This is a genomic window from Methylobacterium sp. 1973 (assembly GCF_040545035.1).
Classification (GTDB): Bacteria; Pseudomonadota; Alphaproteobacteria; order Rhizobiales; family Beijerinckiaceae; genus Methylobacterium; species Methylobacterium fujisawaense.
In genome coordinates this window covers 56043-111431 of sequence record NZ_JBEPLA010000008.1, presented here as the reverse complement: position 1 = coordinate 111431, position 55389 = coordinate 56043, and the positions used below count along the sequence as shown (strand labels likewise).

The following is a 55389-nucleotide window of genomic DNA, read 5'->3' as shown; positions in this document are numbered from 1 at the left end:
GACCCTGGCCTCCGGGGCGCTCTACGGGTCGTTTGGGGCTTCCGCCTTCTGGGCGATGGCGGCCCTGAGTCTCGCGGCCCTGCCGCTGGTGCCGGGGCTGCGGGATCGCTGAAGCGGCGGGTTCTTTTCCCGGGCCTGTGGTACGGACCCGGAACGGACCCGCCCGAAAAGCCCAGCATGCCCGTCGTCGCCGAGATCCTGATCCCGCTGGCCCTCGATACACCCTACAGCTACGTGGCGCCGGCCGGGCTCGACCTCGCCGCCGGCGACGTGGTGCAGGTGCCTCTCGGACCGCGCGAGATCGTCGGGGTCGTCTGGGGCGTGGCCGAGAGCCCCGGCGGCTCGAACCTGCGGCCTGTGACCGACCGCCTGCCCTTCCCGCCCCTGTCGGATCCGCTGCGCAGCCTCGTCGACTGGATCGCCCGCTACACGCTGGCGCCGAAAGGCTCGGCGCTGGCCATGGTGTTGCGCCTGCCCGACGAGGCGGCGGCCGGCGAGACCGCCCGGGTCGCCGTGCGCATCACCGACAAGCCCCCGGCCCGGCCGACCCCGGCCCGCACCAAGGTCCTCGCCGCGGCCGCCGACGGCGGTCTGCGGGGCAAGAGCGCCCTGGCCAAGGAGGCCGGGGTCTCGCTCTCGGTGGTCGACGGGCTCATCGACGACGGTGCCCTGGAGACCGTGGCGGTCGCGCCCGAGCCGGTCGCGCCGCGGCCCGATCCGGACTTCCCGCGCTCGCCGCTCTCGCCCGCCCAGGCCGAGGCCGTGGCGGCTCTGGTCGCGCCCTTTCCGTGGGACCGGCCGCCGGCGGAGGATCCGGCCGATCTCAGGCCCGTCCTGCTGGAGGGGGTCACCGGCTCGGGCAAGACCGAGGTCTATTTCGAGGCCGTGGCCGCCTGCATCCGGGCGGGCCGCCAAGCGCTGATCCTGATGCCGGAAATCGCGCTGACGGCCCAGTTCCTGGACCGCTTCGCCGCCCGGTTCGGGGTTCGGCCGGCGGCGTGGCATTCCGGAATCGGCGGCAGGCGTCGCGAGCGCCTGCGGGCCGCGGTGGCCGAGGGCGAGGCGCTGGTGGTGGTCGGCGCGCGCTCGGCCCTGTTCCTGCCCTTCGCGCGGCTGGGGCTAATCGTGGTCGATGAGGAGCACGAGACCGCCTACAAGCAGGAGGACGGCGTCCATTACCATGCCCGCGACATGGCGGTGGTGCGCGGGCGTCTCGAGTCCTGCCCGGTGGTGCTGACCTCGGCGACGCCCGCCATCGAGACCCGCGTCAACGCCGCAAGGGGGCGCTACCGGCACATCCTGCTCCCCGAGCGCTTCGGCGGGCGGCGCCTGCCCGACATCGCGGCGATCGACATGCGCCTCGACCAGCCCGAGCGCGGCCGCTTCCTGAGCCCGCCGCTGGTCAACGCCGTGAAGAGCACCCTGGAGCGCGGCGAGCAGGCGCTGCTGTTCCTCAACCGCCGGGGCTACGCGCCCCTGACCCTCTGCCGGGCCTGCGGCCACCGCTACCAGTGCAAGAACTGCTCGACCTGGCTGGTGGAGCATCGGTTCCGCCGGGCGCTGGTCTGCCATCAATGCGGCTATGCCGAGCGCCGGCCGGAGGCCTGCACCGAGTGCGGCACATTCGACAATCTCACCGCCTGCGGCCCCGGCGTCGAACGGATCGCCGAGGAGGCCACGGCCTTGTTTCCGGACCGGCGCGTCGTCGTCCTGTCGAGCGACTTCCCCGGCGGCGCGGAGCGCCTGCGGCAGGAACTCGATGCCGTGGCAGCCGGCGAATGCGATATTGTGATCGGGACGCAACTCGTGGCGAAGGGCCACAATTTCCCGTTCCTGACCCTGGTCGGCGTGCTCGACGCCGATATCGGCCTGACCTCGGGCGATCCGCGGGCCGCGGAACGGACGTTCCAGCTGCTGCAGCAGGTCACCGGCCGTGCCGGCCGCGGTGAGAAGCCCGGCCGCGCCCTCGTCCAGACCTACCAGCCGGACCATCCCGTGATCGCGGCCCTCCTGTCGGGGGATGCCGAGCGCTTCTACGCGGAGGAGATCCAGGCCCGCGAGGCGGCGGGCCTTCCGCCGTTCGGGCGGCTCGCCGCGCTGATCGTCTCGGCGACCGAGCGCGAGGTGGCGGAGGCCCACGGCCAGGCGCTGGCCCGCGCGGCCGAGCCGCCGGAGGGCGTGATGGTGCTGGGTCCCGCCGAGGCGCCGCTGGCCCTGGTGCGCGGCCGATACCGCTTCCGCCTGCTCGTGAAGACCGAGCGCAACGTCGATCTGCAGGCCTACCTGCGCGCCTGGATCGCCCGGGGTCCGAAGGTGCGCGGCAACGTCCGGGTCGCCATCGATGTCGACCCGCAGAGCTTTTTGTAGGACACTCGGGCGACGGGCGGCGGATCCCGGCCGGAGATTGGCCGGGACGCATGCGGTTCCCGGAGGAGCGATCAGTGCTGACTTATACCAAGACGCCGGATTCCAACGTCGCCGAGATCGTGGTCGACGGGAAGATCACCGACGAAGAGATGAACGCCATGATGACGGCGATGAAGGCCGACCTCGACAAGGGCGGCAAGATCAAGCTGCTCGAGGACATCCGCGCCTTCGAGGGCATGGAGCCGGCCGCCTTCTTCAAGGATCCGCGCTTCGGCTTCTCGATGATGAAGAGCGTCAGCCACGTCGCCCTGGTGACGGACGCACCCTGGCTCAAGGCGCTGGCCGAAACCTTCAATTTCGTCTCGCCGACCCAGATCAAGGTGTTCGAGCGGGCCCGCATCGACGAGGCGCGCACCTGGCTCGCAGCCGCCGTCTGAGCGGTCTCAGTCGGCCTGCGCGGTGCGGGTATCGCTGCGCCGCGCGGTCCAGTGACCAGAGCAGAGGGACGAGACCTTCCAGGTCCCCGCGCCGCTCCCGGCCCGGAGCCGCCCCGTTCCCGTGCCGCTCGCGGTGCCGTTGTTGACAGTGAGCCCGACGCTGCCATCGGCCCCGACATGCCCGTTCACCTGCGCGCCGGCGGCGCCGGAGATCAGCTGCACGTGACCCTCGCGGATGGCGAGCGCGTAGGTGTAGCGGGCGCTGCACAGACCGGTTTCCGTGACCAGTTCCACCGACCACCGTCCGTTATGCGTGCCGGGCTCCGCGCTGGCGGGCGCGCAAAGGGGAAGGAACAGGCCGGCGGCGAGGGCCGCGACGGCGGTCAGCTTGATCATGCGGGGCGATCTCTCAGCGAAGTGGATGCCGCCTGAGGCGGGATGCACGGTCAGAATCATCGATCGGGGATGACTCGACGCTGAACGATCGAAGCGGCAAGAGTATGGCCGCCACGCGTTAGCTCAAGATAGATCAGGGTCGGCGAAGGGCGGAGTAATAGTCAAGCTCGATAGGGTCGAATCTGCTCTCCGATCGGAAGACCTGATGCCAAATCTCGCCGACATCCTGAGGTTTGGCAGGGGGCGGCCGGCACGGGGCGCGCCAAGCCCGACCGGAGGGGGCGGGTCCCGTAAGCACGGGGCGCTCGGGATGCGAAGCGACGCGGGCTGCCCCGCGCGCAAACGAACGGCCCGGGCGATCAGTCCGTCAGCGGCCGGGCTTCTTCCGGCAGCATGATCGGGATCCCGTCGCGGATCGGATAAGCGAGCTTGGCGGAACGGCTGATCAGTTCCTGGCGGACGGAATCGTATTCCAGTGTCCCTTTGGTCAGCGGGCAGACCAGGATCTCCAAAAGCTTCGGGTCCACGCGGGTCGCTTCGACGGGGGCGGTGAGGTCGTTGGTCATCGTTCGTGCAGCCTATTGCATCGTCGACTCGGGGCCCGAGCCGCGAACCAGTTCCATCTGCGTGACCGCGATCAGGATCTCGGCCCGCGTCTTCAGGTCGGGGGCCTCGAGCATCGCCTGTTTCTCGCGCACACCGAACGGACTCATCATGCAGAGGGCGTTGACCAGCGCCTCGTCGGGCGCCTCGTCGATTCCGGCCCAGTCCACCTTGAGGTCGTTCGACTCTACGAAGTCGCGCAACGCCTTGAGCACGCCCGCGCGGTCGACCTGCTCCTCGCCCGCCCGGGGCTCGAAGTCCACAGCGAAGTCGTCATAGGAGACGTGGCAGCGGCGATAGGGGCCGATCGAGGCCAATTCACTCTCGACCCGGAAGCGCGTGATGCCGGTGAGCGAGATCAGGTATCGTCCGTCGCCGGTCTCCGCGTACTGGGTCACCCGCCCCGCGCAGCCGACGCGGTAGAGTTTCGGATTGGCCCCGCCCGATCCTTCCGGATCCGGCTGGATCATGCCGATGATCCGGTCCGTGCGCATGGCATCGTCGACCATGGCGAGATAGCGCGGCTCGAAGATGTTCAGCGGCATCTGCCCGCGGGGCAGCAGCAGCGCCCCGGAGAGGGGGAAGACCGGGATGACCGCGGGACAATCCGCCGGGCCCTTGTAGCTCGCATGGGTGCTCATGGCGCCTCCCGGGGGGGCCGATTGGTGGTCCGAAGCGCGAGCCGGAACCTCACGAGAACAAAAGCGCCGAGAGCTTGCGCCGTCCGCGGATCGTATCCGGATCCATCACGCCCCAGGCCTCGAAGAACTGCAGCAGCTGCTTGCGCGCCCCGTCGTCGTTCCAGTCCTTGTCGCGCCGGCGCAGTTCGATCAGGTGGTCGACCGCCTGGCCGCGTTCGCCACGGGCGGCGAGGCCCAGCGCGAGGTCGAACCGCGCCTGATGGGCGTCCGGGTTGGCCTCCACTTCCCGCTGCACGCCCGCGAGATCGCCGAGCGAGGCGGCCTGCTCGGCGAGTTCGAGGGCGGCGCGGATGCCGGCGAGCGCCGGATCGCCAGCCTTTGCCTCCGGCACCATGGCCAGAACCCGCTTGGCGTTCTCGATCTCGCCCGCGTCGAGCTGCATCTTGGCGAGGCCGGCCAGCGCCGTGACGTTGTCGGGCTGCTGCTCCAGGACCGCCGCGTAGATTTCCGCAGCACCGGCGAGGTCGCCCTCCTCGATTAGGGCGGCGGCGTCCGCGAGCGCGGCCTCGAGCGGATCCTGCTGAGGACCGGCCACGCGCCCGATCAGCTCCTTGATCTGGCTCTCGGGGACGGCGCCCATGAAGCCGTCGACCGGCTGGCCCTTCTGGAAGACGATGACCGCCGGAATCGACTGGATGCCGAGCTGGCCCGCGATCGAGGGATGCTCGTCGATGTTCATCTTCACCAGGGCGACCGCGCCGGCAGCCTCCCGGACCACCTTCTCCAGCACCGGCGTGAGCTGCTTGCAGGGTCCGCACCAGGGCGCCCAGAAATCGACCAGCACAGGCCGGTGCATCGACTCGGCGAGCACGTCCTGCCGGAAGCTCGCAGTGGTCGTGTCCTTGATGAGGGTGCCGGTGTCGCCGGCCGGGGCACCGCCCCCGGCGAGGGTGTCGTTGAGCATCGGTCTGGCTTCGGAACCTTTTTCGTGGAGTTCCCTAAATGGGGCTTCCGCCATGATCTGACCAGCCCAAAGACAGGGACGCTCAGCGGGCCGGTGCGGCGGCCGGCGCACCGGCGGGCGCCTTGGCCGCAGTCACGAACGTTCCGGCAAACGGGCGTCCGTCGGCCGTACTGGCCTCGCAGGTGATCGCGGTGCGGCCCGGTTCCGGTGTGGAGAAGCGGCAGGCGCCGATCGCCAGGATCGGGGCGCCATCCTTTCCGGTGGTGACCACGTTGATCGGCTGCAGCGGATCGGTCTCCTCGGTGGCTTCCTGCTGGGCGCCGTTACCGCTGAAGCTGAGCGCCTGACCGTCGGAGGTGGTGAAGTCGAAGCTGGTGCGATTGCGGCTCACCGCGTTCGTCAGGACGTTGCTGCAGGAGCTGCTCAGATCCTGCGTGCCGATCACGAGCTTCTCGCAGGTGCCGTCCAGCCGCAACGCGGCCTGGGCGCGTGCCGCGGAGGGAAGACTGACGAGAGCGCAGAGCAGCGCGAGGCGCAGGCGATTGGTCATGGCGGGTCGGGCATCCTCCGGTTGAGAGCCGAACTAGGCGCACGGCGCCCGCCGTCGAGGGGGCGGCATCGGGACGGGGCCGGCGTCGGGCTCACCACGGGCCGAACCCCCACCGCAGCCGGCTAGGCCGCAAACCGCAGGGCACGGTCGTTCGGGGCGGCGAAATCCAGCTCCGGTCCGAGGGGCACGATCCCCGTCGGATTGATGGTCGGATGGCTCTCGTAATAATGCCGCTTGATATGCGTCAGATCGACGGTCGGCGCGATGCCGGGCATGGCATAGAGATCGCGGAGATAGTTCGACAGGTTCGGATAGTCGGCGATCCGGCGCCTGTTGCACTTGAAGTGCCCGACATAGACCGCGTCGAACCGCACCAGGGTGGTGAACAGGCGGATATCCGCCTCGGTCACGCGGTCGCCGCAGAGGTAACGGCTCCGGTCGAGCCGCGCTTCGAGCGCATCGAGCTCGGCGAACAGGGCCTCGAAGGCTTGAGCATAGGCGCCCTGGGTGGTGGCGAAGCCCGCCTTGTAGACACCGTTGTTCACCCGGTCGTAGACCCGAGCGTTCACCGCGTCGATCTCGGGACGCAGGTCTGCCGGGTAAAGATCCGGACCCGTACCCCCGAAGGCGTCGTTCAGCATCCGCAGGATCTCGGCGGATTCGTTCGACACGATGGTGCCGCGCTCCCGGTCCCACAGCACCGGCACGGTGACGCGGCCGCTGTAGGACGGGTCGGCCGCCAGGTAGACCTCGTAGAGGCGCCGTGCGCCGTGGATCAGGTCCGGCGTCGCGCCCGGCGTGTCACCGAACACCCAGCCCTCGGCGCCCATATGCGGATCGACCACCGAGACGGAGATCGCGTCTTCCAGCCCTTTGAGCGCGCGCCCGATCAGCGTGCGGTGCGCCCAGGGACAGGCCAGGGAGACGTAGAGATGGTAGCGGCCCGGCTCGGCCCGGAAGCCGCCCGATCCGGACGGGCCCGGTGATCCGTCGGCGGTCACCCAGTTGCGGAAGGCGGAGGCCTTGCGCTCGAAGCGGCCGCCCGTCGCGGCGGTGTCGTACCACTGGTCGCGCCAGATGCCGTCCACGAGGAGGCCCATCGTCGTCTCCGGTCCCATAAGCGATCCGACCCAGATGGGCCTCGCGCGGCGTCTGTGAAGACGGATGCCGGTCTGCATCCGAGGAGCGCCGACCGCGCGACCGGCGCGCCCGTTCCCGCCGGCCCGCGAGTTCTGCGCAAGGCAGGGCTGCGCCGATCCTTCTGTTGCGGTGCAGCAAACTGAGCCATCTCTCGGGCTCCCACCCGTCGCCGCGCACGTGCCGCAGCGGCCCGATCGCGTGGGGAGATCGATGGAGGTGAAGTGATGTCGTTCGCGCTGGTGCCCGTCGCCGAGGCGGCCCTGTTCACGTTCGGATGCTTGGTGATCCATGCTCTGCGGCGCCATGCCGACGTGGTCACGGCAACGCTCGCGTGCCTCGCGACACTCCTCGTCCTGATGATCGGGATCGCCTGCGCGCCGGAATCCGTCGCCAAGTATCAGGCCGCCAGCGTCACCGACTTCGCCCGCCTGGATCCGGCGATCTACTGAGGCGCCACGGCACGTCCCAGGCCGTCGCTCCGGAGCCGCGCGAGGCGACCGCCCGTCCCGCGCTGACCGGCGACGGCCACGTCGAAATCGTCCTTCGGCAGCTTGGCCAGGAAGCGCTCGGCGATCTCGAACAGCAGGATGTCCGGACGCACGCGCTCGATGTAGGGCCAGTCGAGGCTCGAAGACCAGATGAAGTGAACCTCGCTGAAACTCTCGGCGAGCAGCCCGGTCAGCAGGAACGGGTCGAAATGGGCGCAGGAATCGCCGAACAGGACGAGCCGTCGCGGATCGGCCCCCGGGGACGGGTTTCGATAGACGACATGCGCGCCGACATGCACCTCGCGGTCGCGTCCCTGCGCCTCGTAGGCGGCCAGTAGCGGCCCGGTCTCCACCCGAATCGCATCGCGCTGCAGCATGAACCGCTCCAGCCGCTCGCGCGGCCGCTCGGGCAGCTTCTCGCCGAGATCCATGATCTGTTCCGAGACGGTACCGGGACGCCCGCCGATATCGGCGGGCGGAACCGCCCCGAGTGCCCGCATGATCTCGCGATAGGCCAGCAGGCACCCCTGCGCGGTCCAGTGGGTGTCGGTGCGCAGGTAGAGTGGCGTCGCTCCGTTGCGGGCAGCGCGAAGCGGCGCGAGAAGGTCGAGATAGGCCGGGTGTCGCGCGAGGCGTCGGGCCAGTCGCCGGGTCGAAGCCTTGCCCGGCGCGTAGCGCAGGCCGTCGGTCTTGTCGTCGTAGACCGACAGCTTCTCCGGCACGATCACGTGGAGGCAGCGAATGCCGAGGTCCTCGGCCCGCCGCGCACGGGCCTTGATCAGCCGCGTCCAGCCGCGCAGCAGCAGCCAGTGCCGCAGACCGCCGCGATACCGGTCCATGACCCGGTTGGTTCCTCCGGTGAGAAATAACCAGCCGTCGCGGCCGACATGGACGCTCTCCCTGCCTGAAGACATGACGGTGCTTTAGCCGCACCGTGAGCGGGCGACTAGGCCGGACCCGGTGCCGGGACGAGGCGTTCCTCAGGCATGCCGCCTTCGTCCCTCCCGGCCGTTCAGACCCCCGATGGCCCGGAGCCCGTCCGCCCGGGGCGCCCGTGGCGCCCGCGCCGGGTGCTGGTGATGCCGTCCGCTCTGGAGCATCCCCATGGCCGGGCCATGCTGGCCCGCGCCGAGGCCCTGGGCCTGCCGGTGGAGCGCCTGCCGTCCAACCGCCTGCCGAGCCCGCGCGAGGCGGATCCCCGCCGGGCCTACGCGGCCGCGAAGGCGACCCTCGTCCTGACGAGCGCCCCGCCGACCAAGCTGCGGCTGCAGCCGATCCCGCCCTCGGCCGACTGGCGCTTCGACCTTGCCGAGGGCTGCCCCGCCCATTGCCAGTACTGCTACCTCGCCGGCTCGCTCGCGGGGCCGCCGGTGACGCGCGCCTATGCCAATCTCGAGGCGATCCTCGGCAACCTCACGGCCTATGCCGGGCGCGGGGCAGTGACCTCGGCGTCCCGGGAGCGGGCGCACGAGGGAACCACCTTCGAGGCGTCCTGCTACACCGATCCCCTCGGCGTCGAGCACCTGACCGGCTCGCTCTCGGCGGCGATCCGGCATTTCGGCGCCTGGGACGCGCCGGTTCAGTTGCGCTTCACCACCAAGTTCGCCGCGGTGGCACCGCTCCTCGACCTGCCGCACAACCGGCGCACGCGGATCCGCTTCTCGGTCAACCCGCGGGCCGCCGCGCGTTACGAGGGCGGCACCGATCCCCTCCCCGCCCGGCTCGCCGCCATGGCCGAGGTGGCCCGGGCCGGTTATCCGGTCGGCCTGACCGTCGCGCCGATCCTGCCGGTCCCGGAGTGGGAGGCGGCCTATGCCGGGCTGATCCGCGCCGCCGCCGACGCCCTCGCCGATGTGCCGGATCTCGACCTCACCGCCGAACTCATCACCCATCGCTTCACCCCCGGCTCGAAGGCGGTGCTGCGCGGCTGGTATCCCGGCTCGGACCTGCCCCTCGACGAGGCCGAGCGCGTCGAGAAGCGCACCAAGTTCGGCTCCGTGAAGTATGTCTTCCCGAAGCTCCTGATGCAGGCGATGCGCAGCCACCTCACCGCGTGCCTCGCCCGAGACCTGCCGACGGCGCGGATTCTGTACTGGACCTGAGCGGCTTCGGGCGCCATCTGGCCCGCATGATGGACGCGGACCCCCTGATCCTGACGCTCGCCTTCGATGAGCCGACCTTCGCCCGGTTCGACGGCGAGCGGCGTCGCTACTTCCCCGAAGCGCTGAATCGGATTCCCGCCCATGCGACCCTGTTCCACCACCTGCCGGGCGACCGGGAGCGGGGCGTGATCGAGGCCATCACCGCCCTCGCCCGCACCGTTCCGACGCCGGAGGTCGCCGTGACGGGCCTGCGCTTCACCGGCCGCGGCGTCGCCTACGTGCTCGAATCCGATGCGCTGTCGAACTTCCGGGCCCGCCTTGCGCAGGGCTTCGCGCCTCATCTCACCGCCCAGGATCGGCAGGGCTGGCGCCCCCACGTTACGGTCCAGAACAAGGTGGCTCCGGACAAGGCCCGGGCGCTCCACGCCGACCTGTCGGCCGGTTTCGCGCCGTTCCGCTTCGCCGCGCCGGCGACGCTGCTCTGGCGCTACCGTGGCGGTCCCTGGGATGCGGTGGCCCGCCTGCCCTTCGGAGAGAACGACTGATGACGCACGTCCCCGACCCGGATCCCGTCGCATGAAGGCCCCGAGCCAGATCCGCAACAATCGCCTGATCGAGCCCGCCCTGGCGGTGTGGCTGCGGTTGCGCCTGAACGAAGTCGGTCCCCTCGTCGCCCTGCTCTGCCTGAGCACCCTCGGCTATGGGTTCTTCTACCTCGCCCACGAGGTCGGCGAGGGCTCCACCGCGGCCCTCGACCGCCGGATCCTGCTCGCCCTGCGCAACCCCGCCGATCTCGCCGATCCGATCGGGCCGCCCTGGCTCGAGGAGACGATGCGCGACATCACCGGGCTCGGCAGCGTCTTCACGGTGCTGTTCCTCACCTGCGCGGTGGCGGGCTATCTCGCCGTGTCCGGGCGGCGGCGCATCGGCCTCTACGTCCTGGTCGCGGTGGGCAGCGGCGAGCTGGTCTCGACCTTGCTGAAGATGCTCTACCACCGGCCGCGACCGGACCTCGTCCCTCACGGCATGGAGGTGTTCACGGCGAGTTTTCCGAGCGGCCACGCCACCATGTCGGCCATCGCCTATCTGACCCTGGCGACCCTCATCGCCCGGGTCGAGCGCAACCGCCGCGCGAAGGCACTGGTCCTGGCCCTCGGAGTCAGCGTGACGCTGCTGGTGGGCATCAGTCGGATCTATCTCGGCGTGCACTGGCCGAGCGACGTGCTGGCCGGCTGGTGCATCGGCGCGGCCTGGGCATCCCTGTGCTGGTTCGTCGCCCTACAGCTGCAGCGTCGCGGCGAGGTCGAGGCGCCCGATCCGCCGCCGCCCGCCTGAGGCCAACGTTAAGGTAAACTGACGGTTAAAGGAGACGGGCCGGTCCGCTTCAGGCTCAATGGCGGTTGTCCCGACATCCGCACCCATCAGGATGAAGCGTTCGTGGTCGACCGACGCCGTACTGCCCGACGCCGCGTCTGCCTGGGCGGCCGACTCCGCGTCGCGGCCTTTCTGCCGGATCTCGACTGCACGGTCCGCGACGTGTCCCTGGACGGGGCACGGATCCGGGTCCCTGCCGACGCCACGCTGCCCGATTGCATCGAGCTGTTCATCCCCTGCCGCGGCGAGACCCGGCGGGCCTTCATAGCTTGGCGGGCGGGCGAGAGCGTCGGTCTCGGTTTCGCCGAGACGGGGGCCGCGACGCAGCCGGCGGCGATCGCGCGCCGGCTCGCCGCCAGCGAGGCGGAGGTGGCGCGTCTGCGCGCCGCGCTTCTCGACGGAAACGGCACGCCGCCGGGTCGCGTTCACTGAGAGCGCGGTTCCGCCCTCGGCGGCTTCCACACCACGCGGCGCCCAAGGCGCCTCCATTCCGTCCCGGCGACACGGCAAGGCCCATGGCAGACGACACCCGGCTCTCACGACGCAATCTTCTCGCAGCCGGGGGCGCCCTGGCCGGCGCCGCGATGGGCGGCGGCGCCCAGGCCGCCCCGGCGGGCACTCCACCGGCCCCCTCGGTTCCGGCCGATACCGGTGCCGTGCAGGGCGGACGGGTGATGTTCCCGAACTGGCGCGGTGCCGGCGACAGGCCGCCCGCCCCGAGCCCGGCGCCTCAGCCGCCGGGCCAGCGGGTCGGCTACTGCGTCGTCGGTCTGGGTCGCCTGAGCCTCGACGAGATTCTCCCGGCTTTCGGCGAGGCCAGGCGCGCCCGCCTGGCGGCGGTGATGTCGGGCTCCCCCGACAAGGCGAAGCTCGTGGCCCGGCAATACGGGCTGCCGGACGATGCCGTGTACGGCTACGACGGGTGGGATCGGCTGAAGGCCAATCCGAACGTCCAGGCGGTCTACATCGTCACGCCGAACGGCGTGCACCGGGACAACGTCGTGGCGGCCGCGGCGGCGGGCAAGCAGGTGCTCTGCGAGAAGCCGATGGCGGTCTCCTCGGACGAGTGCCGCGAGATGATCGCGGCCTGCGCCAAGGCCGGCGTCAAGCTGATGATCGCCTATCGGTGCCAGTACGAGCCGCACAACCGGGCCGTGATCAAGCTCGCCCGTTCGGGCGAGTTCGGCCGGCCCCGGCTGATCCAGGCCTTCAACGGCCAGACCACGGGACTGCCGGAGCAGTGGCGCCTGCGGAAGGCGCTGGCAGGGGGCGGGTCGCTGCCGGATATCGGGCTCTACTGCCTGAACACCACCCGCGCGGTCCTCGGCGAGGAGCCGATCCTGATCCAGGCCCAGATCCACTCGCCGCCGGACGATCCCAAGTACCGCGAGGTCGAGGAGACGGCGAGCTTCACCCTGCACTTCCCGTCCGGCGTGATCGCGCAGTGCCTGTCGAGCTACGGGGTCTACGAGGCGCGAAGCCTGACCCTGCACACCGGAACCGCCGCCATCGACCTCCAGAACGCCTTCGCCTACCAGGGCCAGCGGCTCATCATCGGCCACCGCGACGGCAAGAACGCCGCGCGGGACGAGAAGGTCCTGAGCCCCAAGAACCAGTTCGCCCTGGAACTCGACCACTTCGCGCGCTGCATCCAGGAGGATCTGCGCCCCCGCACCCCCGGAGAGGAGGGGCTGCAGGATCAGGTGCTGATGGAGGCGATCTATGAGGCCGCGCGGACCGGCGCTCCGGTCAAGGTCGGGCCGCCCCCCGGCGCCGGGTCCGGCCTCGACGTCACCCGTGGGCCGGAGCCGGAGGAGCCGAGCTGAAGGGCCTCAGAACGGCAGCAAGATGTCGACGATCTGCTGGCCGTAGCGCGGCTGCTGCACGTCGGTGATCTGGCCCCGCCCGCCATAGGCGATCCGGGCCTGGGCGATCTTGGTCGAGTCGATGGTGTTGTCCGACTCGATATCCTCCGGTCGGACGACGCCCGCGACCACCATCTCGCGCACTTCGAAGTTGACGCGGATCTCCTGCTTGCCCTCGACCACGAGGTTGCCGTTGGGCAGAACCTGGGTGACCACCGCGGCGACGTTCGTCGTCACGGTCTCGGCGCGCTGGACCGAGCCGGCACCGTCATTGGCGGTGGCCGAGGTGGCGGACAGCAGCGCGGTGCTGCCGACGCCGAAGGACTTGCCGACCGCGTTGTTCTCCAGTCCCAGGGCGTTCGGCAAGCCGAAGCTCTCGGTGTTGGCCCGGGAACGCTTGGTCTCGTTGCTGATGTTGGCCTGATCGGTGACGTTGACCTTCACGGTCAGGAGGTCGCCGAGCCGGGCGGCGCGCTGATCCTTGAAGAAGGCGCGGGAGCCCGTCCGCCACAGCGAGTTCGGGGCGTACGAGACCGGCTGGACGTCGGGCATCGGCATCCGCACCGGCTTGTAGCCCGGCTGGGTGGTGGGATCCTCGATCGCCGACAAGGCCGGGGTCGCGCCCACCTGCGAGAGGCGGTCGGCGGTGTTGCAGGCACCGAGCGCGCCGGCGATCAGAGCGGCGGCGAGCGGGTTCAGGACGATGCGGCGGGCCATCGGGCAATCACTCTTCGACGCGTGCAGGACGGGCGGTCAGCGCAGGGAGGCGGTCGCCTGGACGGGGGCGGCGCCGGCGGCCTGCTGAGCCGCGGGGCTGGGGCTCACCGAGACCCGGCCGGGGCCGATCACGGTGGCCTGCAGGATCTTCTTGGAGGCGACGTTGACGACGTTGACGACGGCGCCCATGCGGCCGGAATCGTTCGACAGGCCGCGCATCGACAGGCTGACGTTCGGCGTCTCGTACACGATGGTCACGTTCTCGCCGCGCGCGACCAGTTCGGGCGGGGCGGTGTCGGTCATCCGCAGCACGGTCCCGGCGGTGAGCGTGTTCTGGGCGACCTCGCCTATGACCGCCGTGGCGCTTCCCTGCGCGTCGGAGGCGACGGTCTCGCGCGGACGCCGCTCCGCCACGACGTCGCCCTCCTTCACCGGTTCGCCGCGGTTGAGCGTCCGGGTGAGCACCGCCACTTCGCGCAGTTCGACGACCACGCCGGATACCCGCAGGGAGGCCTGCCGCTCGCCGAGGCTGACCAGCCCCGCGACGCGGCGGGAGCGCAGGTCGTAGGTGACGTCGAGGGCCGCGGCCTGCCCTTCGAGGTCCACCGGAGCGAGCAGGGTCGGGCCGTCGCCGTCGAAGCGGATCGTGACGCTGCGGGGGTCGAGCCCGTAGCTGGTCTCGAGGCCGCGCTTGAGCGCGGCTTCGATCTCCGGCGGCCCGAGGCGGCGTGCGGCGCGCTGCACGGCGATCTGCAGCCGGCCCCCGGTCTCCAGGTTGGCGAGACCCAGGGCGGCGGCCGCGTCGAGGATGCGGCGGGTCTGGATCGTCCCGGTGGCACCCAGGGTGGGTGCGCGGAACAGCGGACGCGCGGCCAGGCGCTCCGGCACGCCCTCGACCAGGTCGGCCAGCGTCAGGATGTCTCCGCGGGCTGTGACGTCGCCGCGCAGCCGCAGACCTTCTGCCTGGGCCATGGCGGGGATCGCCAGGGCGCCGAGGACCGCGAAGGTCAGGAAGGCCAGCACCGCGCGCAGGATCACGGCAGAGCCGAGGGGGGAGACCCGCGGCCGGGGACGGCGGATGATCGGGCTGATGTCACTTCCGTCCGCCATGCCGATACGGGGCAGATCGAGGGTCTCGAAGTCGGGATCGGGATGAGCGGGATGGGCGGGATGCATGCCGGCATACATGTTCAGGGACCTGAAGCGGGTGCGGGTCGCGCGGTTAGCTGCGGAACATCTGCGTGGTGGTGGAGAGCATCTGGTCGGCCGCGGTGACGACCTTCGAGTTCATCTCGTAGGCGCGCTGCGCGGCGATCAGGGACGAGATCTCGGTGACAGCGTTCACGTTCGCCTCTTCCAGGTAGCTCTGCTGGAGGTTGCCGAAGCCGTCGGCGCCCGGCAGGCCGCTGATCGCCTGCCCGGAGGCCGCGGTCTCGACGAACAGGTTGTCGCCGATCGATTCGAGGCCGACCTTGTTGACGAAGCGCGAGAGCTGGAACTGGCCGAGCGCCTGCGGCGCCGTCTGGCCCGGAATGCTCGCCTGCACGACGCCCGTCGCGCTGATCGTCACCGACGTCGCGTTCTGCGGCACGGTGATCGCCGGATCGAGCAGGTAGCCGTCGCGGGTGACGAGCTGGCCCGAGGCCGAGAGGTCGAAGGAGCCGTCCCGGGAATAGGCGGTGCGGCCGTCCGGGAGCGTCACCCGGAAGAACCCCTCGCCGCGGATCGCGACGTCGTAATCCTTCTCGGTGGACGAGAGCGTGCCCTGGGACATCACGCGGGCTGTCGAGGTCGTCTTCACGCCCGAGCCGAGGGCGAGGCCGGCCGGAAGCTGGGTGTTCTGCTGCGAGGTCGAGGCGCCGGCCCGTCGCAGGTTCTGGTAGAGCAGATCCTGGAAGTGCACCTGCTGGCGCTTGTAGCCGGTGGTGCGCAGGTTCGCGATGTTGTTCGAGATGACCTGGACGTTGAGTTCCTGGGCCGCCATGCCGGTGGCGGCGGAGTAGAGGGCGCGCATCGGCCGAGCTCCCCTTAGGCGACGTCGGCGAGGCGGCGGATCGCCGTGCCCCGCAGGTCGTCGAGGCGCGAGATCATGCTCGACACCATGGCGTAGGACCGGTTCACGTCCATCAGCCGGGTCATCTCGATCACCGGGCGGACGTTCGAGCGTTCCAGCGCTTCGGATTCCAGGCGTCCGTCGATGCCGGCGGGGCGTGCCGGCTCCGGCGAGGCGTAGAGGTTGCCCCCCTCGTTGGTCAGCCGCTGCGGGTTGGCGAAGGTGACGAGCTTGATGCGCCCGCGGATGCCGAGATTGGTCGACACGGTACCGTCGGGGCCGATGGCGAGGCCGGTCTCCTGCGGGTTGATGGTGATCGGTCCGCCCTCGCCCGCCACCTTGTAGCCGTCGCTGGTGACGAGGGCGCCCTGCGGGTCGATCTCGAAGGCGCCGTTTCGGGTGTAGCGCTCGCCCTGGGGGGACTGCACGGCGATGAAGGCCGCGCCCTTGATCGCCACGTTGAGCGGGTTGCCGGTCCGCTCGACCGGGCCCTGCCCGAGATCGAGGGTGGTGCCCTGGTCGATGACGTAGGAGAGACGCCGGTCGGGCCGGGCGAACGAATCCGCGCTGGCCACCGGCATCAGGTATTCCTGGAAGCGGGTGTTGCGAGCCTTGAACCCGGTGGTCGAGACGTTCGCCATGTTGTTGGCGATCACGTCCAGCTCGCGCTGGAGCGCCATCTGGCTCGACACGCCGACGAAGAGGGCATTCTGCATCGTGGACTCTGGGACTCGCGGGCCGCGGAGGCGGCAACGATCCATTCAGCATCCGCTGTGCCAAACCCAACGGAAGAAAATTCCATCGTTCTGACAAAGGCTTGACGGGAATTGCGCGGTCGTCGCGTCGGCGCCGGGTCTGCGTTGCGGCAAACCTGGCCCGGCAGGAATTGCCTGCTTAACGGCACGTTAACCGTGATGCTCCGATATCCGGGTGTACCTGGCGCGCAGTCTCCCGCGAGAGAGCATTATTCCATGGCCAAGAAGCCGAAGAAGGCCTCCGCCGAGGAAGGCGGGGCCGGAGCCGAAAGCGCCCCGAAGGGCAAGAAGAAGCTCATGATCATGGTGGCCGTCGCGGTCCTGCTCGTGGGCGGCGGCGCGGGCGCCTTCCTGATGATGGGCGGCGGCGGCAAGGAGGCCGCACAGGACGGCGGCCACGGCGGAGGGCACGGCGCAGACGGCAAGGGTGTCGGCCCGGACGGCAAGAAGCCCGTGGTCTTCGTGGACGTGCGCGAGATGCTCCTCAACCTCAGTCCGGACCAGCCGCAGGACAAGGCCCGGTACGCGAAGGTCCGGATCGCCCTGGAGCTGAAGGACGCGAAGGCCGAGGAGGAGGTCAAGCCGCTGATGCCGCGGGTGGAGGACGCGCTGCAGGTCTACATGCGCGAGCTGCGCGCCAGCGACATCACGAACTCGGTGGGCCTGTTCCGGCTGCGCGAGGAATTGCTGCGGCGGGTCAACATCGCCCTGTATCCCGCCAAGGTCGATGCCGTGCTCTTCAAGGACGTGATCGTCCAATGAGCGCGCCTGCGACCACCCCCATCGCCTCCAACCCCGCGCCGGGCCGGCCCCCGATCGAGCACGCCTGATGGAACCCGAGGACGAACTCCCCGAGGACGATTGGTCGGCAGCCCTTCTGGAGCAGGGCGCCGAGGGCGGCGACTCGTCCCTCGCCGAGGAATGGGGCGCGGCCCTCGCCGAGCAGGGCACCACGCGCAACGCGAGCGACGTCGCCGCCGAATGGGCGACGATGATCGAGGACGGGGAGAGCGACAACCTCCCCGAACTCGCCGGCAACGACCGGGTGCTGAACCAGGACGAGATCGACGGCGTCCTCGGCTTCTCCATGCGCGAGCTCTCGGCCTCGGGGGCCGGGGGCGTTCAGGCCATCGTCGATTCGGGCGTCGTCCAGTACGAACGCCTGCCGATGCTGGAGATCGTCTTCGACCGGATGATCCGGTTGCTGTCGACCTCCCTGCGCAACCTGTTCCAGGACAACGTCGAGGTGACGCTGGACAACATCACCTCGGTGCGCTTCGGCGACTATCTCAACGCGATCCCGCTGCCGACCCTGCTCGGCGTGTTCCGGGCCGAGCAATGGGAGAATTCCGGCCTCGTCACGGTCGATTCGAACCTCGCCTACGCGACCTTCGACCTGCTGCTCGGCGGCAAGCGCGGCGGCTTGTCGAGCCGTCTGGACGGTCGCCCGTTCACCGCCATCGAGATGACGCTGGTGCGCCGCCTCGTGGAGATCGTGCTGGGCGATCTCGAGCTGTCGTTCCAGCCGCTGTCGCCCGTGACCTTCGGCATCGACCGGATCGAGACCAACCCGCGCTTCGCCACGATCACGCGGCCGGGCAACGCCGCGATCCTGATCAGCCTGCGCCTGGACGTCGACGGGCGCGGCGGCATGCTGCAGATCCTGTTCCCCTACGCGACGATCGAGCCGATCCGGGAGCTCCTGACCCAGAGCTTCATGGGTGAGAAGCTCGGCCGCGATCACGTCTGGGAAGGCCACCTCGCCACCGAGATCTGGCAGGCCGACGTGACCATGGAGGCGGTGCTGCACGAGATGATGCTGCCGCTCAAACAGGTCATGAGCCTGAAGGTCGGCGAGACGCTGATGTTCGACGCCAAGCCGTCGGATCTCATCACCGTGCGCTGCGGCGACTGGGCGCTCACCCAGGGGCGGATGGGCCGCGTCGACGGGCACATCGCCGTCCAGGTCACGCGGCCCCTGCGCCGCTCGCGCACGACGATCCAGGCCTACGAGGCCTCGATGAACAACCGGTCGGACAATTAGGGCCGATGAGGGTCCCAACATGAGTCTCTTCGTCACCCTCGCCGCCGACATCCTGGTTGCCGTCCTCCTGGCGGCGACCATCGTCACGTCCCTCCGTCTCTCGCGCCGCATCGGCCAGATGAAGGGCGACGAGGCCGCCCTGCGCCAGACCATCGGCGACCTGATGGTGGCGACCGGCACGGCCGAGCGGGCCATCGCCGGTCTGCGGGCGACGATCGACGAGGGCGACCGCACGCTGAACGCCAGCCTGGAAACCGCCACCATCCGCGCCGCCGAGCTGAAGCTGCAGGTCGAGGCCGGCGAGGGCGTGATCACGCGCATCGGCGCCATCGTGGCGCAGATGCGCGCCGTCCCGATCCGTCCCGAGCCGTCCCCTGAGCCGAGGCCCGCGCCGGAGATCCCGCCCGAGCGCAGGCCGGAGCAGGCCGGTCCGAACGGGGAGCGCCTCGGGGTGGCGGCCGCGGCGGCCCTCGCCATGAGCGAGCGCGCCCTCGCCCGCGTCCGGGCGCGCGCCGCGTGACCGGCGTAAAGGCCCCGAAGATCCCGCCGCCGAAGCCGGATCCCGAGGAGCGGATACGCCGCGCCGCGACGCCGCAGCGGCGCGCGCGCCGGAAGCCCGTCCGGCAGTTCCGACTGCGCCTCATCGACGCCGTGGCGCTCGCGGCGGGCGGGCTGCTCGTGCTCAAGCTGCTCAGCCTGCTGCAGGCCGGCCTGCCGGAGAGCGCCGAGCTTCCGGAATACGGGCGCGCGGTCGCCCGGGCGCGCACCGGCTACGAGCCCTACGACCCGGTGACGACCGGATCGGTGGGCGCCAAGGAGGCGCCGGCCGCTGCGACCGAGAAGCCGCCGGAACCGCCCCCGGCGCGGCCCGCACCGCCCGCGGCCGGGAACCCGGCCTCGCCCACCGAGCGCCTGCTCCTGGAGAAGCTCGGCGCCCGGCGCGACGCCCTGCGCCAGAAGAGCGAGGAGCTGGAGCTGCGCGAGAAGATGCTGGGGGAGGCCGAGCGCAAGCTCGAGACCGGCCTCGGCGACCTCAAGAAGGCCGAGGACAAGGTCGACGCCGTCGCGAAGGCGAAGGAGGACGCCGAGAAGCAGGGACTGAAGAACATCGTCACGATGTACGAGGCGATGAAGCCCAAGGACGCCGCCCGGGTGTTCGACCGGCTCGGGCTCGACGTGCTGGTCCCGATCGTGCTGGCCATGAATCCCCGCAAGATGTCCGAGGTCCTGGCGGTGATGCAGCCCGAGACCGCCGAGCGCCTGACCGTGGCCCTCGCCAACCGCGCCCGCGGCGCCGGAGGGCCGCAGGCCCAGGCCGGGATGGGGCTGCCCGCCAACGAGTTGCCGGCGATCGATCCCGGGGCGCCGGCGCGGTAGGAACGCGGCGCAGCGCGGGCGGCCGCGCGACTTCCCGGAGCGCGCCGTCGCACATGTCGGGTCGGCGTCATGCGGCACCCGTACGGGCTAGGGTCCGGGGCCGGGCGCGCTATAAGGGGCTCATGTCAGAGGCCGATCCCCAGCCGCTCCTCGCCGTCGAGGACCTGTCCGTGGCGTTCCGCGCGCGGGAGGGCGAGACCGTGGCGGTCGACGGCGTCTCCTTCGCCATCCGCCGGGGCGAGACCCTCGCCCTCGTGGGCGAATCGGGATCGGGCAAGTCGGTGACGGCGCTGGCGATCCTGCGCCTCCTCGATGGATCGGCCCGGCAGGACGGCCGGATCCTGTTCAAGGACCGCGACCTCGCGCAGCTGCCCGAGCGGGCGATGCGCGACGTCCGCGGCGCCGACATCACCATGGTGTTCCAGGAGCCGATGACCTCGCTGAACCCGCTCCACACGATCGAGCGGCAGATCGGCGAGGTACTCGACCTGCATCGCGGCCTCTCCGGCAAGGCGGCCCGCCGGCGGATCCTGGAGCTTCTGGACCTCGTGGGCCTGCGCGACGCGGAGCGGCGCATGGGCGCCTACCCGCACGAACTCTCCGGCGGCCAGCGCCAGCGCGTGATGATCGCCATGGCGCTCGCCTGCGAGCCGGACCTTCTGGTCGCCGACGAGCCGACCACGGCCCTGGACGTCACCGTGCAGGCGCAGATCCTGGCGCTGCTCGCCGACCTGCAGAAGCGCCTCGGCATGGCGATGCTGTTCATCACCCACGATCTCGGCATCGTCGAGCGGATCGCCGACCGCGTCTGCGTGATGCTCAAGGGCCGCATCGTGGAGGCCGGTGCGACCAAGGCCGTCTTCGCGGATCCGCAGCACGAGTACACGCGCCGCCTGATCGCCTCCGAGCCGAAGGGCCGGGCCAACCCCGTCCCGGCCGATGCCGCGCCGCTGCTGGAGGCCGGGCCCCTGAAGGTCTGGTTCCCGCTGAAATCGGGTCTGCTCCGGCGCGTCACCGGCCATGTCAGGGCCGTGGACGGCGTGTCCCTGCGGGTCCGGACCGGCGAGACCGTCGGCGTCGTCGGCGAGTCCGGCTCAGGCAAGACGACCCTCGGCCTCGCCCTTCTGCGGCTCACGCGCTCGGAAGGGCCGATCGTCTTCCTCGGACAGGCGATCGACGGCTTCGGCGTGGCGCAGATGCGCCCGCTGCGGAAGGACATGCAGGTGGTCTTCCAGGATCCCTACGGCTCTCTCTCGCCGCGCATGTCGGTGGCCGACATCGTCGCCGAGGGGCTGGTGGTGCAGGGCGCGGCGCGTTCCCGGGCGGAGCGCCGCGCCGTGGTCGCCAAGGCCCTGACCGATGTCGGGCTCGATCCGGCCGCCATGGACCGCTACCCGCACGAGTTCTCCGGCGGCCAGCGCCAGCGCATCGCCATCGCGCGGGCCATGGTCCTCAATCCCCGCTTCGTCGTCCTGGACGAGCCGACCTCGGCCCTCGACCGCTCGGTCCAGGCGCAGATCGTGACCCTGCTTCGCGACCTCCAGCGCGAGCGCGGCCTCGCCTACCTGTTCATCAGCCACGACCTGAAGGTGGTGCGCGCCCTCGCCAACTACGTGATCGTCATGCAGAACGGCCACGTGGTCGAGGAAGGCCCTGCGGAGTCGATCTTCGCGAATCCTCAGACCCCCTACACCCGCGCCCTGTTCAAGGCCGCCTTCGCCCTCGAGAGCGACGCGCCCGCCGAGCTGGAATCCGCCTGACCATGGCGCGCGCCCTCATCATCGTCCTCGATTCCGTGGGCGTGGGCGGGGCCCCGGATGCGGAGAGCTACGGCGATGCCGGCTCCGACACGCTGGGGCATATCGCCGAGCGCTGCGCGGAGGGAAGCGGCGATCGGGCGGGGCTGCGCGCGGGTCCGCTGCGTCTGCCCCATCTCGCCGAACTCGGGCTCGGACTGGCGGCCGGTGGCGCCTCGGGCCGCATCCCGCCGAACCTCGCGCCGGCCGGGCCGCCGCGGGGCGCCTACGGCCACGCGGTGGAGAAGGCCGCCGGCAAGGACACGCCCTCCGGTCACTGGGAGATCGCCGGGCTTCCCCTGACCGAGCCCTGGGGGCATTTCCCCGACACCCGGCCGGCCTTCCCGCCGGAGCTGACCCGCGCGCTGATCACGGAAGGCGGCATCCCGGGCATCTTGGGCGATTGCCACGCGCCGGGCGTCGCGATCATCGACGCGCTGGGCGCCGCGCATGTCCGGACCGGCCAGCCGATCTGCTACACCTCGGCCGACAGCGTGTTCCAGATCGCCGCCCACGAGGAGGCGTTCGGGCTGGAGCGGCTCTACGACCTGTGCCGCGTGGCGCGCCGGCTGTGCGACCCCTACCGCGTCTGCCGGGTGATCGCCCGGCCCTTCGTGGGCTCGGCGGAAACGGGCTTCCGCCGGACCGGCAACCGCAAGGATTTCGCGGTCGCGCCGCCTGGGCGCACCCTGCTCGACCGGGCCGAGTCGGCTGGCCGCGCGGTGGTGAGCGTCGGCAAGATCGGCGACATCTTCGCCCACCGCGCCACCGGCCGCGAGATCAAGCCGGGCCCGAATGCGGCCTGCGTGACGGCGGGACTCGCCGCGCTGGCGACCCTGCCGGCGGGCGGCCTGATCTTCGTCAACCTGGTGGATTTCGACACGGAGCACGGCCACCGCCGCGACGTGCCGGGCTATGCCGCGGAGCTGGAGGCCTTCGACGCCCGGATCCCCGAGATCCTGGCGGCGCTGGCGCCGGGCGACCTCGCCGTGATCACCGCCGATCACGGCAACGATCCGACCTGGACCGGGACCGACCACACTCGCGAGCAGGTCCCGGTCCTGGCCTTCGGCCCCGGCGTGGCCGCCCGGTCGATCGGCCGGCGGGAGACCTTCGCGGATATCGGCGCCACCGTGGCGGCCCATCTCGGGCTGGCCTGGGACGGGGCCGGAACTTCGTTCCTGGATTAGGGAGGACACGACGTGCGGGACGACGACGACCGGCCGCGCAAGGCCGTTGCCCACGAGATCGGGCAGCCCCTCGACACGCTCTCCCTCGGGGATCTCGACGCGCGCGTTGCGCTCCTGCGCGCCGAGATCGCCCGTCTCGAGGCGGCGCGGGCCGCCAAGCAGGCGGCGCAGGGCGCGGCCGACGCTTTCTTCAAGCGGAGCTGAAGCTTGGACCGGAGCGAAACCCTCGCCGCCCTGCGGCGCGGCGATCTCGGCGGCGCGCGGGAGCTGCGGCTGCCCGACGGGCTGACGGCGGTGCCGCGCGAGGTTTTCGCCCTCGCCGACACGCTGGAGGTGCTGGATCTCGGCCGGGGCGACCTCGCCGACCTGCCGGACGATTTCGGCCGCCTCCACCGCCTGCGCGTGCTGTTCTGCTCCGGCAATCCGTTCCCACGCCTGCCGCCGGTGCTCGGCGCCTGCCCCGCGCTCAGCCAGTTGGGCTTCCGCGGCTGCGGCATCCGCGAAGTCCCGGCGGAGTCGCTGCCGCGCGACCTGCGCTGGCTGACGCTGACCGACAACGCGATCGCGGAGCTGCCCGCCGCCCTCGGCGAGCGGCCGTTGCTCCAGAAGCTGATGCTGTCGGGGAACCGGATCGCGGCGCTGCCGGACAGCTTCGCGGGCGCGGCGCGTGTCGAGCTGATCCGGCTCTCCTGCAACCGGCTCGAAGCGCTGCCGCCCTGGCTCGGCACCCTTCCGCGCCTCGCCTGGGTCGCCTACGCGGGCAATCCCGCCGAGCCGGCCTCCGAGCCCGCGGACGCGCCGCGCGTGCCGTGGGCGGACCTGGACGTCGGCGATCAACTCGGTGAGGGCGCGTCGGGCCGCGTCTTCCGCGCGGCTTGGCGCGGTCCGATCGCCGCGCAGGATGTCGCCCTGAAGCTGTTCAAGGGCGCCATGACCAGCGACGGCCTGCCCGAGCGGGAGATGGAGGCCTGTCTCGCTGCCGGCACGCATCCGGCGCTTACCGGTGCGCTGGGCCGGCTCCACGATCACCCTGCCGGCGTCCAGGGGCTGCTGCTCCGGCTTCTCCCGTCGCACTGGCGGGTGCTCGCCGGCCCGCCGAGCCTCGCGAGTTGCAGCCGCGACGTCTACGATCCGAGCCTACGGCTGGAGCCGGCTAAGGCCCTGCGGATCGCCCGCTCGGTCGCGGAGGCGGTGACCCATCTGCACGGGCGCGGGCTGCTCCACGGCGACGTGTATGCCCACAACACCCTGTGGGATGCCGCAACCGGCGCCGCCGTGCTCAGCGATTTCGGTGCCGCCTCGGCGCTCCCGGACGGACAGGGCGGCGCGGTGCTGGCGCGGGTCGAGGTGCGCGCCGTCGGCATCCTGATCGATGAGCTGCTCGATCGTTGCGCGACGCCGCCGGAGACTCTGCGGGCTCTGGCGCAGGCCTGTATGCAGCCGGATCCCGACGGGCGGCCGGCGCTCGACGCGGTGATCGACGAGATCGACCGGCTCCAGTCCTGATCCCGGCGGATTCGGCCGTGCCGCCGCTTCAGGCGGATACCGCGCGGGCTCTGCGGAGCGGGAGCCTTGTTCGCACGGCGTCAGTCCGGGATGTCGCCCTGCCCGCGCGCGATCACGGCGAACAGATCGCCGAGTGCGGCGAGGCTCGCGGCCTGGAGCTGGGCTGCCGGCACCACGTGTCCGTCCGGCCCGGGAAGATCCCGCGTCGCCGTGGCGGCGGCCACGACGGTGGGACGGAACCCGAGGTTGAAGGCGCTCCGGGCGGTGGAATTGACGCACATATGCGTCATGAATCCCGCCAGGATGACGTCCTGCACGCCGGCTTCCTGGAGGCGTGCCTGCAGGTCCGTGCCCACGAAGGAACTCGGATAGGCCTTGGTGATCACCGGCTCGTCGCCCTGCGGCGCCACCTCCGGGCTGATCTGGCCGATCGGCGCGGTCACATCGTAGGGCGTTCCCGGCCCGGCATTGTGGCGGACATGGATCACCGGGATCCCCGCGTCGCGCGCCCGCTTCAGCAGGCCCGCGGCCTCGCGGAGCGCAGGCTCGACGCCCTCGAGCCGCATGACGCCCTCGCGATAGGTCTGCTGCAGGTCGATCATCACCAGAGCGGAACCCGTGAGCGGGGCCGGCGCGGGGCTCAGGCCGGACAGGCCGCGCAGGGTTGCCAGATCGGACATCGGCGCATCTCCCATGGCGCCGCCTTGGTGGGGCGCTCGAATGTCGGGACGCTACGACGGACCGGCCCGGAAGCGCCATAGCGCAAAGGTGCACCGTCCGAACCGCACGGGAAGGTTGACGGTCTGGATTGATCCGCACCCGCAGGTCGCTACATGCGCGGCGTGATTGCCCCGCCCCTGCGCCTCGGCGCCCTGCTCCTCGCCCTCGCCTGCGCGCATCCGGCCGCGGCCGCCCCGTCCGAAGGGGCGACCGAGACCGTCGAGCAGGCCCTGTGCCGCCTGATCGACGAATCCGCCAAGGCCCGTGGCCTGCCGGTGCCGTTCCTGACGCGCCTGATCTGGCGCGAGAGCAGCTTTCGCGTGGGGGTCGTGAGCCCGGCCGGGGCGCAGGGCATCGCGCAATTCATGCCGGGAACGGCACGGGAGCGCGGCCTCCTCGACCCGTTCGATCCCGAGCAGGCGATCCCGCACGCAGCCCATCTGCTGTCCGATCTGAAGTCCCAGTTCGGCAATCTCGGTCTCGCGGCCGCGGCCTATAACGGTGGCGCCGCGCGGGTCAGCAAATGGCTCGCCGGCGATGGCGGCCTGCCCGCCGAGACCCGGACCTACGTGGCGGTCATCACGGGCCGGCCGGTGGACGATTGGCGGACCGGACCCGCCAAGGCGATCGAGTACCCGGAGGGCGGCGCACCCGCCAAGCCCGAGGGCAAGGACGTGAAGGACGCGAAGGACGCCCATCCGGAGGCGCCGCAGACCTGCCTGCAGGTGACCGCCAGCCTACGCGTCCCGTCCCGCGGCGACCGCTTCGCCCTCGGCCTCAACGAGGGACCGGCCGCTCCCTGGGGGATCCAGCTCGCGGGCAACTTCTCCAAGGCGCTGGCGCTCCAGAGCTTCAACCGGGCGCGGAGCGCCTATGCGGGGGTGATCGGCGAGGTGCGGCCGATGATCATCGGTACCCGCCTGCGCAACCGCGGCACCCGCGCCTTCTACCGGATCCGCATCCCGGCGCAGAGCCGGCAGGCGGCCGACGACCTGTGCGGCCGCATCCGCAAGGTCGGGGGTGCCTGCATCGTCCTGCGGACCTGATTTTTCACGATCCGCCGCGGGACCGTCATCAATCCGCCCCGAGGGCGGTGCGGTATGAGCCGGTCGGGATAACCGGATGGGATATGACACGCCTCCTCACCGCGTTTGCTAGCCTCCTCTGTCTCGGGCTCGCCGCGTTCGGCTTCACCGCTGCCTCGCCGCTCGCCCTGTTCGACGCGATCGGCCCGCGCGATCCGGGGGGGCGCCTCGCCGCGAAGGACCAGCCCTTCGGCGAAGGGCCGCGGCGGCACCTCGATGTCTACGTCCCGACGGCGGCCGCCGAGAATGCGCCGGTCCTCGTGTTCTTCTACGGCGGCTCCTGGCAGAGCGGCTCCAAGGACGACTACGCCTTCGTCGGGCACGCGCTCGCCGCGCAGGGCTTCGTCACGGTGCTGCCCGACTATCGGCTCTACCCGGAGGCGCCGTTTCCCGGCTTCCTGGAGGATGGCGCGGCGGCCATCGCCTGGGTGCGCGACAACATCGCGGGCTATGGCGGCGATCCGCGCCGGATCGTGCTCGCCGGCCACTCGGCCGGGGCCTACAACGCGGTGATGCTCGGCCTGGACCCGCGCTACGTGATCGCCGCCGGAATCGATCCCAAGGTCATCAAGGCGGTCGCGGGCCTGTCCGGACCCTACGATTTCCTGCCGTTCGATCAGGACACCACCGTGAAGGTGTTCGGGAAGGCTCCCGATCCGGAGGCAACGCAGCCGGTGGCCTTCGCGGGCCCGCTCTCGCCCCCCGCCTTCCTGGCGACCGGCGACGCCGACACGGTGGTGAAGCCGCGGCACACGGTCAGCCTCGCCGCCAAGCTGCGGGCCGAGCACGTCCCGGTCCAGGAGCGGATCTATCCGGGGCTCGATCACAAGGACACGTTGCTGGCGCTGTCCGTCACCTTCCGCTCCAAGGCCCCGGAACTCGCCGAGATGGCCTCGTTCCTGATGCGGCAATCCGCCGGCCGCTCGCAGTACACGATGCGGCGCTGATCGCTTCGGGCTTACGTCAAGGTTATCGCGCGATCGTCGGCCGGAACGTCTGATTTTCCATCGCCCCGGACCCGCGGGCCGCTAGAATGGTCTCGGCCGCACGGCGCGGCCTCGCGGTGGGACGGCATGGCTTCTGCGAACGCGGCGATCGGGATCCCGGCCGACGGGCGGCAGCGCGGCGTCGCGGGCCGGGACATGCCCGACGTGCTGCGCGTGCTTCTGAACGGGTTCGTCTTCGTCCTGCTCTGGAACCACGTCTGGCTGAAGGATCTGTCGGATCGGTCGATGCTCGCGGCCTCCGAGGATGGAAGCCTGCTGACGCAGGTCCTGTTTCTCGGCGCCGGTGCCGCCATGGCCGCGGCGATCCACCGGATCGGCGTCCGGCACCTTCATCCGCTGCTGACGCGCCCCCTCGTCCTCTGCGCCCTCTGGCTCGGGGCGACGGCGCTCCTGTCGATCGAGCCCAGCCTGTCGCTGCGGCGGCTCGTCCTGTTCGCCATCGCGGCGATGCTCTCGGCAGGCGTGCTGATCGTGGCCCGATCCCCCCGGCAGTTGGCGCTGACCATGGCCGGATCCGCCCTGGTGATCGTGCTCGGTTCCTACCTCGCGGTCGCCCTCGTGCCCAATCTCGCGATCCACTCGGCCTTCGACGTCAATTCCGATCCCAGCCATCCCGGTCTCTGGCGCGGAATCTTCCCGCAGAAGAACGAGGCCGGGGCAGCCATGGTGATCCTGGTGATCGTCGGCCTCTACGTCGCCACCGTCGCGAGCCGTCTGCTCGGCTGGGCGATCGTGATCCTGGCGGCCGGCTTCTTGGTGGCGAGCGGCTCGAAGACCGCGATCCTGCTCCTTCCGGTGATCCTCGCCGTCACCGGCCTGTGCCAGGTCCTCACCGGCGGGTTCCTGCGGCGCCTGCTGCTCCTCGGCCCCGTGATCGGGTTCTCGCTGATCTCCATCGGCTCCGTGCTCGCGCCGCCGATCCAGGATGCGGTGGGGGCGCTGCTCACCGACGCGACCTTCACGGGCCGCAGCGAGATCTGGCAGTTCGCCATCGACAACATCATGATCCGGCCCTGGCGCGGCTGGGGCATCGGCGCCTTCTGGATGACCGAACGCACCATGTACGCCGGTTCCGAGGAGCTCACCTGGGTCACCACCGTCGACCATGCCCACAACGCCTATCTCGACACCGCGCTGATCGGCGGCCTGCCGTTCCTCGCGCTCACCGTGGTGGCCTTCGTCCTCGCCCCGGTGCGCGACCTGCAGCGCGTGGCCGGCGGAATGCGCCTCGACGCGGAGACCATGCTGTTCCTGCGGCTGTGGTTTCTCGGGCTGGTCTCGGCCTCCTTCGAGACGGTGCTCTACAACGGTAACAACGCCACCTGCTGCATGTTCATGATGGCGGTGTTCGGCCTGCGCCTGCGCACCCGCTACGCCGTCCTGGCGCGCTGAGGCGGATCCGCCGCCCGATCGTCCCCGACCCTCGGCGCTTGGCCATCCCACGCGTATCGCCGCCGGACGCGGGACGCGCGCGGAATGCCGTCCTCGCGACCGAGATGCAGCCGCTTGGCGACCGCCCTGCGGGATCGGCGCAGGATGGATGTGGCTCGCCCTGCCGACCGGCGCTCGGTTCAGGCTCCGGGCGGGATCGTCCTGCCGGATCGACGGGCTGGCGGCGTCGCGTCGGACGCCGACAGCCCGGACGGTTCCTGGAACTGCCTCTCTCGCGCCCGGAGAGGGACGTCGATCCGACCCGGCCTGCCTCCACATGTCGATCGGCGCCTTCGCGTATCGGTGCGGCTTCGCCACCGAGGCGCATGTTTCCCGGCGCTTCAACGGTCGCCACGGTCTCACGGCCCGCGATGACAGGGCTGCGGCCGTCCGGCACCGATCCGATACGGTCCCGGATCGGCAAAACCGCCCGCGCGCATAGAATGCTGACCCTCGGGCGCACGCCACCGGTCCGGATCCGCGCCGGTCCCCTCAGGCGCCGAGGATCGCGCCGCGTCGCTGAAGGTCGCCCCGATCCCGTCCTCGAAACCGGATCAGAGCCCGGATTCGGCCGGCGGCACCGGCCGCGGGCGCCGGTCCTCGCCGATCGCCACGAAGGTGAAGGTCGCCTCGGTCACCTTCATGGTGACCTCGCTCGCCCGTTCGCGCCGCCAGACCTCGACCTGGATGCGCAGGGAGGAGCGCCCGACCTTCAGGAGCCACGCATAGAGGCTCACCTCGTCGCCCACGAAGACAGGGTGGTGGAAGGTGATCGCGTCGACCGCGAGGGTGGCGCACCGGCCCCGTGCCCGACGGGCCGCGACGTTGCCGGCCGCGAGATCCATCTGTGCCATGAGCCAGCCGCCGAAGATGTCGCCGGCGGGATTGGTGTCGGCGGGCATCGCGATGGTGCGGATGACCGGCGGACCGCGATCCGTCGGCTGGACCGTTGCCCCGCCCCCGATGTCCTCGCACAGGTCCGCCATGGCCATCCGTCCCCCGAACGGACGGGAGACATCCGGCCAAGCTCGGTCGCGGTCAATCGGGCAGCGCGAAGACCAGCAATGCGTCGCCGGTGCCGAACCCGGATGCCTTGGTGAAGGAGGCGCCGCCCGCCGCCACCGCGAGGTATTGCTTGCCGTCCAGCGCGTAGGTCATCGCCGGGCCGCTGATGCCGGCCCCGCACTGGAAGCGCCAGAGAATCCGGCCGTCCTTCGCATCGTGGGCGTCGAGATGGCCGTCCTCCTCTCCCGAGAAGACGAGGCCGCCGGCCGTCGCCAGGGTCCCTCCGGAGAGACGGCTCCCGCTGCGGACCGACCAGGCGATCCTGCCGCCATCCACGAGGTCGACCGCCGTCAGCGTGCTGAAGGACGCCTCGCCCTTCGCCTCGCCCGTCTCCGTGTAGCGGATCTCCGGACGCCCGGCGGCCGCCGGAACGGTCTTCACCGTGTAGGTCGTCGCCCCGTGGCGGACCTGAACGTAGGCGCGCCGGCCGTCATAGGCGGTGGGCGGCCACGAGACCGCGCCGAGGGGACCGGGCGCCACCACGGTGCCCTGCGGCGTCGGCGGCGCGAACAGGTTCTTCTGATCGACGAGCGGCGCGGACCGCGCCAGGAGCGTCCCCGTGGCGCGGTCGTGGACGTAGATCCAGCCGGTCTTGCTTGCCGAAGCCACCGCCTTCGCGCCATCGGGCATGTCGAGCAGGAAGGGCGGCGCGGCGACGTCGTAGCCCCATTCGTCGTGCGGCACCTGCTGGTAGTGCCAGCGCAGCGCGCCGGTCTTCACGTCGAGGGCCACGAGGCACATCGTGTAGAGGTTGTCGCCCGGACGCGAGAGGCCGAAATTCTGCGGGGCCGGGTTGCCGGTGCCGAGGAAGATCAGGCCGAGATCCCGATCATAGGCCGGCGTCATCCAGAGGGAGCCGCCGCCGACGCGCCAAGCGTCGCGGTTGGCCGGAGCGGCGGCCTTCTCGGCGGCGATGTCCCGGTGGAGCGGCGTGCCGTCCGCGGTCTGGGCGACGAAGCCCCCCTCCCAACCCTCGGACGGCGTGACGTACCAGCGCCAGCGTTCCTCGCCGGTCTTCGCGTCGTAGGCCGCGAGCCAGCCGCGTCGTCCGTACCCGCCCTCGATGCCGACGACGGCGCCGCCATCGAGGCCGCCCGCCTCGTCCTCGATGTGGAGGCCGTATCCGGCGCCGGTGACGCCGACGATCACGAGCCCGTCGGCAACCAACGGCGGCATCTTGAAGCCGAGACGGCTCGAGCCCTGGACGGGCTTGCCGCCGAGCGTCGCGGCGAGGCCCGAGGCGGTCTCGCTCTCGCCCTCCTCGGGGCGGACCGCCTCCTTGTCCCAGACGATCCTGCCGGTCTTCGCGTCGAGGGCGATCAGCCGCCCGTCCATGGTCGCCTCGAAGACGAGCCCCCCCGACACCGCGACCCCGCGGTTCGAGGGCGGTCCGAAGATCTTCTCGGTGCGCGGCTTGTGGGTGTAGGTCCAGACGGGCTTGCCGGTCTTCGCGTCGAGGGCCGCGACGTTGTTCTGCGTCGTGGAGACGAAGAGGGTGCCGTCCACCATCACGGGCTGGGCCTGGAAGTATCCGGTGATTCCGGTTTGGAAGATCCAGGCGGGGCGCAGCCGACCGACGGTGTCGCGGTCGATCTGGGTCAGGTCGGAGAAGTTGCGGTTGCTCGGATCGTGTCCGAAGGCCGGCCAGGGCGATTCAGCGGCGGAGGTCGACCCGAGGGACGCCGGTCCCGCAAAGCAGGCCAGCAGGACCGCCCCAATCCATCGCGCCAAAGCTGTGCTCCTTTTTGCGGCGACAGTCGCGCCCGCCTGGATCCGTTTCTGAAAGTGGGCCTAAGCCTGCTTCCGGGGCGCCCCGTCGAGCTGCGCCGGCGTCGCCTGGGCACCCATTGCCCGGGCCATGTCGGCGGCGCTCTGTCCGGAGGCGTCGCGCCGGTCCGGGTCGGCGCCGTGGCGGAGGAGCAGGTCGACCATCTCGGTGCGGTCGAACATCGCCGCCGTCATCAGGGCCGTGCGGGTGCCGTCGCCGGTCCCGTCCACCCTGGCCCCGTGCTGGAGCAGGAGCTGCGCGATCGCGAGATCGTTCTTGAAGGCCGCGCCGGCGAGGGGCGTCTGGCCACGGTCATTGGCGAGTTCCGGGTCGCCGCCGGCCTCCAGGATCACCCGCGTGGCGTCCGCCTGGCCGTTATAGGCGGCCAGCATCAGCAGGCTGTCGCCCTTGTCGTTGCGCAGGTTCGCCGGCAGCCCCTGCCCGAACAGGTCGGCGAGATCCTCCGCATGGCCCATCCGCGCGTACTGGAAGACGCGGGCGGCGAAGGCCAGGGTCTCGTCATCGAGGGTCGGGGGCGTGTTCGTCTCTGAGGCCATCGCGTGCTCGTCTCTTCTGGCCGCTGATCTGGGCCGGTCCGGCGTCCACGTCCAGCGGCGGCGGGAACAGTTTCGGGGCGCTGCTCGTTCCAGCCGCCAATCCGGGCCAAAGGCCCGACGCTTCCGGAGCGCGCCGATGCCCCGACCCTTCGAGCCCTTCGCCGACGCCTTGCGCACCGCGCGCGACATCGTCCGGGAGCGCGCAGGCGCGGTCGCACAGGCGGCCGTACAGGCCGATCCCCACGCCTACGACGAGGCCTGCAACGCCCTCGCCGTCCGGATCGCCCAGGCCATCGTCGATGCCGGCGAGGCCGCGACGGCGCATGGCCGGGATCACGAGGCCGCCTGAGCCAACGGCGGCCGGTCAGCCCCGCCGCCGTCCGCCGCCGCCCTTGTATTTGGGCTTCTGCCCGCCGAGCCCCTGCGTCGAGCGCGGCTTCGGCCGCTCCTGCCAGGCCGGCGCGAGGCCGCCCACCGGAAGCTCCCGGTCCGTGCCGGGGCCCATATTGTCGAGGTCGGGCTTGGCGATGCGGCTGCCGCCTCCGCCTGCGCCCCCTGCCCCGCGCGGCGCCTTCCGGCCGAACTTCCCGGCCTCGCGCTCCACGTCGCTCTGTCGTGCCATCGGGTCGTCCGAGACCAGAAGCTCGGTGGCCTGGAGCCGCTTCAGCTCGTCGCGCAGGCGGGCTGCCTCCTCGAAGTCGAGATCGGCGGCGGCGGCGCGCATGCGCTTCTCCAGATCCGCCATCACAGCCTTGAGGTTGTGGCCCACCGTGATCGCGTCCTTGGCCAGCCCGGTATCGACCTGGACGTGGTCGCGCTCGAACACGCTGCTGAGGATGTCGGCGATGCCGCGCTTCACGCTCTGCGGCGTGATCCCGTGCTCTTCGTTGTAGGCGAGCTGCTTGGTGCGGCGCCGCTCGGTCTCGGCCATCGCCCGCTCCATCGAGCCGGTGATGTTGTCCGCGTACAGGATGCAGCGCGCGTCGGCGTTGCGGGCGGCGCGGCCGATGGTCTGGATCAGCGAGGTCTCCGAGCGGAGGAAGCCTTCCTTGTCGGCGTCGAGGATCGCCACCAGGGCGCATTCCGGAATGTCGAGGCCCTCGCGCAGGAGGTTGATGCCGATCAGCACGTCGAAGGCACCGAGCCGCAGGTCGCGGATGATCTCGATGCGCTCCAGCGTGTCGATGTCGGAGTGCATGTAGCGCACCCGCACGCTGTTCTCGTGGAGATACTCGGTGAGGTCCTCGGCCATGCGCTTGGTGAGCGTGGTCACGAGAGTCCGGTAGCCGGCCTGCGCGACTTCGCGGACCTCGCCCAGCAGGTCGTCCACCTGGCTGCGGGCCGGGCGGATCTCGATCACCGGATCCACGAGTCCCGTCGGGCGGATCACCTGCTCGGCGAAGACGCCCCCCGTCTGCTCCATCTCCCACTTGCCGGGCGTCGCCGAGACGTGGACCGTCTGCGGGCGCATCGCGTCCCATTCCTCGAAGCGCAGGGGGCGGTTGTCGAGGCAGGAGGGCAGCCGGAAGCCGTATTCGGCGAGCGTCGCCTTCCGGCGGAAGTCGCCCCGGTACATGCCGCCGATCTGCGGCACCGTGACGTGGCTCTCGTCGGTGAAGACCAGGGCGTTGTCGGGCAGGTACTCGAATAGGGTCGGCGGCGGCTCGCCGGGCTTCCGGCCGGTGAGGTAGCGGGAATAGTTCTCGATGCCGTTGCAGGCGCCGGTGGCCTCGATCATCTCGATGTCGAAGGTGCAGCGCTGGTCGATGCGCTGCGCCTCGATGAGCCGGCCCATCTTGGTCAATTCCTCGATCCGGCCGTTCAGCTCGTTCTTGATGCCCTTGATCGCCTGCTGCAGCGTCGGGCGCGGCGTGACGTAGTGCGAGTTGGCGTAGACCTTCACGAATTTCAGTTCGGAGATCGTCTTGCCGGTGAGCGGATCGAACTCGACGATGCTCTCGACCTCGTCGCCGAACAGGCCGATGCGCCAGCCGCGGTCTTCCAAGTGGGCGGGCCACAGCTCGATGGAATCGCCGCGCACCCGGAAGGTGCCGCGGACGAAATCCGACTGGATCCGCTTGTACTGCAGGGCCACGAGGTCGGCGATGAGCTGGCGCTGCTCGATCCGCTCGCCGAGCGACACGGTGAACGACATCGCCGTGTAGGTCTCGACCGAGCCGATGCCGTAGATGCACGAGACCGAGGCGACGATGATGACGTCGTCCCGCTCCAGCAGGGCGCGGGTGGCGGCGTGGCGCATCCGGTCGATCTGCTCGTTGATCGAGGATTCCTTCTCGATGAACGTGTCGGAGCGCGGGACGTAGGCCTCGGGCTGGTAATAGTCGTAATAGGAGACGAAGTACTCGACGGCGTTGTCCGGGAAGAACGCCTTGAACTCCCCGTAGAGTTGCGCGGCCAGCGTCTTGTTGGGCGCCAGGATCAGGGCCGGGCGCTGGGTCTCCTCGATGATCTTGGCCATCGTGAAGGTCTTGCCCGAGCCGGTGACGCCGAGCAGCACCTGATCGCGCTCGAGTCCCTGCACGCCGCCGACGAGTTCGGCGATCGCTTTCGGCTGGTCACCGGCGGGCTTAAACTCGGATTTCAGCGTGAACCGGACGCCACCCTCGGATTTCTTCGGTCGCTCCGGGCGGTGCGGGACCCAGGTCTGGCCGTCCTTGAACAGCGGGTTGCCCTCGGTGAGCAGCCGCTCCAGGGCCGACACCGTCGCGGAGGCGCCGCCGTCGCCGCCGGGATCCGGCAGGTCGGCGCCTTCGGGCACCGGACCGTCCTCCGGCGGCGTCAGGCCGAGCGCTTGGGCGAGGCGCGGATCGACATCGGCCGCGTCGCCGAGGGCGTAGCCGGCCTGCGGAGCCTCCGCGAAGCCGTCGCGGGCGATCGCGCCCCGGCGCGCGGCGGCCTTGGTGCCGTCCTTGCCGGCTCGTCCTTTCGGCTTGCCCGGCCGCGCGGGCGGCTCGGGGGGCGGCTCGACGGCGGCCGGCCGGTTCCGGTTGAGCGCCGGGTTCAGGAGCTCGGCCAGATAGGTGTCGAGCGGCTTGAGCTCGGGCTTCGACGCCTTGGCGGACGACGCCGAAACGGAAGCGGCGCGCGGTTTCTTCGGTGCTGGCATGAGAACAATATGGGCCTGGACCCCGCTCCGAGGAACCCTGCACGGGTGCGGTTTGACAACTTCCGTGGGAGGCCGCCCGCGCCTGGGAGCGGCGGGTGGGCGAGAACCCCTTCCACTGGAGAAGGTGTAGCGAATACAGCCATTAAGTAGAATTCACGGGGTGCCGATCTCGACCTCGGGCTCGGATGCTGAGAAGATCCGCATCGGCGGAGTGGGACAGGCGGCTTGCGGAAAGCCCATCCTGTCGATACTTTGCGATGCAAAGCGCGGTGCGAAGCATGCTGCAGCCGGGGGCTTGAGGCACATGCAGGACCTGGACAAGGCGCTGGCCGACATCGTGGCGATCCGCTCGCAGATCGCCCGCGACACGGCGTTCCGGGGTTTGGGGGCGGCGACGGTCGCCGGCACCGGCTTCCTCGCGCTGGCCTGCGCGGCGGGGCAGGCCCTGTGGCTCGGCGATCCCGCGGCGCGGCCGGGCCTGTTCTTCGGCCTCTGGATCGCGGCCGCCCTCGCGGCTTTCATGATGATCGGCGTCGAGGCGGTCCGGCGCAGCCGGCGCCTGCATTCCGGCCTCGCCGACGCCATGGTTTGGAACGCCATCGAGGTGTTCCTGCCGGCCGCGGGCGCGGGGGCCTGCCTCGCCCTGGTCGTCGCCCGCTTCGCACCCGACGAGGTCTGGATGCTGCCGGGTCTCTGGCAGGTGCTGGTCGGCCTCGGCCTGTTCGCCTCGTCCCGGATCCTGCCGCGGGCTGTCCAGGGCGTCGGCGCCTGGTATCTGCTCGCCGGGCTCGCCGTGCTGGCGGTCTCGGCCGAGACCCGGGCCCTGTCCCCCTGGACGATGGGCCTGCCCTTCCTGCTCGGTCAAGCGTGGCTGGCCGGGATCATCCATCACGCGGCCCGGGCCTTCGATGACGACCGCTGACCGTTCCGACGGGCGCTTTTCCTACGAGGGGCTCGACAGGATCATCCACGAGCGGGCGCGCCTCAGCGTGCTGACCTCCCTGGTGGCGCATCCGAAGGGCCTGCCCTTCCCGGATCTCAAGCGCCTGTGCGGGCTCACCGACGGCAACCTGAGCCGCCACCTCGCCGTGCTGAGCGAGGCCGATCTGGTGAGCCTCGAGAAGGGCTTCGCGCACAACCGGTCGCAGACAGTCTGCCGCCTCACCGTCACCGGGCGCCAGCGCTTCATCGGCTATCTCGGCGTGCTCGAGCAGGTGGTGCGCGACGCCGCGCAGGCCGCCGAGCGCGGCCCCGAATCCGGTGTCCGCGGCCTCGATCCGGCCACGAAAACGGCGTGAGACCGCCCCGTCCCGCCGGGAATGTTAATCCCGTCTCGATAGACCTGAACGCCACGCCCATGCCGGGAGACTTTACGATGCAAAGCGAAGCGGTGCCGGGTCCCCTGCACGCCGCGATCATCATGGACGGTAACGGGCGCTGGGCCACGCAGCGCGGCCTGCCGCGGCTGGCCGGCCACCACCGCGGCGTGGAGTCGATCCGGCGCACCGCCGAGGCCTGTCCGGATCTCGGCATCGGCACGCTCACGCTCTACGCCTTCTCGGCGGATAACTGGCAGCGCCCCGCCGAAGAGGTCGGCGGCCTGATGCGGCTCCTGCGCTCCTACCTGCGCAACGAGACCCAGCGCCTCGCCCGGACCGGCACGCGCCTCAGCGTCGTCGGTCGGCGCGACCGTCTGCCGGACGGCATCCCCGAGGCGATCGCCGCGGCGGAAGCCGCCACGGCGGCGGGGACCCGGCTGCATCTCCGGATCTGCGTCGACTACTCGGCCCGCGACGCGATCATCGCCGCGGCGCAGCGCCTCCAGGGCGAAGATCCGACGCGCGAGAGCTTCGGCAAGTTGGTGGCCGGCCCGATGCACGGCTCTCCCGTCGATGTCGACCTGCTGATCCGCACCGGCGGCGAGCGCCGTCTTTCCGACTTCATGCTGTGGGAGGCGGCCTATGCCGAGTTGCACTTCACAGAGCGGATGTGGCCCGAGTTCGGTCCCGAGGACCTGGCCGAGGCGGTCGCCGAGTTCGGCCGCCGCGAGCGCCGGTTCGGCGGGCTGAAAGCTCCGGCAGTCCCGGCCGCGGCCTGAGGCCGCTTGACGCGCGCGCGCCGGCGCGCAGAGGGTCGTCGTCATGACCGAGACCCTCGCCCAGCGCCGCGTCCTCCTCGTCATCGGCGGCGGCATCGCGGCCTACAAGGCCCTCGACCTGATCCGGCGCCTGCGCGAGCGCGGCGCCAGCGTCTGCCCGGTGCTGACCGCGGGGGCGCAGGAATTCGTGACGCCCCTTGCCGCCGCCGCGCTCGCCGGCGAGCGGGCCCATACCGACCTGTTCGACCGGGCTTCCGAGGCCGAGATCGGCCACATCAAGCTCGCCCGTCAGGCGGATGCCGTGGTGGTGGCGCCCGCGACCGCCAACCTGATGGCCCGCATGGCCGGCGGTCACGCGGCCGACCTCGCGACCACCGTCCTGCTGGCGACGACCCTTCCGATCCTGATCGCGCCGGCCATGAACGTCCAGATGTGGGCGCATCCGGCCACCCGCCGGAACCGCGCGGTCCTGGAGGGCGACGGCGTCCGGATCGTCGGGCCGAATGCCGGCCGGATGGCGGAGCCCGAATCCGGCCCCGGCCGAATGGCCGAGCCCAACGAGATCGCCGATGCGCTGGAGCGGATGCTCGGCCAGCAGGCCGGGGACAGGCCCCTGGCCGGCCGGCGCGTGCTCGTGACCTCCGGTCCCACCCACGAGCCGATCGATCCGGTCCGCTACATCGCCAACCGCTCCTCCGGCCGCCAGGGCCACGCCATCGCGGCGGCCGCCGCTGCGGCCGGTGCCGCCGTGACCCTGGTCTCCGGACCCGTGGCGCTCCCCGATCCGCCGGGCGTCGCCGTCGTCCGGGTCGAGACCGCCCGGCAGATGCTGGAAGCCGTCGAGGCGGCGCTGCCGGCCGACATCGCGGTCTTCGCCGCCGCGGTCGCCGACTGGCGTCCGGAGCAGGAGGCCGGCAGCAAGAAGATCAAGAAGGACGGCACCGGCCCGGCGCCGATGCCGCTGGTGGAGAATCCCGACATCCTCGCCACGATCGCCCGCCTGCCGGTGGGGCGCCCGCCCCTCGTGGTCGGGTTCGCCGCCGAGACCGACACGGTCGTCGAGCACGCCCGGGCGAAGATTGCCCGGAAGGGCTGCGACCTGATCGTGGCCAACGACGTCTCGGCCGAGGGCGGCGTCATGGGCGGCGCCGACAACACGGTTCACCTGATCCGACGGGACGGTGCGGTGGAAACCTGGCCGCGCCTCGGCAAGGAGGAAGTCGCCCGGCGGCTCGTGGCCCATGTCGCGGCGCTTCTGGCCGGCTGACGCGACGGGGCCGCTGCGAGCCCGCCTCCCTGCCCCGCGAAGGTGCTTCGAAGGTGCTTTGTCGGCCCGCGCGCCCCGGCGGCGACGTCGATCGCGCGCAGACGGGTGAGAGACGGTCCTGAGATATTTGTATTTTGGAAGAGATGCTTTTCGCGATTATTCGCGGTTTCATTCGGTAAGTGCCGGAAATTCCCTCAAATCATATTTCGAATGAGGCTATACGCGGTCAAATGACCATAGAAATACATCAGATTTTTTGATTGTGCCTGAGAAAAACTTGTTATGATCCTGCGATGCGCTCGATCTGTCGGGCCGTCGGAGGTGAAGCATGATGCGGGTGCGGGACCTGTCGATCCGGACGACCATGTGTCTCGTCCTCGTCGCCATGGCGACGATCATGCTGGCCTTCGCGACGGGCGCCGTGCGGGAGGCGCAGGAGCAGGCGGCGGAGGCCGAGCAGGTCATCACCTTGGTGCGGGCGAGCCGCGCCCTTCTCCAGACCCTGAACGTGGCCCGGTTCGAACGGGGGGCGACGCTGCAATTCCTCGCCGCCGCCGAGCCCGTCGAGGCCGAGACCCGCGCGTCGCTCTACGCGGACCGGCAGCGGGTGATCGCCGGGCTGGCCGAAGCCCAGCCCCTCCTCGACGGGCTGGGTCTCCCCGCCGTGACTGCGACCCTCGGCCCCCTGCGGGCTGCCGGCGGACGCGTCGAACGCCTCCGGCCGCGGGTCGACGCGGCCCTGAAGCTGTCGGGATCCCAGCGGGATGGCGCGGTGACGACCGAGGCGAAGGCCGCCTTCCAGGAGATGCTCGATACCCTGATCGCCACGAGCGATGCCGTGGATGCCGCGATCCCGCTGTCCGACGGGATCCTCCGACGCGATCTCGCCCTCAAGCGGGCGGCCTGGTCGACGCGCATGGCCAACGGAGCCGTCGCCCTGCGGGTGCAGACGTCCCTGGCGGCCGGGACGGCCTGGTCGCTGGACGAGACCGTGGCGGCCGCCGAGGAGCGGGGACGTCTCGACGCGGCCTGGAGATCGGCCATCGAGGCCGCTTCGGAGATGTCCGAGACGGTTCGCGCGGCGTTCCGCCGGGCCCGGGAGAACAATTTCGAGGGCCCATCCCTGGCCCGCCGGTCCGCAGTGGCGACCGCGCTGGGCCGCGGCACGCCGCCGGGTCTGACGCTCGCGCAGGCGCGCAAGCTCGATACGCCCGAGCAGGTCACCCTCGTCGACCTCGCCTTCGTCTGCCTCGACGAGATGATCGCGCGGGCCGAGACCCTGTCCGGCGCGGCCCGGCGCGTCCTGCTGCGCGACGGGGCGGCCCTGCTGGCAACCCTGCTCCTCGTCGCGCTCGCCCTGATCGTGCTCTTCCGCGGGGTGCTGCGGCCGATCCGGGCGATCACCGCGACGATGGAGGCCCTCGCGGCCGGGGATGCCGACGTCGCGCTCCCAAGCCTGGACCGGCGCAACGAGATCGGCGCCATGGTTCGGGCCGTGCAGGTCTTCAAGGACAACCTGATCCGGTCCCGTCGCCTCGAAGCCGAGGCCGAAGAGGTCCGGCAGGCCGCCGAGGCGCGGCGCCGCAGCGGATTGCGCGCGATGGCCGAGCGCTTCGAGCGGGCGGTCGGCGGCGTCATCGCCCAGGTCTCGGCCTCGGCCACGGCCCTGCAGGCCACCGCCGGGAGCATGACGGAGACCGCGGCCGAGAGTGCCGGGCAGTCGACAACTGTCGCCGCCGCCGCCGAGCAGGCGGCGAGCAACGTCAACACCGTGGCGGCGGCTGCCGAGGAACTCGGCACCTCCGTGCAGGAAATCGGCCGGCAGGTCGACGGCTCGGCCAATCTCGCGCGTGCGGCCGTCGCGGAGGCCGATCAGACCGGCGCGCTGGTCCGGGACCTGAGCGAGGCCGTGTCGCGGATCGGCGACGTCGTCGGGCTGATCGCGACCATCGCGGGCCAGACGAACCTGCTGGCGTTGAACGCCACGATCGAGGCGGCGCGGGCGGGCGCCGCCGGTCGCGGCTTCGCGGTCGTTGCCGCCGAAGTGAAGGCGCTGGCCGTTCAGACCGCCCGCGCCACGGACGAGATCTCGGGCCAGATCGGGCGGGTTCAGGCCTCGACGGGCGAGGCCGTCGCGGCGATCGGGACGATCACGGCCCGGATCCGCGAGATCGACGGCGTGGCGACCTCGATCGCCGCCGCGGTGGAGCAGCAGGGCGCGGCCACTCAGGAGATCGTCCGCAACGTCGGACAGGCGGCGCAGGGCGCGGCCGCGGTCACCGGCCATATCGCCGGCGTCGCCGAAGCCTCGAGCGCGACCGAGGCGGCGGCGGGGGAGGTTCTGGCCGCGGCCGCGGCCCTGTCGGCCCAGTCCGCGCATCTGACCGCCGAGGTCGACCGGTTCCTGGACAGCGTCCGCGCCGCCTGAACGGCCCCGGAGGCTCGGGCGACCGGGCTCCCTGGCCTGGACGGGTCCGAGGCGATAGAAGGCCTCCCGACGGCCGGCGCGCACGGCGCCGGCTCCAGGGAGAAACCATGCCTCGCCTGTCCCCCCTCTTCGGAGCCGCGTTGATCGCCATGACCACAGCCGCCAATGCCGAGACCGTGACCACGCCCTCCGGCCTCAAGTATCAGGACGAGGTCGTCGGCACCGGGCCTGAGCCGAAGGCCGGCCAGCAGGTCACCGTCCAGTACACCGGCTGGCTCGACGAGGGCGGCAAGAAGGGCAAGAAGTTCGATTCGTCCCGCGACCGCAACCAGCCCTTCAGCTTCCCCCTCGGCGCCGGCCAGGTGATCAAGGGCTGGGACGAGGGCGTCGCCACCATGAAGACCGGCGGCAAGCGCACCCTGATCATCCCGCCGCAGCTCGGCTACGGCGCCCGGGGCGCCGGCGGCGTGATCCCGCCGAACGCCACCCTGATCTTCGACGTCGAACTCCTCGGCGCGAAGTAAGCGGCACGGCTGCGCGACGGCGAGAGTTTCCAGAACCATGCTGTTCGCGCAGCTGTCCGACGAGCTGTTCAAGCCGCTGGCTTCGCCGAGCCGCAGCTTCAACGCGGCCCTGCTCCTGCACCTGCACCGGCGCGTCCTCGGGGCCGAGCCGGTGCGCAAGGCCGAGCTTCTGGCCGAGATCGGCGACTTCGCCGCCGGCTGGAGCGATCCCGAGGTCAGCGGCGACGAGCCGATCTCCGCCGATCCGACCGAGCGCCGCACGGCGCTCTACCGGCGCCTCCTCGACACCGGCTGGCTGATTGAGCGCCGCGAGCGCTACGTTCCGGTCGCGGAGTTCGACCCCGAGGCGCGGCTCCTCCTGGAGGAGCTGTCCCGGCTGGAACGGGGCGAGACCCGCTCCTACGGCGGGGCCGTGCTGGAGGTTCTGGGTGGCCTCGAGAGCGCCCTGTCGGATCCGGCGAACCGCTCCGAGGCCCTCTCCAACGCCGCCCGGGGCGCGGCCGCCTTCCTGTCGCACGTGCGCGGGCTCGCGGCCGGCATGCGCAAGGTCGAGGAGCGCATCCTGCGCGAGCCCGACCGCGCCAAGACCTTCCGGCTGTTCTTCGAGGATTTCGTCGAGCGCCACCTGATCAGCGACTACCGGACGCTCCACACCCGCTTCAACCCGTTCCGCTTCCGCGCCAGCGTGGTGCGCGAGGCCGGCCGGGCGCTGCGCGACGCCCTCACCGTCCGGGCCCTGGCCGAGGGCCTCATCCGGGAGGGGCGGAGCGCCGATCTCGACGCGGCGCAGCGGGCCGTCCGGACGGATCTCGCCCAGATTCTCGCGGTGTTCGAGGGGCTCGACAACCATCTCGATGCCGTCGACGCCGTGGTGGCGCGTCTGGAGCGTCGGATCGCCTCCGCCCTGCACGTGATGGACCGCCCGGATCCGAGCGGCGTCGAGCGCGTGGCCGCGATGCTGCGCGCCGTCGGCGGGTCGGAGATCGCCCCCGACGTGCCGGGCGACGTCTCGCTGCTGCGGCCGCCCATCGGGCACGCGCATCTCCAGGCGCCGCGGGCCCGCAAGGCCGCGATCGACATGGAGCCCCTGCCCGACATCGAGGACGATCCGGTGGTCGACGCCTTCGCGGCCGCCAAGGCGGAGTTCCGGCGCCGCACCACCGTGACGCCCGAAAGCATGAGCGCCTTCGTGGAGGCCCGACTCGGAAAGGCGGTTCGGCTGCGCGGGTCGCAGATCGTGATCGCGGGCGTCGACGACTTCATCGTGTTCCAGCGCCTGCGCGAGATCGACGTGCTGTTCGACGCCAAGCTCGGCGAGCGCTACGCCGTCACCCGGCTGCCCGAGCGGGTGGCCAATGGCTGGCTCGACTGCCCGGATTTCCTTCTGGAGCGCCGCCCCTATGCTTGAGGGCTTCCGCGCGATCATCGACGGCGACGAGCCGCCGCCGCCCGGCGCAAGGGCGCCGGATGCCGAAGAGCTGAGCCGTGCCCTCCAAGTGCTTCTGAAGGGGCAGGTGATCTACGCCGAGACCCAGGGGATCGGCCGCTCCTACGAGCTCGCCCGGCACTACGCCCCGTTCTTCACCGACTACTTCGCCTGCCTCGGCTACGCGCTCACGGTCTCGCATCGCGACCAGATGGTCTCGCTGAGCCCGGCCGCCGACGCGCCCCGCCACGACATCGTCTCGGAGCGCCTGCGCAAGGACGAGACGCTGGTGCTCCTGGCGCTCCGGCTCCTCTACGAGGAGGGCCTGCGCGACCACCGGGCCGGGACTGACGGGATCGTCGACTGCACCACCGACGAGATCGTCGAGAAGATCCGCACCGTGGCGCGCAACGAGCCTCCCGAGGAGGGGCGGCTCGCCGACATCCTGCGCCTCTACGCGAAGCGCGGCGGCCTGCGCCTCGGCGAGCGCGACCGGGTCGAGCGGGTCACCCCGCTCTCGCTCCTGCCGGGGCTGACGGTGCTGGCTTCCGACGCCTGGATGGAACGCCTTCGGGCGTGGTCGGAGGCCGGGGAGGCCTGATTCCGACGTCCGTCCTTGAGGGGGGCGTCTTCGCCAACGGAGCGAAGCGCCCCGGCGGCGGTCCGCTCGACGACGTCCCGCTGACCGGGGTCAAGCGTGGCGCCCGTGACGCCGCCGGCCGGCCGGTATCCGGTCAGGCCGCCCGGACGGTCGCCAGGAAGTGCTCCACCTCGCTGCCGAGATGGGCCGCCTGCCGGGCCATCTCGGAGGCCGATGCCAGGACCTGCGCGGCGGCCGCCCCGGTCTCCTCGGCGGCGCCCGCGACGCCGCTGACATTGGCGGTGACGGATTCGGTCCCGGTCGCCGCCTCGGCGACGTTGCGGACGATCTCCTGGGTGGCCGCGCCCTGCTCCTCCACCGCGGCGGCGATCGACGTCGCCATACCGCTGATCTCGCGGATGCGGCCCGCGATGCCGTCGATGGCCTGGACGGCCTGGCCGGTCGAGCCCTGGATCTGTGCGATCTGGGCCGAGATCTCGGCCGTGGCCTTGGCGGTCTGGTCGGCCAGCGCCTTCACCTCGGTGGCGACGACCGCGAAGCCGCGTCCCGCGGCGCCGGCCCGGGCGGCCTCGATCGTGGCGTTCAGCGCCAGCAGGTTGGTCTGGCTGGCGATGGCCGAGATCAGGTCCACCACCTCCCCGACCCGGCGCGCGCCGGTGCTCAGGGCCTGGACGAGATCGGCCGTGGCGGCCGCCTCGCGGACGGCGGCCTGCGCCAGATCCGCCGAGGAGCCGACCTGACGGCCGATCTCGTTGACCGAGGAGCCCAGTTCCTCGGCGGCCGCCGCGACCGTGGTCACGTTGCTGGAGGCCTCCTCGGCGGCGGCCGCCGCGCTGGTCGACTGGCCGGCCGTCTGCGTCGCCGTCACGGTGAGGCTCTGGGCCGTGGATTGGAGCTGCGTCGCTGCCGACGTCACCGAGCCGACGATACCGCCGATGGCCGACTCGAACCGGTCGGCGAGTTCGCGCGTCGCCTGCCGGCGCTGGGCCTCGGCGCCGGCCCGGGCCTGCGCGGTCTCGGCCTCGAGGGCGCGGGCGTGCAGCAGGTTCTCCCGGAAGACCGCGACGGTCGCCGACATGGCGCCGATCTCGTCCCGCCGCGCCGCGTAGGGGATCTCGGCCTGCGTGTCGCCGTCGGCGAGGCGCCGCATGGACCGCGTCATCCCCGCGAGCGGCCGCGACACGCCCGTGAAGGCGTACAGCATGGCGCCCAGCGCGATGACGAAGCTGACGAGCAGGCTCACGATGGTGGTCCGGACCGCGTCCGCTTGGCTGTCGCGGGCCGTGCGCCCGGCCGCCTCGCCGTTCCTGATGTTCAGGTCGGCCAGAGCGCGGGTCGCGGTCGAGGCCGCGAGATAGTTGGCGTTCATCGGCCCGCGGAAATAGGCGAGCGCCTGATCGTGCTGATCGGCCGGGAAGGCGCGCAGACGGGTCCAGTCGGCCTGCTGCACCGCGAGCTTGGCGAGCAGGTCGTCGTAGATCGCCTGCTCCTCCTTCGACGCCACCAGGGTGCGGTAGGCCTCGGCCTTCGCCTGGCGGTTCCGCATCATCTCGTCCGCGCTCTTCAGGCTGGTCGCGCGCTCCGATTCGGTATCCGCCGTCACGTAGCGGAACTGCCACAGTCGCGAGCGCATCACGAGGGCGTTGATCGCCTGGGCCTCGTTGATCGACGGCACGGCGTTGTCGATCAGCTCCGCGAGCCGCTGGTCGACCGCCTGCATTTTGTAGAGAGTCACGCCGCCCTGAACCAGCGCCGCCAGGAGCAGGAGGGCGAAGAGGCCGCTGAGTTTTGCTTTGAGACTGAGACGCATCGGTCGGTTCCGGTCGTGCGGACGAGACCGGCAGGACATGAACAGGTTGTGCTAATAGTGTCATAACCTGAGGTAGGATCGGGCTTCAGAGGTTCGCGCGTGTCGGCTTGCATACGCGGCCGAGTCCGGCCAACTGGGCCGAACATTCCTCGCCACCGGCCCGACCCACCCACATCGTGTACGTCCTCACCGACATCGCCATCTCCAATTGGTACCTGATCCGCCGCGAGCAGATCCGGCTGCGCGGTGCCGCCGCGCTGGTCGGGCCGACGGGGGCCGGGAAATCGACGATCTTCGATGCGGTCGGCACGGTGCTGGCCGGCAACAACGCCAGCCGCCTCGCCCTCAACGCCTCGGCCTCCGGGCGCAGCGCCCGAACCGTGCGCGACTATTGCTTGGGCTGGATCAGCGACCCGGCGGAAGGCGGCCGCCCGACCCGGGAATCCTGCGAGACCGTGCTGGTCCTGGTCTTCGAGAATCCCGATTCCGGCCGCGTGGTCTCGGTCGGCCTCGCCCTGGCCGCTCGGGCCGTGGAGCCCAAGGAGACGGTGCTCTCGCGCTTCATCGCGGTCGGGCACCGGTTCGAGGTCTCCGACTACGCCCGCACCGCCCCCGGCGGCACCTACACGGCGCCCTGGAGCGAGATCGCCGCGGACCTGCGGGCCCGCGCGGCGAGCTTCACCGAGTACCGGACCTCCGGCGAACGCTTCACGGCCGATGTCCTCGCCACCCTGCGCGAGGGGGCGCCGTCGCCGGAGCCGCGCCACTTCCTGCGCAGCTTCGCCAACGCGGTGGCGTTCAAGCCGATCTTCGACACCAGCGCCTTCGTGCGCGCCTTCGTGCTCGACCCGGAGCCCCTGGACGTCGAGCGCGTGCGCCACTCCATCGCGAACTGGCGTCGGCTTCTGGAGACCATCGCCGAGCTGGAGAGCCGGCTCGGACGCCTGCGGCGCCTGCGCGACCGCTACGAAGCCTGGGGTGAGGCGGTCCTCGCTGCCGCGACGCACGAGCTGCGCGCGGCGAGCGCCGAGCTGCGCCGCCGGAGCCTCGACCTCATCGCCGTCCGGTCCCGGCTCCGGGAAGGCGCCGACACCCTGCGCATCGCCCGCGAGCGCGTCGCGGCGAGCCGCGGCTACGTCCGCGAGATCGACGGCGAGATCGCCGAGAAGAAGGCGCTGGCCACCGCGAGCGCCGCCGAGGGCCGGCTCGCCGCCTCGACGCTGGGCCTCTCCATGCTGGAGCGCGACCGGAAGGAGCTGATCGGCCGGATCGGCGATCTCGTCGGCCTCGTCGGGCAGATGGCCAAGCTCCAGCCGGTCGCCCCGATCCTGCGCCAGAGCTGCCCGCAGGCGGCCCGCCTCGCCGAGGCCTGCGCCCGGGCGGGCCTGCGTCGGGAATCCTCCCCCGAGGAGATCCTGCGCCCCGAGGGGCCGCTCGCCGAATTGGCCGACGGGCTGGTGCGCCTGCCCGATTTCGACGAGGCGCTGGAGCGGGCCGCCGAGGACGCGGCGCTGAAGGCCCGCGCCCAGGAGAGCGAGGCCGAGCGCACGGCGCCGCGCACCGGCGGCGGCCCGACCGCGCGCCTCTCCTCCGACACGGTGGCGTTCCGCGGCGAGCTGGAGCGCCGCGGCATCGACGCGGTGCCGATCTGCGAACTGGCCGAGATCGTCGACCCGACCTGGGGGCCGGCCCTCGAAGGCCTGCTGGGGCGCGCCCGCGAGGCCCTGGTGGTTCCCCCGGACCGGCTGAACGAGGCACTCGGCGTCCTGCAATCCGGCCGCGACCGGTTCCACCGCTGCATCCTGGTGAAGACCACCGACACCGCCAAGCAGCGGTCCCGCCGCTACGACGACGGTCCGCTCACCGTGATCGAGACCAGCGACCCGCACGCGGAGGCGTTCCTCGGCGTGCGGCTCGGCGGCTACGACCTCGCCCGGGACGACGCCGAACTGGCCCGCCTCGCCCGGGCGGTCGCCCCGAGCGGCCGGACCACGGCCGGGATGGCCTATTCGGTCACCCGCAGCGTCGACCTGCTGATGACCCGCGGCCATCGCGGGCCCACCGCCGACAGCCGCCGCGCCCACGAGATCGCCGTCGCCGAGGCGCGGCGCCTGCGCGGCGAGGCCGCGGTCCTGCGCGAGGCCGCCCGGACGGCGGCCGCGATCCGGGCCCGCGTCGCCCGGGGCCTCGACGACGTGGAGGCGCTCCGGGCCGAGCTCGACGGGCTCGACGGACGGCGGCGCACGCTCCAGACCGAGCGGGAGGGCATCGAGAAGCGTGACACGGCCGGGCTCGCCGCCGAGATCGCCGCGCTGACCACCGAGCGGGTCGGCTACCTGCGGGAATTGTCGGAGGAGCTGGAGCCCAAGCTCGACCGCCTGCTCGCCGACGAGGCGGCGCTGCGCGCCCGGATGGGACCGGTGCGCGAGGCCGTCCGCGCCGCTCTGTCTGCCCGCCGCGCGGCCCTGCGCCAGCTCAGCGCCGGCGACGCCGCGCGGGTGCGCCTCGCCCGCGGCGAGCCCTTCGACCTCGGCGTGGTCGCCGAGGCGCGGCGGGCGCTGGCCGGCCTCGATGCCAAGGCGGCCGGGTCCCGGGTGACCGCCGAGCGCGGCCTCGCCCGGGAGTCCGCCGAGGCCGCCCGCTCCCACGGGCGGATCGCCGAGCGGGAGCTGGCGGAGGCCTGCGCCGCCTGGCGGGTGGAGAACCCGCTCGCCTCCGGGGACGCCCCGGCGATCGACGGCTTCGCCTGGGTGCGGCGGGAATACGAGGCCGTGGAGGGGCACGAACTCCGCCGCTACAGGGCGCAGGCCGAGCGGGCCGAGGTCGAGATGCGCCGCCTGATGACCGAGGATCTGCTGACGCGCCTCGCCGACCGGTTCGAGCGGGTCCATGCCCGGCTCGCCGCCCTCAACGAGCGGCTCTCCGCGCGCAGCTTCACCGGCCAGACCTACGCGTTCGAGGCGGCGGTGGATCGCCGCTATGCCGCCGTGCACGCGCTCGCCACCGAGACCGCCCGCTCACCCGAGGCCGCGCAGGCGCTGCTCGCCGGCGAGGCGGAGGGGCAGATGGCGGCGGCGCTCGAGGAGATCACTGCGCTGATCGCCGGCGAGGAGGATGCGGCGCGGCTCGCCGATTACCGCAACTACTTCGTCTACGAGATCGGCATGCGCGACCGGGCGGGCAACCGCACCACGATGTCGGCCCGGGCGCTGCGCGGCTCCGGCGGCGAGGCCCAGGCGCCGTTCTACGTGGCGATCGCCGCCTCGCTGGCCAGCGCCTATTATCCGGGCGACCGGCCGGGAGACGAGAATCCGGGCTTGGGCCTATGCCTGCTCGACGAGGCCTTCTCGAAGCTCGACGTGCGCAACAGCCAGGCGCTGGTCGATCTGTACCGGGCCTGGGGGCTGCAGCTCCTGATCGCCGCCCCCGAGGACAAGCGCACCACGCTGACCGAAGTGATGGATACGATCGTGACGGTCTACAAGAGCCCGGATCTCACCTCGGTGCGGATCGAGGCCGAACATCCCCTCGAGGCGGCCCGGCGGGCGCTGCACGCGATCAACCCCGACCAGATCGGGATCGAGGGGTTTCGCCAGCCGGACGCGGCGGAGTGATCGGCGCCGGGGTCGGCGCCTTCGGGCGATCAGAGCCCTCACGGTCGTGACGCGCGTCGCGACCCTTGCCTTCGGGACGTTCGGAAACGTGGTGCTCGCGGTTGCTGCGCGTCGCGCGCCAGGACAGCCGCGCCGACGCCATCACCGGGGGGGCTCACCGAGCCCGCGCAGGGCCGGGGCGGGGCTCGCGCCGCCATCCCCGGTATCCCCGTTCTTCGTCGCGCCGGGCGTCAGTTCAGGTAGGTGCGGATCCAGTTCGGCGAGAGGATCTCGCCCTCTTCGGTGATGATCCAGGGCTGCTTGGCCGGGTCGGCCAGGGCACCGGCCGCGGCCGCGATCGCCTCGCGCAGGGTGTCGTAGCGCTCGGGCTGCGCAAGCGGGGCGCTCGCCGGGGCCGTGCGCCAGATCGTCAGATCCGCGGGCCGTTCCAGAGCTTCGGTTTCCATGGGTACTCGTCCTTCCGAACCGTTTTGGACCGTTCAGATCGCCGCCGCCGGACTGGGCCGAGGAGCGGTGGCGATCGAGGGTCTGAGCGTCAATGCAAGCATCTCTGCGGCAGCTTTGCGATCAATTCGGGCGGTTTTCGAAGCCAGCACCCGGTGCCGAGGCACGAGCGTGGGCGGGGTTCGGTGTTCCATGTCCGTATTGAGCACAGCTGAGCTGCCCTGGACTTGCGAGAATTGTGGCTCCTGAATGGTGACCATTCCGTTAGCCAGTCTGCACCGGTCGCCGACGTGCGCCAGAACACGTCAGGAGCCTGTCGGCGGCGGTGCCTCTCTGTGTTGACGCCCCGATCCTGAACGCGCACTTAAGGCTTCGCCCGTCGAGGGCCTGCCTTCGCGCTTCTTTCGGAGACACCCGTGCCGGATCGTACCGTGCGCATCGTCCTCGCCGCGGTCCTGGTCCTGGTCCTGCTGGCGCTCTACGTCGCCCAACCCTACCTGCAACCGCTGCTCTACTCCGCCGACACGCCGCGGGCGGTGATGGCCCGCGGCGATCTGGCGCCGGCCGAGACCTCGACCGTCGCGCTGTTCGAGCGCGCGAGCCCGTCCGTCGTTCACGTTTTCGCGCAGGGGGCGGCGCAGAACCGAGACCTGCTCGACCTCGACGACCAGGGTGGCGACCAGGGCGGGACGCAGACCGGCACCGGCTTCGTCTGGGACGGCGCCGGCCACATCGTCACCAACACCCATGTCGTGCAGAACGCCGCGCAGAGCGGCGGATCGGTCTCCGTCCGGCTCGGCGACGGCGAGGTGGTCCCCGCGACCCTCGTCGGCCTGGCGCCGTCCTACGACCTCGCCGTCCTGCAGCTCGGGCGGGTGCGGCACATGCCGCCGCCGCTGGCGATCGGCACCTCGGCGGATCTGAAGGTCGGGCAATCGGCCTTCGCCATCGGCAACCCGTTCGGCCTCGACCACACCCTGACCACCGGCGTGATCAGCGCCGTGCGGCGGCGCATGCCGACCAGCGAGGGGCGCGAATTGTCCGGCGTGATCCAGACGGATGCGGCGATCAATCCCGGCAATTCCGGCGGGCCCCTCCTCGATTCCGCGGGCCGGCTGATCGGCGTCAATACCGCCATCGTCTCGCCGTCCGGCGCCAGCGCCGGGATCGGCTTCGCGATCCCCGTCGATGTCGTCAACCGCATCGTGCCGGAGCTGATCAAGGCCGGCCGGGTGCGCAATCCCGGCATCGGCATCATCGCCGCCCAGGAGGCGGCCACCGCGCGGCTCGGCATCGACGGCGTTGTGATCGTGCGGGTGCTGCCCGGCTCCCCCGCCGCGCAGGCCGGGCTGCGCGGCGTCGACCCGCAGACCGGGGATATCGGCGACGTGATCGTCGAGGCCAACGGCCGCCCGGTCCATCGGCTCGCGGACCTGACGGCGGCCATCGAGGAAGCCGGCCTCGGCGCCGGCGTGACCCTGAAGGTGGTGCGCGACGGCCGGATCCGGCAGGTCCGCGTCACCACGGCGGACGTTGCGGAGAACCGGCAATGACGCGCCTGCGCCTGGCCCTCCCCGTCATCGCCCTCCCCGTCATCCTCCTCGCCGGTGCGGCGCAGGCCGGCGAGCCGCCGGCGCGCGCGCGGCTCTGCCCGGAGAATCTGCCCGAGGGCGTGCGTCTCCCGCCGCAACCCGGCTGCGACGCCGACGTCCGCCCGCCGAAGCCGCGCCGTCCCGGCTTCTTCGACCTGGGCGACGGGACCAGCATCCAGATCGGCGGGAGCGCCTCCGCCACCTATGGCGTGCGGCGCTGAGCGATGGTGCTGTTTGCCGGCCTGCTCGCCTGCCTGACCCTGTGGTGGCTGTCCAAGAACGGCGGCCTCGGCCGACGGATCAGGCGCGGCCTCGGTGCTGGCCTCGGCTCAGCCCTCGGACGGATGCGGCTGCCGACATTCGGAGCCTTCGCGCTGCTTGCCGCCGGGTTCCTGCTCCTGCGCGGGAACTTCGTCCTGGCGGCGCTTCTCGGGCTCAGCGGCGTCTGGTTGATCGAGGGGCAGGCCGCGATGACCGCGCGGCTCCGTCGTCTGATCCGGCCGGACCCCGGTCAGGGGCCCCGCGATCCTGCGGATCGCCGCTTCCGCACGATCCTGATCGACGCGCTCCTGCGCCCGGACGGCAGCCTGCGCACCGGCCGGGTCATCGCCGGGCCAAGCGCCGGCACGTCGCTCGACGCCATGCCAACCGGTGCCGTGGTCGATCTGCTCCGGCTCTGCCGCCTTCGCGACGCCGCGGGCGCCGCCCTGTTAGAGCCGTATCTCGACCGCCGGGCGCCCGGATGGCGTGTAGACGCTGAGCGCGATCGCGACCCGCGGCCGCGCCGTCCGGCGAACCCAGGGACGATGACGCAGGAGGAGGCGTACCAGGTCCTGGGGCTTCAGCGCGGGGCGACCGCTGAGGAGATCCGGTCGGCCCACCGGTCTCTCATGAAGCGGGCTCACCCCGACCAGGGAGGCAGCGCCGAGCGGGCGGCGCGCGTCAACGCGGCCCGGGACAGGCTTCTGAACCGACATCGCTGAACTCCACGCGCGTTGTCAGAGAGATACCGATCGTCGGCCGCGGACGAACTCGGTCGCGGCCGTTCCGTGTCGGCGCGCGGGCGCGCCGGCCGGTCTCCGGAGCCTCAGCTCCGGGTGGCGAAGCAGCTGAAGCCGCTGCGCTTCAGGGCCGAGCAGGCCTCCTGGGCGGAATCCTGCTCGGCGAAGCCCGAGAAGCGGGCCCGGAACAGCGTGGTGCCGCCGTGCTCGACCTTAACGGTGTAGGGTGCGGCCTTGGAGAGGCTGCCCCCCACCTTGGCACGCGCCTCAGAGAGCATCGACCGGGCCTTGCCCTCGTCGTCCATGGCCCCGAGCTGGATCACCCAGGCGGTGGGGACGACGCGGGCGCCGGAGACCGCCTTCGGCGGCTCGTCGCGCTCGAGGGAGGCCACCCGGGCCGTGGATTTGGACGCCCCCGGGAAGGGCGGCTGGGCATTGCCGCCGCCGGCATAGGCCTGGGCCGCCTTCGGGATTCCCTGCGGCCCGGGCTTCCAGGTGCCGCCCGGCGTCGTCGTCTTCGAGGGCGACAGGTCGAGGGGCTCGCCGGTGGTGCCGGTGGTCTCGACATCCTCGTCGTCGGCGGAGGCGACCTGCGTGCGGGTCCGCGAGACCGCGTCGGCGACGACTGCCGGGCGGGCGCGCTCGGCCACTTCGGTGACGGCGGGCGCGACCCGGGCGCCGGCATAGGCCCGCGGCAGGCTGGACCGGACGAGGTCGGCCATGATCCGGTCGCGGCTCGCGCCGGACTTGCCGCCGAGCACGATCGCCACGATCTGACGGCCGTCGGACTTCGCGGCGGTCATCAGGTTGAAGCCGGAATCCCGGGTGTAGCCGGTCTTGATCCCGTCGACGCCCTGGACGTTGCCCAGCAGGTGGTTGTGGTTGCCGATCACCCGGCCGCGGAACGCGAAGGACCGGGTCTGGAAGTAACGGTAATAGCGCGGAAACCGGTCCTGGATCGCCTGGGCGAGGACGGTCAGGTCGCGGGCGGTGGTGAGCTGGTCCGGGTCGGGCAGGCCCGAGGCGTTGGCATAGCGCGTCCGGCTCATGCCCAGGGCATGGGCCTTGGCGGTCATCATCTGGGCGAAGCGCTCCTCGGAGCCGGCGATGTTCTCGCCGATCGCGCAGGCCACGTCGTTCGCCGACTTCGTCACGATCGCCTTGATGGCATCCTCGACCGTGATGGTCTGGCCCGGCCGCAGGCCGAGCTTCGACGGCGCCTGGGCGGCGGCGTGGGCCGAGATGGTCAGTTCGGAATCGAGGGCGAACTTGCCGCGCTCCATCTGCTCGAACAGCATGTAGAGCGTCATCACCTTGGTGATCGAGGCCGGGTGCCGCAGGGCGTCCTCGTTGACCGCGTGCAGGGTCTTGCCGCTCTTCACGTCCACGACCATCGCGGCGTAGGGCGGGTTGTAGCCGCCGGTGGCCCGGGCATGGTGTTGGTGCCGGCCGCGCCGGGCCTCGGCCGGCGAGGCCAGGGCCGTCAGGACCGCGGCGGCCAGGATCGCGGCCGGGAGCGCTGGAATCGTCCGGGAGCGGCCTACTACGCTACGCATCACGCCTGATTGCCTCGCGAGACCGGATCTGGCCGGTCGTATCCCCTGCAGAGCCTCCCGCCGATCGCGTGGCCCCGCTGCATCAGTGGAGAGTTAGGCGGGTGCAGTTACAGGCCCGTTAATGCGATCGCGGCGAATGCCGGATCGTGTCGTTCCGGCCATCGTTTACGGTCGATCGCTCGCGGACCGTCACCGGCCTGCCAACCCATGCCGGTTGCGGCCGGCGGGTCTTACCCGCCCGAGCTTGACGCTGGCTGTCGCGCCGCACACTCTCGCGCCGATCCGAAGAGGTCGGTCGCGGGTGGCCGGCAGGTTCGGCGGCGGTCTGGAGATCGGCGATGCAGAGGCCCCCTGCCCTTCCGTTGAGCCCGGTCGTCTCCGGTTTCAGAACGCCCCTTCATCGGTTCGGGATCGTGAGTCGGGCGGCCCAGACCCTCGGGATCACGTATGCCGACTCGTTCAAGACGGCGTTCGACGATCTCGGGGCTACCTCGCGGGCGCTGGCGGCGGCCCGCGGCCCGGCCGAACTCGTGGCGGTTCAGGCGGCATATCTGAACCGGGCCGGCGCGCGCGCCACGGCCCGCTCTGCCGCGGCCGGCGACATGATCCTCGGCCTCACCGGCGCATTTCTGCGGCCGAAGGCAGCGCTCGACGGCGCGCCCCGTCCCGGATCGGCGCAGACGTGAGCCGCTGGCGCATGATCAGCGAGGCGGACAAGTGCGCACAGGCGTCTGGCGAAGTCGGCTCACCGTCTGTAGATTAACGGCCGTGGAGCCGAGCGCTGCTCCCGGCAGGCCAGGACTGGATCGGCCGTCAGGGCCGGCGGCGCCCGCTCCAAACGAGGGATCGGTTCGACGCACATGACACAGGTCCCCATGCAGGGCACCGCGAGTTCGACGAAGGTTCACTGGCCGGCGCGCAAAGCGGTCACGGCGTCCGGCTCGCGCGCCCCTGGCGGCGACGATCGGTCCAACACGGCGATCATCACCCGCACCAAGCCGCGGACCAAGCGGCCGAGCCTGTACCGGGTACTCCTTCTGAACGACGACTATACGCCGATGGAGTTCGTGGTCCTGGTGGTCGAGCGGTTCTTCAACAAGAGCCACGAGGACGCCTACCACATCATGATGCACGTGCATCAGAACGGGGTCGGCGAGTGCGGCGTCTTCACCTACGAGGTGGCGGAGACCAAGGTGACGCAGGTCATGGACTTCGCGCGCAAACACCAACATCCTCTCCAGTGCGTTATGGAAAAGAAATAGGCGCCGCTCGCGGTAGGCACCCACACAGAGGCCAGCTTTGCCAAGCTTCTCACGCAGCCTAGAACAAGCTCTCCACCGCGCCCTGGCGCTGGCCGGAGAACGCCGGCACGAATACGCGACGCTGGAGCATCTCCTGCTCGCCCTCGTGGACGATCAGGATGCGGCCGCGGTCATGCGTGCCTGCAACGTCGAGATCGACACGCTCAAGCGCAGCCTGGTCGACTATGTCGACACGGAACTCTCCAACCTCACCGGGGACGGACGGCAGGACGCCAAGCCCACGGCGGGCTTCCAGCGCGTGATCCAGCGGGCGGTGATCCACGTCCAGTCCTCCGGTCGCGAGGAGGTGACCGGCGCCAACGTGCTCGTGGCGATCTTCGCCGAGCGCGAGAGCCACGCCGCCTACTTCCTGCAGGAGCAGGACATGACCCGCTACGACGCGGTCAACTACATCAGCCACGGCATCGCCAAGCGCCCGGGCGCCTCCGAGGCGAAGCCCGTGCGCGGTGCCGAGGACGAGGGTGCCGCCGAGCGTCCGAGCGACGAGGGGGATCCCCGCGGCGGCGCGAAGAAGAAGGGCGACGCGCTCGACGCCTACTGCGTCAACCTCAACAAGAAGGCCCGCGACGGCAAGATCGACC

The 55389-nt window shown here is 71.3% G+C and carries 55 protein-coding genes (2 of these 55 running past the window's edge); 36 read left to right on the top strand and 19 right to left on the bottom strand.

Going from position 1 to position 55389, the window contains the following annotated elements; translation table 11 throughout:
* From ABIC70_RS17000 to ABIC70_RS16990, 3 genes are all read left to right on the top strand, one after another.
* Positions 1-112 carry the end of an MFS transporter gene (locus ABIC70_RS17000; protein WP_354440253.1) on the top strand. Its footprint begins 1055 nt before the window's first position, so only the last 112 of its 1167 coding nucleotides appear in the window; the start codon falls outside the window, past its left edge; its stop codon occupies positions 110-112.
* 65 nt (positions 113-177) lie between these two features.
* A complete protein-coding gene (locus ABIC70_RS16995; RefSeq protein ID WP_043352040.1) occupies positions 178-2367 on the top strand; it encodes a primosomal protein N' in 2190 nt (729 codons plus the stop codon).
* Positions 2368-2441: 74 nt separating this feature from the next.
* Positions 2442-2804: a SpoIIAA family protein gene (locus tag ABIC70_RS16990; protein WP_043352080.1), complete on the top strand. Its 363-nt coding sequence runs from the start codon at positions 2442-2444 to the stop codon at positions 2802-2804.
* 6 nt (positions 2805-2810) lie between these two features.
* Here the strand turns inward: ABIC70_RS16990 and ABIC70_RS16985 are convergent, their stop codons facing one another.
* The 6 genes from ABIC70_RS16985 to ABIC70_RS16960 all read right to left on the bottom strand — a co-directional run bounded on the left by ABIC70_RS16985 (position 2811) and on the right by ABIC70_RS16960 (position 7058).
* Complete coding sequence (locus ABIC70_RS16985; protein WP_043352078.1) at positions 2811-3200, bottom strand: hypothetical protein; 390 nt, start codon at positions 3198-3200, stop codon at positions 2811-2813.
* Positions 3201-3559: 359 nt separating this feature from the next.
* Positions 3560-3766 (bottom strand): Trm112 family protein, encoded by a 207-nt coding sequence (locus ABIC70_RS16980; protein WP_043352039.1) that lies wholly within the window; start codon positions 3764-3766, stop codon positions 3560-3562.
* Between the two features lie 12 nt (positions 3767-3778).
* Entirely contained in the window at positions 3779-4444 is a 666-nt protein-coding gene (locus tag ABIC70_RS16975; protein ID WP_043352038.1) for an LON peptidase substrate-binding domain-containing protein, read from the bottom strand.
* Between the two features lie 49 nt (positions 4445-4493).
* Positions 4494-5408: a thioredoxin gene (gene trxA, locus ABIC70_RS16970; RefSeq protein WP_043388738.1), complete on the bottom strand. Its 915-nt coding sequence runs from the start codon at positions 5406-5408 to the stop codon at positions 4494-4496.
* Positions 5409-5490: 82 nt separating this feature from the next.
* Positions 5491-5958, bottom strand: coding sequence for a hypothetical protein (locus ABIC70_RS16965; protein WP_043352034.1), 468 nt, complete (start codon positions 5956-5958; stop codon positions 5491-5493).
* A 122-nt stretch (positions 5959-6080) separates the two neighbouring features.
* On the bottom strand, positions 6081-7058 hold the full coding sequence (locus tag ABIC70_RS16960; protein ID WP_354440249.1) for a glutathione S-transferase family protein: 978 nt from the start codon (positions 7056-7058) through the stop codon (positions 6081-6083).
* Positions 7059-7322: 264 nt separating this feature from the next.
* On the opposite strand from ABIC70_RS16960, the gene ABIC70_RS16955 reads away from it, so the two are divergent.
* Positions 7323-7547 carry a hypothetical protein gene (locus ABIC70_RS16955; protein WP_043352033.1) on the top strand — a complete coding sequence of 75 codons (225 nt, stop codon included), beginning with the start codon at positions 7323-7325 and terminating at the stop codon, positions 7545-7547.
* Here the strand turns inward: ABIC70_RS16955 and ABIC70_RS16950 are convergent.
* Complete coding sequence (locus ABIC70_RS16950) at positions 7541-8500, bottom strand: alginate O-acetyltransferase AlgX-related protein (protein WP_354440247.1); 960 nt, start codon at positions 8498-8500, stop codon at positions 7541-7543. The two genes, ABIC70_RS16955 and ABIC70_RS16950, sit on opposite strands and share 7 nt — an antisense overlap.
* A 72-nt stretch (positions 8501-8572) precedes the next feature.
* On the opposite strand from ABIC70_RS16950, the gene ABIC70_RS16945 reads away from it, so the two are divergent.
* The 5 genes from ABIC70_RS16945 to ABIC70_RS16925 all read left to right on the top strand — a co-directional run bounded on the left by ABIC70_RS16945 (position 8573) and on the right by ABIC70_RS16925 (position 12888).
* Entirely contained in the window at positions 8573-9688 is a 1116-nt protein-coding gene (locus ABIC70_RS16945) for an SPL family radical SAM protein (protein WP_043755948.1), read from the top strand.
* Positions 9689-9714: 26 nt separating this feature from the next.
* Positions 9715-10233 (top strand): 2'-5' RNA ligase family protein, encoded by a 519-nt coding sequence (locus ABIC70_RS16940; RefSeq protein ID WP_043388727.1) that lies wholly within the window; start codon positions 9715-9717, stop codon positions 10231-10233.
* 31 nt (positions 10234-10264) lie between these two features.
* Positions 10265-11023 carry a phosphatase PAP2 family protein gene (locus tag ABIC70_RS16935; RefSeq protein ID WP_354440244.1) on the top strand — a complete coding sequence of 253 codons (759 nt, stop codon included), beginning with the start codon at positions 10265-10267 and terminating at the stop codon, positions 11021-11023.
* Between the two features lie 102 nt (positions 11024-11125).
* Positions 11126-11494, top strand: a complete 369-nt coding sequence (locus ABIC70_RS16930; RefSeq protein WP_043388725.1) for a PilZ domain-containing protein — start codon at positions 11126-11128, stop codon at positions 11492-11494.
* A gap of 83 nt (positions 11495-11577) precedes the next feature.
* Positions 11578-12888 (top strand): Gfo/Idh/MocA family protein, encoded by a 1311-nt coding sequence (locus ABIC70_RS16925; RefSeq protein ID WP_354440242.1) that lies wholly within the window; start codon positions 11578-11580, stop codon positions 12886-12888.
* A 6-nt stretch (positions 12889-12894) separates the two neighbouring features.
* On the opposite strand, the gene flgH is transcribed toward ABIC70_RS16925, so the two are convergent.
* The 4 genes from flgH to flgF are packed head-to-tail and all read right to left on the bottom strand — an operon-like array spanning position 12895 to position 16413.
* Positions 12895-13644 carry a flagellar basal body L-ring protein FlgH gene (gene flgH / locus ABIC70_RS16920; RefSeq protein ID WP_043352094.1) on the bottom strand — a complete coding sequence of 250 codons (750 nt, stop codon included), beginning with the start codon at positions 13642-13644 and terminating at the stop codon, positions 12895-12897.
* A 36-nt stretch (positions 13645-13680) separates the two neighbouring features.
* Positions 13681-14832 (bottom strand): flagellar basal body P-ring formation chaperone FlgA, encoded by a 1152-nt coding sequence (flgA, locus tag ABIC70_RS16915; RefSeq protein WP_100793914.1) that lies wholly within the window; start codon positions 14830-14832, stop codon positions 13681-13683.
* Positions 14833-14866: 34 nt separating this feature from the next.
* Positions 14867-15658 carry a flagellar basal-body rod protein FlgG gene (gene flgG / locus ABIC70_RS16910; RefSeq protein WP_043388717.1) on the bottom strand — a complete coding sequence of 264 codons (792 nt, stop codon included), beginning with the start codon at positions 15656-15658 and terminating at the stop codon, positions 14867-14869.
* Between the two features lie 14 nt (positions 15659-15672).
* Positions 15673-16413, bottom strand: coding sequence for a flagellar basal-body rod protein FlgF (gene flgF / locus ABIC70_RS16905; RefSeq protein ID WP_043388715.1), 741 nt, complete (start codon positions 16411-16413; stop codon positions 15673-15675).
* Positions 16414-16668: 255 nt separating this feature from the next.
* Here flgF and fliL point away from each other — a divergent pair, with 255 nt between their 5' ends.
* The 8 genes from fliL (at position 16669) to ABIC70_RS16865 (ending at position 24365) form a co-directional block, all read left to right on the top strand.
* The gene (gene fliL, locus ABIC70_RS16900) at positions 16669-17214 is read left to right on the top strand and encodes a flagellar basal body-associated protein FliL (protein WP_345821360.1); all 546 of its coding nucleotides are present in this window, start codon (positions 16669-16671) and stop codon (positions 17212-17214) included.
* 64 nt (positions 17215-17278) lie between these two features.
* On the top strand, positions 17279-18496 hold the full coding sequence (gene fliM, locus ABIC70_RS16895; protein WP_085987666.1) for a flagellar motor switch protein FliM: 1218 nt from the start codon (positions 17279-17281) through the stop codon (positions 18494-18496).
* A gap of 19 nt (positions 18497-18515) precedes the next feature.
* Positions 18516-19016 (top strand): DUF6468 domain-containing protein, encoded by a 501-nt coding sequence (locus tag ABIC70_RS16890; protein WP_043352105.1) that lies wholly within the window; start codon positions 18516-18518, stop codon positions 19014-19016.
* Positions 19013-19873, top strand: coding sequence for a MotE family protein (locus tag ABIC70_RS16885; RefSeq protein WP_043755938.1), 861 nt, complete (start codon positions 19013-19015; stop codon positions 19871-19873). The genes ABIC70_RS16890 and ABIC70_RS16885 overlap by 4 nt, the downstream gene beginning before the upstream one ends.
* 122 nt (positions 19874-19995) lie before the next feature.
* Positions 19996-21633 carry an ABC transporter ATP-binding protein gene (locus tag ABIC70_RS16880; protein ID WP_274929092.1) on the top strand — a complete coding sequence of 546 codons (1638 nt, stop codon included), beginning with the start codon at positions 19996-19998 and terminating at the stop codon, positions 21631-21633.
* A gap of 2 nt (positions 21634-21635) precedes the next feature.
* Entirely contained in the window at positions 21636-22859 is a 1224-nt protein-coding gene (locus ABIC70_RS16875; RefSeq protein ID WP_274929093.1) for a phosphopentomutase, read from the top strand.
* A gap of 12 nt (positions 22860-22871) precedes the next feature.
* Positions 22872-23063, top strand: a complete 192-nt coding sequence (locus ABIC70_RS16870; protein ID WP_043388707.1) for a DUF1192 domain-containing protein — start codon at positions 22872-22874, stop codon at positions 23061-23063.
* A gap of 3 nt (positions 23064-23066) precedes the next feature.
* Positions 23067-24365 (top strand): leucine-rich repeat-containing protein kinase family protein, encoded by a 1299-nt coding sequence (locus ABIC70_RS16865; protein ID WP_278306634.1) that lies wholly within the window; start codon positions 23067-23069, stop codon positions 24363-24365.
* Between the two features lie 80 nt (positions 24366-24445).
* On the opposite strand, the gene ABIC70_RS16860 is transcribed toward ABIC70_RS16865, so the two are convergent.
* Entirely contained in the window at positions 24446-25045 is a 600-nt protein-coding gene (locus ABIC70_RS16860) for a cysteine hydrolase family protein (protein ID WP_043388702.1), read from the bottom strand.
* A gap of 153 nt (positions 25046-25198) precedes the next feature.
* Between ABIC70_RS16860 and ABIC70_RS16855 the strand changes: the two genes are divergently transcribed.
* The 3 genes from ABIC70_RS16855 to ABIC70_RS16845 all read left to right on the top strand — a co-directional run bounded on the left by ABIC70_RS16855 (position 25199) and on the right by ABIC70_RS16845 (position 28569).
* Positions 25199-26131, top strand: a complete 933-nt coding sequence (locus ABIC70_RS16855; RefSeq protein ID WP_043346768.1) for a transglycosylase SLT domain-containing protein — start codon at positions 25199-25201, stop codon at positions 26129-26131.
* An 83-nt stretch (positions 26132-26214) separates the two neighbouring features.
* Positions 26215-27117: an alpha/beta hydrolase gene (locus ABIC70_RS16850; RefSeq protein ID WP_043388696.1), complete on the top strand. Its 903-nt coding sequence runs from the start codon at positions 26215-26217 to the stop codon at positions 27115-27117.
* A gap of 126 nt (positions 27118-27243) precedes the next feature.
* Complete coding sequence (locus tag ABIC70_RS16845) at positions 27244-28569, top strand: O-antigen ligase family protein (protein ID WP_354440235.1); 1326 nt, start codon at positions 27244-27246, stop codon at positions 28567-28569.
* A gap of 593 nt (positions 28570-29162) precedes the next feature.
* Here the strand turns inward: ABIC70_RS16845 and ABIC70_RS16840 are convergent.
* Genes ABIC70_RS16840 through ABIC70_RS16830 form a run of 3 tightly spaced genes read right to left on the bottom strand, consistent with a single transcriptional unit; the run spans position 29163 to position 31998 of the window.
* A complete protein-coding gene (locus tag ABIC70_RS16840) occupies positions 29163-29594 on the bottom strand; it encodes an acyl-CoA thioesterase (protein WP_051976355.1) in 432 nt (143 codons plus the stop codon).
* Positions 29595-29646: 52 nt separating this feature from the next.
* The gene (locus tag ABIC70_RS16835) at positions 29647-31404 is read right to left on the bottom strand and encodes a pyrroloquinoline quinone-dependent dehydrogenase (RefSeq protein WP_502916024.1); all 1758 of its coding nucleotides are present in this window, start codon (positions 31402-31404) and stop codon (positions 29647-29649) included.
* A gap of 60 nt (positions 31405-31464) precedes the next feature.
* Positions 31465-31998: an ankyrin repeat domain-containing protein gene (locus ABIC70_RS16830; RefSeq protein ID WP_354440233.1), complete on the bottom strand. Its 534-nt coding sequence runs from the start codon at positions 31996-31998 to the stop codon at positions 31465-31467.
* 136 nt (positions 31999-32134) lie between these two features.
* Between ABIC70_RS16830 and ABIC70_RS16825 the strand changes: the two genes are divergently transcribed.
* Positions 32135-32347, top strand: coding sequence for a hypothetical protein (locus tag ABIC70_RS16825; protein ID WP_043388686.1), 213 nt, complete (start codon positions 32135-32137; stop codon positions 32345-32347).
* 15 nt (positions 32348-32362) lie between these two features.
* Here the strand turns inward: ABIC70_RS16825 and uvrB are convergent, their stop codons facing one another.
* The gene (uvrB, locus tag ABIC70_RS16820) at positions 32363-35125 is read right to left on the bottom strand and encodes an excinuclease ABC subunit UvrB (protein WP_354440231.1); all 2763 of its coding nucleotides are present in this window, start codon (positions 35123-35125) and stop codon (positions 32363-32365) included.
* Between the two features lie 304 nt (positions 35126-35429).
* On the opposite strand from uvrB, the gene ABIC70_RS16815 reads away from it, so the two are divergent.
* The 8 genes from ABIC70_RS16815 (at position 35430) to ABIC70_RS16780 (ending at position 43469) form a co-directional block, all read left to right on the top strand.
* Positions 35430-36047 carry a hypothetical protein gene (locus ABIC70_RS16815; protein ID WP_043345491.1) on the top strand — a complete coding sequence of 206 codons (618 nt, stop codon included), beginning with the start codon at positions 35430-35432 and terminating at the stop codon, positions 36045-36047.
* Positions 36034-36423, top strand: coding sequence for a transcriptional regulator (locus ABIC70_RS16810; RefSeq protein WP_043345490.1), 390 nt, complete (start codon positions 36034-36036; stop codon positions 36421-36423). Before ABIC70_RS16815 ends, ABIC70_RS16810 begins: the two co-directional genes overlap by 14 nt.
* A 77-nt stretch (positions 36424-36500) precedes the next feature.
* The gene (locus ABIC70_RS16805) at positions 36501-37223 is read left to right on the top strand and encodes a di-trans,poly-cis-decaprenylcistransferase (RefSeq protein WP_043345488.1); all 723 of its coding nucleotides are present in this window, start codon (positions 36501-36503) and stop codon (positions 37221-37223) included.
* Positions 37224-37266: 43 nt separating this feature from the next.
* Complete coding sequence (gene coaBC / locus ABIC70_RS16800; RefSeq protein WP_354440229.1) at positions 37267-38490, top strand: bifunctional phosphopantothenoylcysteine decarboxylase/phosphopantothenate--cysteine ligase CoaBC; 1224 nt, start codon at positions 37267-37269, stop codon at positions 38488-38490.
* Between the two features lie 331 nt (positions 38491-38821).
* Positions 38822-40918: a methyl-accepting chemotaxis protein gene (locus ABIC70_RS16795; protein ID WP_354440388.1), complete on the top strand. Its 2097-nt coding sequence runs from the start codon at positions 38822-38824 to the stop codon at positions 40916-40918.
* Positions 40919-41025: 107 nt separating this feature from the next.
* Positions 41026-41442, top strand: a complete 417-nt coding sequence (locus ABIC70_RS16790; RefSeq protein ID WP_053610948.1) for an FKBP-type peptidyl-prolyl cis-trans isomerase — start codon at positions 41026-41028, stop codon at positions 41440-41442.
* Between the two features lie 37 nt (positions 41443-41479).
* Complete coding sequence (locus ABIC70_RS16785) at positions 41480-42850, top strand: Wadjet anti-phage system protein JetA family protein (RefSeq protein WP_043345481.1); 1371 nt, start codon at positions 41480-41482, stop codon at positions 42848-42850.
* The gene (locus ABIC70_RS16780) at positions 42843-43469 is read left to right on the top strand and encodes a DUF4194 domain-containing protein (RefSeq protein WP_043345479.1); all 627 of its coding nucleotides are present in this window, start codon (positions 42843-42845) and stop codon (positions 43467-43469) included. The genes ABIC70_RS16785 and ABIC70_RS16780 overlap by 8 nt, the downstream gene beginning before the upstream one ends.
* Before the next feature lie 133 nt (positions 43470-43602).
* Here ABIC70_RS16780 and ABIC70_RS16775 read toward each other — a convergent pair whose 3' ends face one another.
* Positions 43603-45279, bottom strand: a complete 1677-nt coding sequence (locus ABIC70_RS16775) for a methyl-accepting chemotaxis protein (protein ID WP_278306627.1) — start codon at positions 45277-45279, stop codon at positions 43603-43605.
* 176 nt (positions 45280-45455) lie between these two features.
* Between ABIC70_RS16775 and ABIC70_RS16770 the strand changes: the two genes are divergently transcribed.
* Positions 45456-48893 (top strand): SbcC/MukB-like Walker B domain-containing protein, encoded by a 3438-nt coding sequence (locus ABIC70_RS16770; RefSeq protein WP_053610950.1) that lies wholly within the window; start codon positions 45456-45458, stop codon positions 48891-48893.
* 230 nt (positions 48894-49123) lie between these two features.
* Here the strand turns inward: ABIC70_RS16770 and ABIC70_RS16765 are convergent, their stop codons facing one another.
* Positions 49124-49339 carry a hypothetical protein gene (locus ABIC70_RS16765; RefSeq protein ID WP_043352013.1) on the bottom strand — a complete coding sequence of 72 codons (216 nt, stop codon included), beginning with the start codon at positions 49337-49339 and terminating at the stop codon, positions 49124-49126.
* Positions 49340-49753: 414 nt separating this feature from the next.
* Between ABIC70_RS16765 and ABIC70_RS16760 the strand changes: the two genes are divergently transcribed.
* From ABIC70_RS16760 to ABIC70_RS16750, 3 genes are read left to right on the top strand one after another with little or no spacing between them, the layout of a single operon-like run.
* Positions 49754-50890 (top strand): S1C family serine protease, encoded by a 1137-nt coding sequence (locus ABIC70_RS16760; RefSeq protein WP_354440225.1) that lies wholly within the window; start codon positions 49754-49756, stop codon positions 50888-50890.
* A complete protein-coding gene (locus ABIC70_RS16755) occupies positions 50887-51150 on the top strand; it encodes a hypothetical protein (protein ID WP_274929098.1) in 264 nt (87 codons plus the stop codon). Before ABIC70_RS16760 ends, ABIC70_RS16755 begins: the two co-directional genes overlap by 4 nt.
* 3 nt (positions 51151-51153) lie before the next feature.
* Positions 51154-51912, top strand: coding sequence for a J domain-containing protein (locus tag ABIC70_RS16750; RefSeq protein WP_354440223.1), 759 nt, complete (start codon positions 51154-51156; stop codon positions 51910-51912).
* A gap of 104 nt (positions 51913-52016) precedes the next feature.
* On the opposite strand, the gene ABIC70_RS16745 is transcribed toward ABIC70_RS16750, so the two are convergent.
* Positions 52017-53486: a D-alanyl-D-alanine carboxypeptidase gene (locus ABIC70_RS16745; RefSeq protein ID WP_043352005.1), complete on the bottom strand. Its 1470-nt coding sequence runs from the start codon at positions 53484-53486 to the stop codon at positions 52017-52019.
* 413 nt (positions 53487-53899) lie between these two features.
* Here ABIC70_RS16745 and ABIC70_RS16740 point away from each other — a divergent pair, with 413 nt between their 5' ends.
* The 3 genes from ABIC70_RS16740 to clpA form a co-directional block, all read left to right on the top strand.
* The gene (locus ABIC70_RS16740) at positions 53900-54172 is read left to right on the top strand and encodes a phasin family protein (RefSeq protein ID WP_251982324.1); all 273 of its coding nucleotides are present in this window, start codon (positions 53900-53902) and stop codon (positions 54170-54172) included.
* Between the two features lie 189 nt (positions 54173-54361).
* Complete coding sequence (clpS, locus tag ABIC70_RS16735; RefSeq protein WP_043352001.1) at positions 54362-54748, top strand: ATP-dependent Clp protease adapter ClpS; 387 nt, start codon at positions 54362-54364, stop codon at positions 54746-54748.
* Positions 54749-54785: 37 nt separating this feature from the next.
* On the top strand, positions 54786-55389 hold the start of the coding sequence (gene clpA, locus ABIC70_RS16730) for an ATP-dependent Clp protease ATP-binding subunit ClpA (protein ID WP_043388654.1). The gene runs 1886 nt beyond the window's last position; the window shows 604 of its 2490 coding nt (coding positions 1-604); its start codon is at positions 54786-54788; the stop codon falls past the right edge of the window.

Bases quoted from the DNA above. Each gene is read 5' to 3' on its own strand.
- ABIC70_RS16925 (WP_354440242.1), top strand. From the start codon at position 11,578: ATGGCAGACGACACCCGGCTCTCACGACGCAATCTTCTCGCAGCCGGG.
- ABIC70_RS16980 (WP_043352039.1), bottom strand. From the start codon at position 3,766: ATGACCAACGACCTCACCGCCCCCGTCGAAGCGACCCGCGTGGACCCG.
- ABIC70_RS16780 (WP_043345479.1), top strand. From the start codon at position 42,843: ATGCTTGAGGGCTTCCGCGCGATCATCGACGGCGACGAGCCGCCGCCG.
- ABIC70_RS16765 (WP_043352013.1), bottom strand. From the start codon at position 49,339: ATGGAAACCGAAGCTCTGGAACGGCCCGCGGATCTGACGATCTGGCGC.
- ABIC70_RS16965 (WP_043352034.1), bottom strand. From the start codon at position 5,958: ATGACCAATCGCCTGCGCCTCGCGCTGCTCTGCGCTCTCGTCAGTCTT.
- ABIC70_RS16995 (WP_043352040.1), top strand. From the start codon at position 178: ATGCCCGTCGTCGCCGAGATCCTGATCCCGCTGGCCCTCGATACACCC.
- ABIC70_RS16940 (WP_043388727.1), top strand. From the start codon at position 9,715: ATGATGGACGCGGACCCCCTGATCCTGACGCTCGCCTTCGATGAGCCG.
- ABIC70_RS16985 (WP_043352078.1), bottom strand. From the start codon at position 3,200: ATGATCAAGCTGACCGCCGTCGCGGCCCTCGCCGCCGGCCTGTTCCTT.
- clpS (WP_043352001.1), top strand. From the start codon at position 54,362: ATGCAGGGCACCGCGAGTTCGACGAAGGTTCACTGGCCGGCGCGCAAA.
- ABIC70_RS16810 (WP_043345490.1), top strand. From the start codon at position 36,034: ATGACGACCGCTGACCGTTCCGACGGGCGCTTTTCCTACGAGGGGCTC.
- ABIC70_RS16790 (WP_053610948.1), top strand. From the start codon at position 41,026: ATGCCTCGCCTGTCCCCCCTCTTCGGAGCCGCGTTGATCGCCATGACC.
- ABIC70_RS16855 (WP_043346768.1), top strand. From the start codon at position 25,199: ATGCGCGGCGTGATTGCCCCGCCCCTGCGCCTCGGCGCCCTGCTCCTC.
- ABIC70_RS16875 (WP_274929093.1), top strand. From the start codon at position 21,636: ATGGCGCGCGCCCTCATCATCGTCCTCGATTCCGTGGGCGTGGGCGGG.
- flgF (WP_043388715.1), bottom strand. From the start codon at position 16,413: ATGCAGAATGCCCTCTTCGTCGGCGTGTCGAGCCAGATGGCGCTCCAG.
- ABIC70_RS16755 (WP_274929098.1), top strand. From the start codon at position 50,887: ATGACGCGCCTGCGCCTGGCCCTCCCCGTCATCGCCCTCCCCGTCATC.
- ABIC70_RS16815 (WP_043345491.1), top strand. From the start codon at position 35,430: ATGCAGGACCTGGACAAGGCGCTGGCCGACATCGTGGCGATCCGCTCG.
- ABIC70_RS16745 (WP_043352005.1), bottom strand. From the start codon at position 53,486: ATGCGTAGCGTAGTAGGCCGCTCCCGGACGATTCCAGCGCTCCCGGCC.
- ABIC70_RS16830 (WP_354440233.1), bottom strand. From the start codon at position 31,998: ATGGCCTCAGAGACGAACACGCCCCCGACCCTCGATGACGAGACCCTG.
- ABIC70_RS16955 (WP_043352033.1), top strand. From the start codon at position 7,323: ATGTCGTTCGCGCTGGTGCCCGTCGCCGAGGCGGCCCTGTTCACGTTC.
- ABIC70_RS16890 (WP_043352105.1), top strand. From the start codon at position 18,516: ATGAGTCTCTTCGTCACCCTCGCCGCCGACATCCTGGTTGCCGTCCTC.
- ABIC70_RS16785 (WP_043345481.1), top strand. From the start codon at position 41,480: ATGCTGTTCGCGCAGCTGTCCGACGAGCTGTTCAAGCCGCTGGCTTCG.
- ABIC70_RS16795 (WP_354440388.1), top strand. From the start codon at position 38,822: ATGCGGGTGCGGGACCTGTCGATCCGGACGACCATGTGTCTCGTCCTC.
- trxA (WP_043388738.1), bottom strand. From the start codon at position 5,408: ATGCTCAACGACACCCTCGCCGGGGGCGGTGCCCCGGCCGGCGACACC.
- ABIC70_RS16825 (WP_043388686.1), top strand. From the start codon at position 32,135: ATGCCCCGACCCTTCGAGCCCTTCGCCGACGCCTTGCGCACCGCGCGC.
- ABIC70_RS16950 (WP_354440247.1), bottom strand. From the start codon at position 8,500: ATGTCTTCAGGCAGGGAGAGCGTCCATGTCGGCCGCGACGGCTGGTTA.
- ABIC70_RS16845 (WP_354440235.1), top strand. From the start codon at position 27,244: ATGGCTTCTGCGAACGCGGCGATCGGGATCCCGGCCGACGGGCGGCAG.
- ABIC70_RS16860 (WP_043388702.1), bottom strand. From the start codon at position 25,045: ATGTCCGATCTGGCAACCCTGCGCGGCCTGTCCGGCCTGAGCCCCGCG.
- ABIC70_RS16850 (WP_043388696.1), top strand. From the start codon at position 26,215: ATGACACGCCTCCTCACCGCGTTTGCTAGCCTCCTCTGTCTCGGGCTC.
- flgG (WP_043388717.1), bottom strand. From the start codon at position 15,658: ATGCGCGCCCTCTACTCCGCCGCCACCGGCATGGCGGCCCAGGAACTC.
- ABIC70_RS16750 (WP_354440223.1), top strand. From the start codon at position 51,154: ATGGTGCTGTTTGCCGGCCTGCTCGCCTGCCTGACCCTGTGGTGGCTG.
- ABIC70_RS16880 (WP_274929092.1), top strand. From the start codon at position 19,996: ATGTCAGAGGCCGATCCCCAGCCGCTCCTCGCCGTCGAGGACCTGTCC.
- uvrB (WP_354440231.1), bottom strand. From the start codon at position 35,125: ATGCCAGCACCGAAGAAACCGCGCGCCGCTTCCGTTTCGGCGTCGTCC.
- ABIC70_RS16805 (WP_043345488.1), top strand. From the start codon at position 36,501: ATGCAAAGCGAAGCGGTGCCGGGTCCCCTGCACGCCGCGATCATCATG.
- ABIC70_RS16775 (WP_278306627.1), bottom strand. From the start codon at position 45,279: ATGCGTCTCAGTCTCAAAGCAAAACTCAGCGGCCTCTTCGCCCTCCTG.
- flgH (WP_043352094.1), bottom strand. From the start codon at position 13,644: ATGGCCCGCCGCATCGTCCTGAACCCGCTCGCCGCCGCTCTGATCGCC.
- flgA (WP_100793914.1), bottom strand. From the start codon at position 14,832: ATGTATGCCGGCATGCATCCCGCCCATCCCGCTCATCCCGATCCCGAC.
- ABIC70_RS16840 (WP_051976355.1), bottom strand. From the start codon at position 29,594: ATGGCGGACCTGTGCGAGGACATCGGGGGCGGGGCAACGGTCCAGCCG.
- fliL (WP_345821360.1), top strand. From the start codon at position 16,669: ATGGCCAAGAAGCCGAAGAAGGCCTCCGCCGAGGAAGGCGGGGCCGGA.
- ABIC70_RS16960 (WP_354440249.1), bottom strand. From the start codon at position 7,058: ATGGGCCTCCTCGTGGACGGCATCTGGCGCGACCAGTGGTACGACACC.
- ABIC70_RS16935 (WP_354440244.1), top strand. From the start codon at position 10,265: ATGAAGGCCCCGAGCCAGATCCGCAACAATCGCCTGATCGAGCCCGCC.
- ABIC70_RS16975 (WP_043352038.1), bottom strand. From the start codon at position 4,444: ATGAGCACCCATGCGAGCTACAAGGGCCCGGCGGATTGTCCCGCGGTC.
- coaBC (WP_354440229.1), top strand. From the start codon at position 37,267: ATGACCGAGACCCTCGCCCAGCGCCGCGTCCTCCTCGTCATCGGCGGC.
- ABIC70_RS16945 (WP_043755948.1), top strand. From the start codon at position 8,573: ATGCCGCCTTCGTCCCTCCCGGCCGTTCAGACCCCCGATGGCCCGGAG.